Source organism: Micromonospora sp. WMMA1947, assembly GCF_027497355.1.
Classification (GTDB): domain Bacteria; phylum Actinomycetota; class Actinomycetes; order Mycobacteriales; family Micromonosporaceae; genus Micromonospora.
Map to the genome: position 1 here is coordinate 1,478,818 of NZ_CP114909.1, position 54,979 is coordinate 1,533,796.

The 54,979-nt window shown below is 72.8% G+C and carries 60 protein-coding genes (1 of these 60 cut by a window edge); 23 read left to right on the forward strand and 37 right to left on the reverse strand.

Translation table 11 applies throughout. The features are described 5' to 3' along the window. The first annotated feature begins 262 nt into the window (after positions 1-262). On the forward strand, positions 263-466 hold the full coding sequence (locus O7604_RS07055; RefSeq protein WP_013473752.1) for a PspC domain-containing protein: 204 nt from the start codon (positions 263-265) through the stop codon (positions 464-466). Between the two features lie 82 nt (positions 467-548). Here O7604_RS07055 and O7604_RS07060 read toward each other — a convergent pair whose 3' ends face one another. From O7604_RS07060 to pdxH, 7 genes are all read right to left on the reverse strand, one after another. After that, complete coding sequence (locus tag O7604_RS07060) at positions 549-1,319, reverse strand: DUF4230 domain-containing protein (RefSeq protein ID WP_269702670.1); 771 nt, start codon at positions 1,317-1,319, stop codon at positions 549-551. A 116-nt stretch (positions 1,320-1,435) separates the two neighbouring features. Further along, positions 1,436-2,596, reverse strand: a complete 1,161-nt coding sequence (locus O7604_RS07065) for an acyl-CoA dehydrogenase family protein (protein WP_281579190.1) — start codon at positions 2,594-2,596, stop codon at positions 1,436-1,438. Positions 2,597-2,627: 31 nt separating this feature from the next. Beyond that, positions 2,628-2,933 carry a type II toxin-antitoxin system VapB family antitoxin gene (locus O7604_RS07070; RefSeq protein ID WP_013283726.1) on the reverse strand — a complete coding sequence of 102 codons (306 nt, stop codon included), beginning with the start codon at positions 2,931-2,933 and terminating at the stop codon, positions 2,628-2,630. A gap of 53 nt (positions 2,934-2,986) precedes the next feature. Beyond that, positions 2,987-3,589 carry a nitroreductase family protein gene (locus O7604_RS07075; protein ID WP_281579191.1) on the reverse strand — a complete coding sequence of 201 codons (603 nt, stop codon included), beginning with the start codon at positions 3,587-3,589 and terminating at the stop codon, positions 2,987-2,989. 2 nt (positions 3,590-3,591) lie between these two features. Further along, on the reverse strand, positions 3,592-4,518 hold the full coding sequence (locus O7604_RS07080) for an aldose 1-epimerase family protein (protein ID WP_281579192.1): 927 nt from the start codon (positions 4,516-4,518) through the stop codon (positions 3,592-3,594). A gap of 16 nt (positions 4,519-4,534) precedes the next feature. Beyond that, positions 4,535-5,827 carry an MFS transporter gene (locus tag O7604_RS07085; protein WP_269702676.1) on the reverse strand — a complete coding sequence of 431 codons (1,293 nt, stop codon included), beginning with the start codon at positions 5,825-5,827 and terminating at the stop codon, positions 4,535-4,537. Further along, the gene (gene pdxH, locus O7604_RS07090) at positions 5,824-6,453 is read right to left on the reverse strand and encodes a pyridoxamine 5'-phosphate oxidase (protein ID WP_281579928.1); all 630 of its coding nucleotides are present in this window, start codon (positions 6,451-6,453) and stop codon (positions 5,824-5,826) included. Before pdxH ends, O7604_RS07085 begins: the two co-directional genes overlap by 4 nt. A 272-nt stretch (positions 6,454-6,725) precedes the next feature. On the opposite strand from pdxH, the gene O7604_RS07095 reads away from it, so the two are divergent. Beyond that, positions 6,726-7,832: a citrate synthase 2 gene (locus O7604_RS07095; protein ID WP_210892938.1), complete on the forward strand. Its 1,107-nt coding sequence runs from the start codon at positions 6,726-6,728 to the stop codon at positions 7,830-7,832. A gap of 66 nt (positions 7,833-7,898) precedes the next feature. Here O7604_RS07095 and O7604_RS07100 read toward each other — a convergent pair whose 3' ends face one another. Then, the gene (locus tag O7604_RS07100; protein ID WP_281579193.1) at positions 7,899-8,297 is read right to left on the reverse strand and encodes a DUF3592 domain-containing protein; all 399 of its coding nucleotides are present in this window, start codon (positions 8,295-8,297) and stop codon (positions 7,899-7,901) included. 231 nt (positions 8,298-8,528) lie between these two features. On the opposite strand from O7604_RS07100, the gene serC reads away from it, so the two are divergent. The 3 genes from serC to O7604_RS07115 all read left to right on the forward strand — a co-directional run bounded on the left by serC (position 8,529) and on the right by O7604_RS07115 (position 11,986). Next, positions 8,529-9,656 (forward strand): phosphoserine transaminase, encoded by a 1,128-nt coding sequence (serC, locus tag O7604_RS07105; protein ID WP_281579194.1) that lies wholly within the window; start codon positions 8,529-8,531, stop codon positions 9,654-9,656. Positions 9,657-9,847: 191 nt separating this feature from the next. Further along, a complete protein-coding gene (gene sepH / locus O7604_RS07110) occupies positions 9,848-10,936 on the forward strand; it encodes a septation protein SepH (RefSeq protein ID WP_281579195.1) in 1,089 nt (362 codons plus the stop codon). A gap of 63 nt (positions 10,937-10,999) precedes the next feature. Next, on the forward strand, positions 11,000-11,986 hold the full coding sequence (locus O7604_RS07115) for an aldo/keto reductase (RefSeq protein WP_281579196.1): 987 nt from the start codon (positions 11,000-11,002) through the stop codon (positions 11,984-11,986). A 16-nt stretch (positions 11,987-12,002) separates the two neighbouring features. On the opposite strand, the gene thpR is transcribed toward O7604_RS07115, so the two are convergent. The 5 genes from thpR to O7604_RS07140 all read right to left on the reverse strand — a co-directional run bounded on the left by thpR (position 12,003) and on the right by O7604_RS07140 (position 16,546). Continuing rightward, on the reverse strand, positions 12,003-12,608 hold the full coding sequence (gene thpR, locus O7604_RS07120; RefSeq protein WP_281579197.1) for an RNA 2',3'-cyclic phosphodiesterase: 606 nt from the start codon (positions 12,606-12,608) through the stop codon (positions 12,003-12,005). Between the two features lie 4 nt (positions 12,609-12,612). After that, positions 12,613-13,122, reverse strand: a complete 510-nt coding sequence (locus O7604_RS07125) for a hypothetical protein (RefSeq protein WP_269702685.1) — start codon at positions 13,120-13,122, stop codon at positions 12,613-12,615. Positions 13,123-13,198: 76 nt separating this feature from the next. After that, complete coding sequence (locus O7604_RS07130) at positions 13,199-14,485, reverse strand: MFS transporter (protein WP_269702686.1); 1,287 nt, start codon at positions 14,483-14,485, stop codon at positions 13,199-13,201. A 68-nt stretch (positions 14,486-14,553) separates the two neighbouring features. Further along, the gene (locus O7604_RS07135) at positions 14,554-15,003 is read right to left on the reverse strand and encodes a MarR family transcriptional regulator (RefSeq protein ID WP_269702687.1); all 450 of its coding nucleotides are present in this window, start codon (positions 15,001-15,003) and stop codon (positions 14,554-14,556) included. Positions 15,004-15,064: 61 nt separating this feature from the next. After that, on the reverse strand, positions 15,065-16,546 hold the full coding sequence (locus tag O7604_RS07140; protein WP_013283713.1) for an NCS2 family permease: 1,482 nt from the start codon (positions 16,544-16,546) through the stop codon (positions 15,065-15,067). A gap of 94 nt (positions 16,547-16,640) precedes the next feature. On the opposite strand from O7604_RS07140, the gene O7604_RS07145 reads away from it, so the two are divergent. After that, positions 16,641-16,904 carry a DUF2530 domain-containing protein gene (locus O7604_RS07145; RefSeq protein WP_135242968.1) on the forward strand — a complete coding sequence of 88 codons (264 nt, stop codon included), beginning with the start codon at positions 16,641-16,643 and terminating at the stop codon, positions 16,902-16,904. A 4-nt stretch (positions 16,905-16,908) separates the two neighbouring features. On the opposite strand, the gene O7604_RS07150 is transcribed toward O7604_RS07145, so the two are convergent. Further along, on the reverse strand, positions 16,909-17,748 hold the full coding sequence (locus O7604_RS07150; protein WP_281579198.1) for a DUF3027 domain-containing protein: 840 nt from the start codon (positions 17,746-17,748) through the stop codon (positions 16,909-16,911). 87 nt (positions 17,749-17,835) lie between these two features. Here O7604_RS07150 and O7604_RS07155 point away from each other — a divergent pair, with 87 nt between their 5' ends. Together O7604_RS07155 and O7604_RS07160 are read left to right on the forward strand one after the other, a co-directional pair. Then, complete coding sequence (locus O7604_RS07155) at positions 17,836-19,449, forward strand: MFS transporter (RefSeq protein ID WP_269702689.1); 1,614 nt, start codon at positions 17,836-17,838, stop codon at positions 19,447-19,449. Beyond that, complete coding sequence (locus O7604_RS07160; protein WP_269702690.1) at positions 19,446-20,150, forward strand: futalosine hydrolase; 705 nt, start codon at positions 19,446-19,448, stop codon at positions 20,148-20,150. The genes O7604_RS07155 and O7604_RS07160 overlap by 4 nt, the downstream gene beginning before the upstream one ends. Before the next feature lie 54 nt (positions 20,151-20,204). On the opposite strand, the gene O7604_RS07165 is transcribed toward O7604_RS07160, so the two are convergent. Then, positions 20,205-21,188, reverse strand: a complete 984-nt coding sequence (locus O7604_RS07165) for an NAD(P)-dependent alcohol dehydrogenase (RefSeq protein WP_269702691.1) — start codon at positions 21,186-21,188, stop codon at positions 20,205-20,207. Positions 21,189-21,306: 118 nt separating this feature from the next. On the opposite strand from O7604_RS07165, the gene O7604_RS07170 reads away from it, so the two are divergent. Together O7604_RS07170 and O7604_RS07175 are read left to right on the forward strand one after the other, a co-directional pair. Next, positions 21,307-22,017 carry a TetR/AcrR family transcriptional regulator C-terminal domain-containing protein gene (locus O7604_RS07170; protein WP_281579199.1) on the forward strand — a complete coding sequence of 237 codons (711 nt, stop codon included), beginning with the start codon at positions 21,307-21,309 and terminating at the stop codon, positions 22,015-22,017. A gap of 34 nt (positions 22,018-22,051) precedes the next feature. Further along, complete coding sequence (locus O7604_RS07175; protein ID WP_281579200.1) at positions 22,052-22,882, forward strand: 1,4-dihydroxy-6-naphthoate synthase; 831 nt, start codon at positions 22,052-22,054, stop codon at positions 22,880-22,882. Here O7604_RS07175 and O7604_RS07180 read toward each other — a convergent pair. Both O7604_RS07180 and O7604_RS07185 read right to left on the reverse strand, forming a co-directional pair. Further along, positions 22,843-23,229 (reverse strand): cold shock domain-containing protein, encoded by a 387-nt coding sequence (locus O7604_RS07180; protein ID WP_030503574.1) that lies wholly within the window; start codon positions 23,227-23,229, stop codon positions 22,843-22,845. The genes O7604_RS07175 and O7604_RS07180 overlap by 40 nt on opposite strands. Positions 23,230-23,257: 28 nt before the next feature. Continuing rightward, positions 23,258-23,881: a haloacid dehalogenase-like hydrolase gene (locus O7604_RS07185; protein WP_262015387.1), complete on the reverse strand. Its 624-nt coding sequence runs from the start codon at positions 23,879-23,881 to the stop codon at positions 23,258-23,260. 37 nt (positions 23,882-23,918) lie between these two features. On the opposite strand from O7604_RS07185, the gene O7604_RS07190 reads away from it, so the two are divergent. Continuing rightward, a complete protein-coding gene (locus O7604_RS07190) occupies positions 23,919-26,381 on the forward strand; it encodes a helicase-associated domain-containing protein (protein WP_281579201.1) in 2,463 nt (820 codons plus the stop codon). Between the two features lies 1 nt (position 26,382). Here O7604_RS07190 and O7604_RS07195 read toward each other — a convergent pair whose 3' ends face one another. Both O7604_RS07195 and O7604_RS07200 read right to left on the reverse strand, forming a co-directional pair. After that, entirely contained in the window at positions 26,383-26,619 is a 237-nt protein-coding gene (locus O7604_RS07195; RefSeq protein WP_269702695.1) for a hypothetical protein, read from the reverse strand. 123 nt (positions 26,620-26,742) lie between these two features. After that, the gene (locus O7604_RS07200) at positions 26,743-27,618 is read right to left on the reverse strand and encodes a L,D-transpeptidase family protein (RefSeq protein ID WP_269702696.1); all 876 of its coding nucleotides are present in this window, start codon (positions 27,616-27,618) and stop codon (positions 26,743-26,745) included. 173 nt (positions 27,619-27,791) lie between these two features. Between O7604_RS07200 and O7604_RS07205 the strand changes: the two genes are divergently transcribed. After that, a complete protein-coding gene (locus tag O7604_RS07205; protein WP_269702697.1) occupies positions 27,792-29,471 on the forward strand; it encodes a DNA repair helicase XPB in 1,680 nt (559 codons plus the stop codon). A 48-nt stretch (positions 29,472-29,519) separates the two neighbouring features. Here the strand turns inward: O7604_RS07205 and O7604_RS07210 are convergent, their stop codons facing one another. The 7 genes from O7604_RS07210 to O7604_RS07240 all read right to left on the reverse strand — a co-directional run bounded on the left by O7604_RS07210 (position 29,520) and on the right by O7604_RS07240 (position 34,070). Continuing rightward, a complete protein-coding gene (locus O7604_RS07210; RefSeq protein ID WP_281579202.1) occupies positions 29,520-30,473 on the reverse strand; it encodes a zinc metalloprotease in 954 nt (317 codons plus the stop codon). A 143-nt stretch (positions 30,474-30,616) separates the two neighbouring features. Beyond that, positions 30,617-30,958: a type II toxin-antitoxin system HicB family antitoxin gene (locus O7604_RS07215; protein ID WP_269702699.1), complete on the reverse strand. Its 342-nt coding sequence runs from the start codon at positions 30,956-30,958 to the stop codon at positions 30,617-30,619. Then, a complete protein-coding gene (locus O7604_RS07220; RefSeq protein ID WP_281579203.1) occupies positions 30,958-31,203 on the reverse strand; it encodes a toxin HicA in 246 nt (81 codons plus the stop codon). The genes O7604_RS07215 and O7604_RS07220 overlap by 1 nt, the downstream gene beginning before the upstream one ends. A 27-nt stretch (positions 31,204-31,230) precedes the next feature. Beyond that, the gene (locus O7604_RS07225) at positions 31,231-31,533 is read right to left on the reverse strand and encodes a hypothetical protein (RefSeq protein ID WP_281579204.1); all 303 of its coding nucleotides are present in this window, start codon (positions 31,531-31,533) and stop codon (positions 31,231-31,233) included. Beyond that, positions 31,526-32,383: a GNAT family N-acetyltransferase gene (locus O7604_RS07230; protein WP_281579205.1), complete on the reverse strand. Its 858-nt coding sequence runs from the start codon at positions 32,381-32,383 to the stop codon at positions 31,526-31,528. Before O7604_RS07230 ends, O7604_RS07225 begins: the two co-directional genes overlap by 8 nt. A gap of 382 nt (positions 32,384-32,765) precedes the next feature. Next, positions 32,766-33,464, reverse strand: coding sequence for a TIGR03089 family protein (locus O7604_RS07235; protein WP_281579206.1), 699 nt, complete (start codon positions 33,462-33,464; stop codon positions 32,766-32,768). Positions 33,465-33,491: 27 nt separating this feature from the next. Then, the gene (locus tag O7604_RS07240; RefSeq protein ID WP_281579207.1) at positions 33,492-34,070 is read right to left on the reverse strand and encodes a TetR/AcrR family transcriptional regulator; all 579 of its coding nucleotides are present in this window, start codon (positions 34,068-34,070) and stop codon (positions 33,492-33,494) included. An 87-nt stretch (positions 34,071-34,157) separates the two neighbouring features. Between O7604_RS07240 and O7604_RS07245 the strand changes: the two genes are divergently transcribed. Then, on the forward strand, positions 34,158-34,529 hold the full coding sequence (locus tag O7604_RS07245; RefSeq protein ID WP_281579208.1) for a DUF4267 domain-containing protein: 372 nt from the start codon (positions 34,158-34,160) through the stop codon (positions 34,527-34,529). A 95-nt stretch (positions 34,530-34,624) separates the two neighbouring features. Further along, complete coding sequence (locus O7604_RS07250) at positions 34,625-35,779, forward strand: hypothetical protein (RefSeq protein ID WP_281579209.1); 1,155 nt, start codon at positions 34,625-34,627, stop codon at positions 35,777-35,779. On the opposite strand, the gene ligD (O7604_RS07255) is transcribed toward O7604_RS07250, so the two are convergent. Continuing rightward, positions 35,706-36,620 (reverse strand): non-homologous end-joining DNA ligase, encoded by a 915-nt coding sequence (ligD, locus tag O7604_RS07255; RefSeq protein ID WP_281579210.1) that lies wholly within the window; start codon positions 36,618-36,620, stop codon positions 35,706-35,708. The two genes, O7604_RS07250 and ligD (O7604_RS07255), sit on opposite strands and share 74 nt — an antisense overlap. Then, a complete protein-coding gene (ligD, locus tag O7604_RS07260) occupies positions 36,610-37,548 on the reverse strand; it encodes a non-homologous end-joining DNA ligase (protein WP_281579211.1) in 939 nt (312 codons plus the stop codon). The genes ligD (O7604_RS07255) and ligD (O7604_RS07260) overlap by 11 nt, the downstream gene beginning before the upstream one ends. 87 nt (positions 37,549-37,635) lie before the next feature. On the opposite strand from ligD (O7604_RS07260), the gene O7604_RS07265 reads away from it, so the two are divergent. Then, a complete protein-coding gene (locus O7604_RS07265) occupies positions 37,636-38,628 on the forward strand; it encodes a Ku protein (protein WP_281579212.1) in 993 nt (330 codons plus the stop codon). Between the two features lie 49 nt (positions 38,629-38,677). Here the strand turns inward: O7604_RS07265 and O7604_RS07270 are convergent, their stop codons facing one another. After that, positions 38,678-39,070, reverse strand: coding sequence for a PPOX class F420-dependent oxidoreductase (locus O7604_RS07270; RefSeq protein ID WP_269702716.1), 393 nt, complete (start codon positions 39,068-39,070; stop codon positions 38,678-38,680). Between the two features lie 63 nt (positions 39,071-39,133). On the opposite strand from O7604_RS07270, the gene O7604_RS07275 reads away from it, so the two are divergent. The 4 genes from O7604_RS07275 (at position 39,134) to O7604_RS07290 (ending at position 42,715) form a co-directional block, all read left to right on the forward strand. After that, a complete protein-coding gene (locus O7604_RS07275) occupies positions 39,134-39,883 on the forward strand; it encodes an FKBP-type peptidyl-prolyl cis-trans isomerase (RefSeq protein ID WP_269702718.1) in 750 nt (249 codons plus the stop codon). 139 nt (positions 39,884-40,022) lie between these two features. Further along, positions 40,023-40,880, forward strand: coding sequence for a hypothetical protein (locus O7604_RS07280; protein WP_269706935.1), 858 nt, complete (start codon positions 40,023-40,025; stop codon positions 40,878-40,880). Positions 40,881-40,986: 106 nt separating this feature from the next. Then, positions 40,987-41,637: an HAD family phosphatase gene (locus O7604_RS07285; protein WP_269702720.1), complete on the forward strand. Its 651-nt coding sequence runs from the start codon at positions 40,987-40,989 to the stop codon at positions 41,635-41,637. Positions 41,638-41,701: 64 nt separating this feature from the next. Beyond that, a complete protein-coding gene (locus tag O7604_RS07290) occupies positions 41,702-42,715 on the forward strand; it encodes an NADPH:quinone reductase (RefSeq protein ID WP_281579213.1) in 1,014 nt (337 codons plus the stop codon). 180 nt (positions 42,716-42,895) lie between these two features. On the opposite strand, the gene O7604_RS07295 is transcribed toward O7604_RS07290, so the two are convergent. Further along, positions 42,896-44,545 carry a fatty acid--CoA ligase gene (locus O7604_RS07295; protein WP_281579214.1) on the reverse strand — a complete coding sequence of 550 codons (1,650 nt, stop codon included), beginning with the start codon at positions 44,543-44,545 and terminating at the stop codon, positions 42,896-42,898. A gap of 85 nt (positions 44,546-44,630) precedes the next feature. Between O7604_RS07295 and O7604_RS07300 the strand changes: the two genes are divergently transcribed. Beyond that, complete coding sequence (locus tag O7604_RS07300) at positions 44,631-45,122, forward strand: NUDIX domain-containing protein (protein ID WP_281579215.1); 492 nt, start codon at positions 44,631-44,633, stop codon at positions 45,120-45,122. Between the two features lie 7 nt (positions 45,123-45,129). On the opposite strand, the gene O7604_RS07305 is transcribed toward O7604_RS07300, so the two are convergent. Continuing rightward, complete coding sequence (locus tag O7604_RS07305; protein WP_281579216.1) at positions 45,130-46,797, reverse strand: MDR family MFS transporter; 1,668 nt, start codon at positions 46,795-46,797, stop codon at positions 45,130-45,132. Between the two features lie 56 nt (positions 46,798-46,853). Next, positions 46,854-47,408 carry a type 1 glutamine amidotransferase domain-containing protein gene (locus O7604_RS07310; RefSeq protein WP_269702727.1) on the reverse strand — a complete coding sequence of 185 codons (555 nt, stop codon included), beginning with the start codon at positions 47,406-47,408 and terminating at the stop codon, positions 46,854-46,856. A gap of 118 nt (positions 47,409-47,526) precedes the next feature. On the opposite strand from O7604_RS07310, the gene rfaE2 reads away from it, so the two are divergent. Continuing rightward, the gene (gene rfaE2 / locus O7604_RS07315; RefSeq protein ID WP_281579217.1) at positions 47,527-49,353 is read left to right on the forward strand and encodes a D-glycero-beta-D-manno-heptose 1-phosphate adenylyltransferase; all 1,827 of its coding nucleotides are present in this window, start codon (positions 47,527-47,529) and stop codon (positions 49,351-49,353) included. Next, positions 49,350-50,222, forward strand: a complete 873-nt coding sequence (locus tag O7604_RS07320; protein ID WP_281579218.1) for a glycosyltransferase family 2 protein — start codon at positions 49,350-49,352, stop codon at positions 50,220-50,222. Before rfaE2 ends, O7604_RS07320 begins: the two co-directional genes overlap by 4 nt. Here O7604_RS07320 and O7604_RS07325 read toward each other — a convergent pair. Genes O7604_RS07325 through O7604_RS07335 form a run of 3 tightly spaced genes read right to left on the reverse strand, consistent with a single transcriptional unit; the run spans position 50,197 to position 52,391 of the window. After that, positions 50,197-51,345 (reverse strand): glycosyltransferase family 9 protein, encoded by a 1,149-nt coding sequence (locus O7604_RS07325; RefSeq protein ID WP_281579219.1) that lies wholly within the window; start codon positions 51,343-51,345, stop codon positions 50,197-50,199. The two genes, O7604_RS07320 and O7604_RS07325, sit on opposite strands and share 26 nt — an antisense overlap. 6 nt (positions 51,346-51,351) lie before the next feature. Next, positions 51,352-51,888, reverse strand: a complete 537-nt coding sequence (locus tag O7604_RS07330) for an Hsp20/alpha crystallin family protein (protein ID WP_269702734.1) — start codon at positions 51,886-51,888, stop codon at positions 51,352-51,354. After that, entirely contained in the window at positions 51,885-52,391 is a 507-nt protein-coding gene (locus O7604_RS07335; RefSeq protein WP_269702736.1) for a DUF2231 domain-containing protein, read from the reverse strand. The genes O7604_RS07330 and O7604_RS07335 overlap by 4 nt, the downstream gene beginning before the upstream one ends. A gap of 165 nt (positions 52,392-52,556) precedes the next feature. On the opposite strand from O7604_RS07335, the gene O7604_RS07340 reads away from it, so the two are divergent. Further along, on the forward strand, positions 52,557-53,177 hold the full coding sequence (locus tag O7604_RS07340; protein ID WP_281579220.1) for a pyridoxamine 5'-phosphate oxidase family protein: 621 nt from the start codon (positions 52,557-52,559) through the stop codon (positions 53,175-53,177). Between the two features lie 15 nt (positions 53,178-53,192). On the opposite strand, the gene O7604_RS07345 is transcribed toward O7604_RS07340, so the two are convergent. Then, a complete protein-coding gene (locus O7604_RS07345) occupies positions 53,193-53,741 on the reverse strand; it encodes a DUF3592 domain-containing protein (RefSeq protein WP_269702739.1) in 549 nt (182 codons plus the stop codon). Positions 53,742-53,778: 37 nt separating this feature from the next. Continuing rightward, on the reverse strand, positions 53,779-54,979 hold the 3' portion of the coding sequence (locus O7604_RS07350; RefSeq protein WP_269702740.1) for an acyltransferase family protein. It continues 974 nt past the right edge of the window; only the last 1,201 of its 2,175 coding nucleotides appear in the window; its start codon lies beyond the right edge, outside the window; its stop codon occupies positions 53,779-53,781.

The following is a 54,979-nucleotide window of genomic DNA, read 5'->3' on the forward strand; positions in this document are numbered from 1 at the left end:
ACGGGCGATCGTGGAGGGCGACCTGAGCGACCGGGCGAGTTCGGCGGGCTGGGGCGACCGGGCGGGGGGCTGCGGGTTGGGTGGGCTGGGTGGGCTGGGGAGCCTCTGCGGACAACCAGGTGGGTGCGTCGGTGGGGATGGTCCGGGGTAAGCACCTACGGGTGCCCGGGTCGCCGATCCTCCTCGGGGCTGAGGGCGCGGCGCGTACCCCTTTCTACCGTGGAATCAGCGCGGCGGATCGCCGCAGAAGTGGGAGACGACGATGAGTCGCAAACTGGTCCGGCCCCGCCAGGGGCGCATGATCGCCGGTGTCTGCGCCGGCCTGGGGCAGCGGTTCGGCATGTCGGCCGGGATGGTCCGGCTGCTGTTCCTGCTGTCGCTGCTGCTGCCCGGCACGCAGGTGATCATCTACCTGATCCTGTGGATCCTGATGCCGAACGAGGACCGCTACCTCGCCACCCGCTGACGCGACACGAGCCGGGACGCCGGCACGCGAACGCGCCCGCCCCGGACGATCGGGGCGGGCGCGCGGCGTCAGGGCACGAAGGTCAGGGCGCGGTGTAGGTGACTGTCACCTTCTCGTACCCGAGGGAGCGCAGCAGCCCTTCGAGCATCTTGCGGGTGTTCTCCTCGGCCCGGGCGGTGAGCCCGCTGTCCCGGGCGGCGGCGGTGATCCGGTCCTCGGCGAGCTTGTAGATCTGCTGCTGCCGGTTGGGATCGCCGGCGACCAGGTCGTTGAGCCGGTTGATCAGGCCCCGCTGCTCGGCGAACACGTAGCTCTTGTCCATGTCCAGGTCGGTCTCGCCGAGCTGCGGCGCGGGCAGCTTGATCTCGGCGGACTTGCCGTCCTCGGAGACCACCACGGCCCCGTCGGCGATCTTCGAGAAGTCGACGTACGCCTCGACCCGGCCCGCCCCGACGAACAGGGTGCGCTCGTTGAGCAGGAAGTCGGGCACGTTGCGCCTGTCGTTCTGCACGTCCACCACCACCTGGAAGTTGCCCTCGGCGGCGACGTAACGGCTCAGGTCACGGATCGACTTGAGTAGCGGCGGCTGGCTGCGGTCGGTCTGCTCCTTGGCGAACGGGTTGCGGAAGTCGGGCAGCAGACCGGTGGCCTGCACGCCGAGCAGCACCACCACCGCGAGCGCCGCCGCGCCGAGCACCCAGAGCAGGCCGCGCGCCGCACCGCCGCCCGACGCCGGGGTGCCCGGACCAAGGTCCGGATCGGGCGAGCCCTCCGCCCGGTCGCGAAGGGACTCGCTGGTGGGGTAGTCCGGGAACTCCCGGGTGGGCTCGTTGATGTCACCGTCGCGGGCCATCGCCCTCACCGTCCTAGTCCGACTCATGTCCTCGTCCGACACATCGACTGACAATGACGGTACGGCCACCGTGCGACAGTCGCGCGCCGAGCGACCCGATCGGGTGAAACCGCAGGTCAGGCGAACGCGGACACGCCCGTCAGCCGCTGGCCGATGACGAGCTGGTGGATCTCGGAGGTGCCCTCGTAGGTGAGCACGCTCTCCAGGTTGTTGGCGTGCCGCATCACCGGGTACTCCCCCGACACGCCGTTGGCGCCGAGGATCGTGCGGCACTGCCGGGCGATGGCGAGCGCCTCGCGGACGTTGTTCAGCTTGCCCACGCTCACCTGGTGGGGCTGCAGCGAGCCGGCGTCGGCGAGGCGGCCCAGGTGCAGCGCGAGCAGCATGCCCTTGTTCCACTCCACCGCCATGTCGGCGAGCTTGGCCTGGGTGAGCTGGAAACCGGCGAGCGGGCGGCCGAACTGGGTGCGCGTGGTCGCGTACTCCAGGGCCGTCTCCAGGCAGTCGCGGGCCGCGCCGAGCGCGCCCCAGACGATGCCGTGCCGGGCCTCGGTCAGGCACCCCAGCGGCGCCTTGAGCCCGATCGCCTCGGGCAGTCGCGCGTCGGCCGGCAGCCGGACGTCGTCTAGCGCGATCTCGCCGGTCACTGACGCGCGCAGCGACATCTTCTGCCGGATCTCGCGCGCCGTCACCCCCGGCGCGTCCATGGGTACGGCGAAGCCGCGCACCCCGTCGTCGGTACGCGCCCAGATCACGCCCACGTCGGCGATCGGCGCGTTGGTGATCCACAGCTTGCTGCCGTTGAGGATCCAGTCGTCGCCGTCGCGGTGGGCCCGGGTCGCCATCGAGGCGGGGTCGGAGCCGTGGTCGGGTTCGGTGAGCCCGAAGCAGCCGATCGCCTCGCCGGCCGCCATGGCGGGCAGCCAGCGCTGCTTCTGCTCCTCGCTGCCGTAGCGCCAGATGGCGTACATGGCCAGCGATCCCTGCACCGAGACCAGGGACCGGACGCCGGAGTCGCCGGCCTCCAGTTCCAGGCAGGCCAGCCCGTACGCGACGGCGGAGGAGCCGGCGCAGCCGTACCCGGTCAGGTGCATGCCGAGCAGGCCGAGCTTGCCGAACTCGCGGGCCAGTTCGCGGGCCGGCACCTGGCCGTCGGAGTACCATCCGGCGACGTGCGGGCGTACCCGGTCGGTCACGAGCCGGCGTACGACGGCGCGGATCTGCCGCTCCTCGTCGCTGAGCGACCCATCGATGTCGAGCAGGTCGAGAGGAGTCATGGCGTCACCTTAACCATGACTCAGAAAGGCGTCACTCGCCCTGGTCACCGAGCACGAGCACCCGCGCGTGGATCTGGTTGCGCTGCTGGAGCGCCGCACGCAGCGCCCGGTGCAGGCCGTCCTCCAGGTAGAGGCCGCCGTTCCACTGGACGACGTGCGGGAAGAGGTCGCCGTAGAAGGTGGAGTCCTCCGCGAGAAGCTTGTCCAGCGCAAGTTCGCGCTTGGTGGTGATGAGCTGGTCAAGCCGCAGCGGGCGCGGCGGAATCTCGGCCCACTGCTTCAGCGTGAGGTTGTGCTCCGGGTAGGGACGCCCGTCCCGGACCGCCCTGAAGATCACGGCGTGCTCTCCTCCCCAGGCCAGGCTGACAATGTGGATGTCAGCCTAACCGCTCAGGTCCACCGTCCCCGCCGCACCACATCCTGCACCGGACGCCGCCCTCGGCGCAGCGACGGTGACCGGTGGTCGACGGCTCGATAACCGACAGTGATGGCGCCGATCGGGTGCAGTTCCGGCGGTACCCCGAACGCCTCCCGGTACGCCCCGATGCGCTGCGGCGGGATGCCGAAGAAGCAGGCGCCCAGCCCTTCGTCGACGGCGGTGAGCAGCATCAGCAGCGCCGCGAAACCGGTGTCCACGTACCAGTAGGGCACCGGCCAGCGGTCCTCGTCGCGGTCCGCCCAGCCCTTGTCCGCCTCGGCGTAGCGGTCCAGGTAGGCGTCGCGGTTGGCGTGCGGCACCACGATCAGCGGCGCCCGGCGCATCCCGGCGAGCCAGCGCTCCCGGCCGCCGCCACCGGGAGTGGTGGCGGCCCAGAACCGTTCCCGGTCCTCGGGTTCCTCCAGCACGAGGAAGCCCCAGCCCTGGGAGAAACCGGCCGACGGGGCCCGGACGGCGTGGTCCAGCAGCCGGTCGACGACCTCCGGCGGAACCGGCCGGTCGGGGTCGTAGTTGCGCACCATCCGGCGGCGCCGGACGACCTCGGCGAACTCCACGCTCAGGCCTCCGGGCGGACGCCCCAGGCGCCCCGCCAGGTCTGCCCCGGCTCCAGCATGATCAGGTCCTTGCCGGAGCGGAACGCGTCGGGCGGGCAGGTCATCGGCTCCACCGCCACCGACCGGCGGTGCCGTTCCCCGCCGAGGGTGTCGCCGGTGAAGACCTGCCACCAGCCGAACTCGCGGTCCGCCCAGATCCGCAGGCCGGACGAGCCGTCCGGCGCGCTCAGCACCGCCGCCGAGCCGCCGTCGGCGTCCCGCTCGACGTCACCGAACGCGGTGTCGAGCACCAGGTCGCCGATCGGGCGCGGGCTGGTGAAGTCGTATTCGGAGCCGGCCACCTCGGCGGCGGCGACCGGCAGCAGGCGGCTGTCCACCAGCACCCGCCGCCGGGCCGGCAGGTGCAGCCGCAGCTCGTCCACGCCGACCTTCGGCAGTTGCAGGTAGGGGTGCACGGAGAAGCCGAACGGCGCGGGCTCGTCGGCGAGGTTCGTCGCCTCGTGCTCGGCCCGCAGGCCGTCCGGGCCGACGCTCCACCGGGCCCGCAGCCGCAGCGCCCACGGGTAGCCGGGGCTCGGCGGCAGGTCGTAGCCGATGGTCACGCTGTCCGCGGACTGCTCGATCGGCTGCCACCGCACCCAGTTGACCAGGCCGTGCAGGGCGTTGTGCCGCTCCGGCTCGGTCAGGTCGAGCTGCAGCGACCGCTCCCCGACCGTGTAGATGCCGTCCCGGATGCGGTTCGGCCAGGGCGCCAGCACCTGGCCGGCCGAGCCGGGGCAGACCTCGTCCTCGGCGTACCCGTCGAGGTGGTCCACGCCGTCGTAGCGGTAGGCCCGCAGCCCGCCGCCCACCTCGACCACGACGGCCTCGTGGCCGTCGGCCGCGATGGTCCACTGTGTACCGGAAGGTGGCTGCACGTCGATCCCCATGTCGGCGACCCTACCGTCAGCGGTCCTCCTCGGCGGGGGTGGTCGAGCGATAGCGCAGCAGCGCCGGGAACGCCACCACCAGCGCCACCGCGAGGACGGCGGCGGCCAGGCCGCCGCCGACCATGGCGAATCCGGTGCCAAAACCGGCAGCCATCGCACCGGCCCGCAGGTCGCCCAGGCGCGGGCCGCCGGCCACCACCACCGTGTTCACGCCCTGGAGACGGCCGCGCATCCGGTCCGGCGCGTAGACGAGCAGCATCGACTGGCGCAGCGTGGCGCTGACCAGGTCGGCGGCACCGGCGACGCCCAGCAGCACCACGGCGACCCACAGCTGACCGGCCAGCCCGGCGAGCGCGATCGCCACACCCCAGCCGACCACCGCCACGGTGAGCGCGAGGCCCTGGCGGCGGACCCGGCCGATCCATCCCGAGGTCAGGCCGCCCAGCATCGCGCCGATGGCGATGGAGCTGTAGAGCCAGCCGACCGCCGAGGCGCCGCCGAAGCGTTCCTGCGCCAGCTCCGGGAACAGCGCCCGCGGCATGGCCAGGATCATCGCGATCAGGTCGATGGCGAAGGAGAGCAGCAGCACCCGCGTGGTGGCCAGGTAGCGGAAGCCGTCGACGATGCTGGCGAACCCGGCCTTGCGGACGCCGCCGTCCGGGTCCGGCGTGGGCGGCATCGCGGGCAGCCGCAGCGTGGCCCAGAGCGCCGCCGTGTACAGCAGCGCGTCCGCCGCGTACGCGATGGGCAGCGCCACCTCGACCTGCCAGGCGGCGAAGATCAGGCCGGCGGCGAGCGGGCCGAAGACGGCGGCGGCGGTGAACGTGGTGAAGTTCAGCGTGGTGGCCGCCGGAACCAGCTCGGCCGGCACGAGCCGGGGCAGGATCGCGCTGCGGGCCGGCGAGGTGATCGCGAAGGCCGTGGACTGGAGGGCGACCAGCAGCAGGAGCAGCAACGGGCTGCGCACACCGGCCAGCGACTGCACCAGCAGCCCGAGCGTGGAGGCCCAGAGCACGCAGCCGCCGACGAGGAGCACGCGGCGGCGGTCCCGGGCGTCTGCGACCGCGCCGCCCCAGAGCCCGAAGACCAGCAGCGGCACGAAGCCGGCGATGCCCAGCAGGCCCACCCAGAGCGAGCCGCCGGTCAGGTCGAACATCTCCACCGGCACCGCCACGGCGGTGAACTGGAAGCCGAACATGGCGATCGCGTTGCCGGTCCACACCCGCCGGTACGCGGGCACCCGCAACGGACGCAGGTCGATCGCCCAGCGGCGCGCTCCCCGCCGCCGTGGTGTTGTGACATCGGTCACGGCGCGAGCCGCTCGACGACGAATACCCCGTTCCCGGTACGCCGGAAGCGCAGCCGGTCGTGCAGCCGGCTGGCCCGGCCCTGCCAGAACTCGACGGTCTCCGGCCGGACCCGGAAACCGCCCCAGTGCGGCGGCGCGGGAATCGGGTCCACGGCGGCGAACCGCTCGGCCGCCGCCCGGTACGCCTCGTCGATCGCGGCCCGGTCCGGCACCACGGTCGACTGGGCGCTGGCCCAGGCGCCCAGCTGCGAGCCGCGCGGCCGGCTTGCGAAGTACGCCTGCGTCTCGGCCCGGTCCACCTGCTCGACCCGGCCGGTCACTGTCACCTGCCGCTGCATCCGGAACCAGGGGAACACCAGGCTGGCCCACGGGTTCCCGGTCACCTCGGCGCCCTTGCGCGAGCCGTGGTTGGTGTAGAAGACGAAGCCCTCCGGGTCGTACCCCTTGAGCAGCACGGTGCGCCCGCTGGGCCGGCCCTGCGCGTCGGCGGTGCCGAGCACCATCGCGTTCGGCTCCGGCAGCGGATGGGCCACCGCGTCGGCGAACCAGCCGGCGAACTGGGTGTGCCAGTCCGGCGCCAGGTCGGTCTCGGTCAGGCCCAGGTCGGCGGCGTACTCGTTACGCATACCGGCCGGGGCGGGTGTGTCGCCTGTCACTGTGGCAGTCCCTCTCCCGGGCGTACCGGCGTCCCCCGACGCTGGCCAGGCCCCGGTACCCAGTCTTCTCCTTCCCGAACGGACGTCCAGCGGCGGGGATGTCGCGTGGCGCACAGTGGCTGTGGGTCGCGCAGCTGGTTACCCACCGGGCAAGATGTTCCGAACCACACCCTGAAGGGTCGCCTGAGCTGCGGGGCTCGATCAGCCCGCCCGGGCGCGCCGAGCCGAAGCCAGGAGACGACATGTCCGATTTCAAACCGGGCCTGGAGGGCGTCGTAGCCTTCGAGACCGAGATCGCCGAACCCGACCGCGCGGGGGGATCACTGCGCTACCGGGGCGTGGACATCGAGGACCTGATCGGCCAGGTCTCGTTCGGCAACGTCTGGGCGCTGCTGGTGGACGGCCGCTTCGGCCCCGGCCTGCCGCCGGCCGAGCCGTTCCCGGTGCCGGTGCACTCCGGTGACATCCGCGTCGACGTGCAGTCCGCGGTCGCCATGCTCGCGCCGTACTGGGGGCTCAACCAGCTTCTCGACATCTCCGACGAGCAGGCCCGCGAGGACCTGGCCCGGGTGTCGGTCACCGCGCTGTCCTTCGTCGCCCAGTCGGCGCGCGGCCTGGGCCTGCCGGCCGTCCCGCAGAAGGAGATCGACAAGGCGGAGACCATCGTCGAGCGGTTCATGAAGCGCTGGCGGGGTGAGCCCGACCCGCGGCACGTCAAGGCCGTCGACGCGTACTTCATCTCGGCCGCCGAGCACGGCCTGAACGCCTCCACCTTCACCGCCCGGATCGTCGCCTCCACCGGCGCGGACGCCGCGGCCTGCATCTCCTCCGGCATCGGCGCGCTCTCCGGCCCGCTGCACGGCGGCGCCCCGTCCCGGGTGCTCAGCATGCTGGAGGCGGTCGAGCGCAGCGGCGACGCCGACGGGTACGTCAAGGGCGTGCTCGACCGGGGCGAGCGCCTGATGGGCTTCGGCCACCGGGTCTACCGGGCCGAGGACCCGCGCGCCCGCGTGCTGCGGCGTACCGCCAAGGAGCTGGGCGCGCCCCGCTTCGAGGTCGCCGAGGCGCTGGAGAAGGCCGCGCTGGCCGAACTGCAGGCCCGCCGCCCGGACCGCGTTCTCGCCACGAACGTCGAGTTCTGGTCGGCGGTGGTGCTGGACTTCGCCGAGGTGCCGGCGCACATGTTCACCTCGATGTTCACCTGCGCCCGGATGGGTGGCTGGTCGGCGCACATCCTGGAGCAGAAGAAGCTCCAGCGGCTGGTCCGGCCGTCGGCCACGTACGTGGGCCACGGCTCGCGCAAGCCGCAGCAGGTCGAGGGCTGGGACGCCATCCCGCACGGCGTCTGACGTCTCGCCCGGAGCCCCGTTCCCCTGCCGGTGGAGCGGGGCTCCGGCACGTCCGGGGCGCCTCGGTCAGCGCCGCCACAGGCCCAAGGTCATGACGCCCATGACCACCGCCCCGGTCAGCGCGATGGCCGGGAGGAGCAACGGCAGAAGGTGCGTGCGGGTGTCCATGGCGTACCGGGACGGGTCGTCCGAGTGGTACCGCAACGGCACCTCGTCGCCGACCCGGGTGCCGGAGTAGACGTCGATCACGGCGACCACCTTTCGGCCGTCGGCGGCGACGAAGGCCACCCGCGCCGAGTCGCCCCTGAACCCTTGCACGACGCCGGTGGCGGTGTGCTCCGCCCGGAGCAGGCGCGCCTCCTGGTCCGTCTTGTCGATGGCGAGCGCCAGGAAGACCACCGCGGCCACGGCGCCGAACGCCAGCGCCAGCCACTCCCCGAACGGGCGGCGGTGTCTTCGGCTCATCCGTCACCTCCGCAACTCATGATCGCGGACGCGGTCAACCCGCCGTCGCCGCCCGTGTGGCGGACGCCTCACCGACCGGGGTGGGACAGCCCGCCGGACGTGCCCGGACAGGTGCGAGGATGGCCGTGGCAGTGTCGCCGGAACGGGCTCGGACGCCCGCCGCCACGCGGCAGCACATCGTCCGCGCCCTGCCAGCTCACCTCTCGCCCATGCGGAAGGATCTTCAAGACCGTGGCTGACGCACCGACCATCCGGATTCCCGACGAGATCAGGCCCGCCGACGGACGATTCGGCTGCGGCCCGTCCAAGGTCCGTCCGGCCGCGGTCTCCGCCCTCGCCGACGTCGCCACCAGCTACCTGGGCACGTCGCACCGGCAGAAGACGGTCCGCGACGAGGTGGCGCGGCTGCGCCGCGGCCTGGCCGAGTTCTTCTCCCTGCCCGAGGGCTACGAGGTGGTGCTCGGCAACGGCGGCACCACCGCGTTCTGGGAGGTCGCCACGTTCGGCCTGATCCGCGACCGGGCCCAGTTCGCCAGCTTCGGCGAGTTCGGCGCCAAGTTCGCCAAGTCCGTCTCCGACGCGCCGTTCCTCGGTGAGCCGACGGTACGCAAGTCCGACGCGGGCAGCGCCCCGGCGCTGGTGGCCGAGGCCGGCGTGGACGTCTACGCCACCCCGCACAACGAGACCTCCACCGGCGTCGCGGTGCCGATCAGCCGGGTCGCGGGCGCCGACGAGGGCTCGCTGCTGCTCGTCGACGCCACCTCCGGCGCGGGCGGGCTGGACGTGGACGTCGCCCAGACCGACGTCTACTACTTCGCCCCGCAGAAGTGCTTCGGCTCCGACGGCGGGCTCTGGCTGGCCCTGATGTCGCCGGCCGCGCTGGCCCGGGCCACCGAGGTCAAGGAGTCGGGCCGCTACATCCCGGCCTTCCTCGACCTGGTCACCGCGATCGACAACTCGCGGCTGGAGCAGACGTACAACACCCCGGCGCTGGCGACCATCTTCCTGGCCGCCGAGCAGACCGACTGGATGAACTCCCAGGGCGGGCTGGCCTGGGCGGCCAAGCGCACCGCCGAGAGCGCCGGCATCGTGTACGGCTGGGCCGAGCGCTCCTCGTTCGCCACGCCGTTCGTGTCGGACCCGGCGCTGCGGTCCAACGTGGTCGCCACCATCGACTTCGCCGACGGGGTGGACGCCACGGCGATCGCCAAGGCGCTGCGCGCCAACGGCATCGTCGACACCGAGCCGTACCGCAAGCTGGGCCGCAACCAGCTGCGGGTGGCGCTGTTCCCGGCCGTCGAGCCGGCCGACGTCGAGGCGCTGACCGCGTCCATCGACTACGTGGTCGAGCGACTCTGATCACTTGGTAACGGTGCGTGGCCGTCGGGGCTCCGGCGGCCACCCACCGTGATCGTTACCGCAGCTCAGTCACGACATGCCGGGGTGTCGCAGTCCCCATCGGCGGGTAGATGAGCGTACGGTGGTGCGAGACGCCCGGGTGGCCGGCTCCCGTGGCGTGACGGCCAGCGAAGCGGGACGGAGGCAAGCCCATGCGCCCAGTACGCTTCGTCGCCCTCTCCGAGGACGGCCAGGCCCTGGTGCTCGCCGACGAGGTGGGGCGCCTGCTGGCGCTGCCCATCGACGAGCGGATCGCGTCGGCGCTGCACGCCGAGCCGGGCGCCCCGCCGCTCGCGGTGGTGCCGAGCGCCACCGACCCGACGCCGTCGCTGTCCCCACGGGACATCCAGGCCCGGATCCGATCCGGCGAGTCCGCGGAGGACGTCGCCCGCATCGCCGGCGTGCCGGTCGACCGGGTGCTGCGCTACGCCGGCCCGGTGCTCCAGGAGCGGGCCATGCTCGCCCAGCACGCCCGCCGCACCCGGCTCAAGGGCGCGGAGAAGCCGACCCCGCTGGCCGAGGTCGTGAACGGCCGGCTGGCCCAGCACGGCATCGACACCGAGAAGATCTCGTGGGACGCCTACCGCCGCGACGACGGCACCTGGCGGATCATCGCGACCTGGCCGTCCGGCAAGGCCACCGCGCAGGCCGTGTGGGACCTCGACAAGACCCGGCAGCACGTCGCCCCGCACGACGACATGGCGCAATACCTGTGCGCCGAGCGGCCCACGCCGATCCTCGGCCAGGAGCCGGCGCCGGAGCGGGGCGGTCACGCGCTGCCCGGTCCGTCGCGTGGCGAGCCGAGCCGGGGTGGGCACGGCCTGCCGGCCGCCTCCGACCACGCCCGTCCGGGGCGTGACCCGATCCGCGCCGGCCGGGACGCGCTGCTCGCCTCGCTGGACCGGCCGCTCGGCGGCACGTCCGGGCGTGGTCTCGACACCCGCTCCCCGGCCGCGCTGGCCGGGTCGGATGCGCCTCGTCAGCGGGCCGTCGCCGGTGGTGCCGCCGCGCTGCTCGGTGGTGGGCAGGGTTCGGCCTTCGACGACGACTCGGACGCGCCGAAGGAGATCCCGGCCGTACCCTCGCTTGCCGTGCTGCGGCCCCGCCGCACCGGCCCGGCGGCGGCGACCGGCGGTGCGGCCGCCGAGTCCACCGACGCCGCCGGCAAGCCGCGCAAGCGGCTGCCGAGCTGGGACGACGTGCTGTTCGGCACCGGCCCGGCGGCCCGCGAATCCTCCTGATCGCAAGCTCCACCCTGGCCCGTTGAGAGGGCACTCGAAGTGCCGGCGTGCCAGGGTGGAGTCATGGAGTACACGAACCTGGGACGCACCGGTCTGTCCGTGAGCCGACTCTGCCTCGGCACGATGAACTTCGGTCCGCAGACCGACGAGCCGGACAGCTTCGCCATCATGGACCGGGCGCTCGAACACGGGATCAACTTCTTCGACACCGCGAACGTCTACGGCTGGAAGCTCGGTGAGGGCGTCACCGAGCACATCGTCGGCCGCTGGTTCGCGCAGGGCGGCGGGCGCCGCGACAAGGTCGTCCTCGCCACCAAGGTGTACGGCAAGATGGGCGAGTGGCCCAACGAACAGGGCCTGAGCGCCCGGCACATCATCCGGGCCTGTGAGGACTCGCTGCGCCGCCTCCAGACCGACACGATCGACCTCTACCAGATGCACCACATCTCCCGGAGCACGCCGTGGGAGGAGATCTGGCAGGCGATGGAGACGCTCGTCGCGCAGGGCAAGGTGATCTACGTCGGCTCGTCCAACTTCGCCGGCTGGCACATCGCGCAGGCGCAGGCCGCGGCCGGTAAGCGCAACTTCCTCGGCCTCGTCTCCGAGCAGTGCATCTACAACCTGCTGACCCGGTACGTCGAGCTGGAGGTCGTACCGGCCGCGCAGCACTACGGGCTGGGCATCATCCCCTGGTCGCCGCTGCACGGCGGGCTGCTCTCCGGCATCATCCGCAAGATGGCCGACGGCAGCGCGGCGCGCGGCACCACCGGCCGCTCGGCGGACGCGCTGGCCGAGCACCGGAACACCATCGAGGCGTACGAGAAGCTCTGCGCGGACCTGGGCCACGACCCGGCGGATGTGGCGCTGGCGTGGCTGCTGTCCCGGCCGGGGGTGACCGCGCCGATCGTCGGTCCGCGCACCATGGACCAGCTCGACCGCAACCTGGGCGCCCTCGACGTCCAGTTGGACGAGGCCACGCTCACGCGCCTCGACGAGCTGTTCCCGCCGGTCGGCAACGGCGGTCCGGGCCCGGAGGCCTGGGCCTGGTGAAAGGAGGGGCCCCTTCTTAACGCCTCCGGTAGAGGAGGGGCCCCTTCTTAACGCCGCGCCGCCCACCCCCCGCAAGCGGCCAGGCGGCGACGCGGGTGTGGCGCGGGGTTCGGCCCAGGTGGCTGCGGATCAGGCGCAGCTCGGTGGCGGACCACTGCGGCCCGGCGTAGTCGTGCAGCGTGTGCAGGTCCGAGCGGATGTCGGCCTCGGGCACCCGGTCGCCGGGGCGAGCGATGGTCAGGTGTGCCCGGAACGGCTTGTCGTCGCAGGGCAGCCCGGCCTCGCCCAGCCCGTCGCGGATCGACAGGGCGAGCGCGTCGAGCGCCTCGACCTCGCCGCGTACGTCGACCCAGAGCACAGTGGATCGGCCCTGGCCGAAGCAGCCTCCGCCCGCGAGGCGCAGCAGTGGCGAGCGTGCCGTCCGGGCGGCCGAGGCGAGCGCGTACTCCACATCGGTCAGCCGGTCGTCCGGCACCTCGCCGAGGAACGCGAGCGTGAGATGCAGGTCGGCCGGGTCGGCGAGCCGGGCGTGGCGAGCGGACGCGACCCGCAGGCCCTTGATGCGGGCGGTCAGGTCCGCGACCGCCACCGCGGGCGGGTAGATCGCCGCGAAGAGACGCACCCGGTCAGCGGTGCCGCTGGTGGTGCGCGGCGCGGGCGGCCGGCAGGGTCAGCCCGGCGGCGTGCAGCAGCCCTTCGACGCGTACCCGTTCGATCTCCCGGTCGACGCCGTCCAGCTCGGTCAGGTGCTCGGCGATGCCGAGCGCGTGGCAGGCGGCGCGCAGCCGTTCGTCGTACGCCTCGATGACCGCGCCGTGCCACACCACGCTGCGGTCGGCGGCGGCGAGCCGGTGGCCGCCGAGCCGGCGCAGGTCGGTGGCGAGCTGTTCCAGCGGACGGCGGCCGTCCCGGTCGAACTCGGTGAGGTCGATGTCGCGGGTCAGCGCCTCGGCCTCGATGGCCCGGTCGAGCCGCGCGATGGTACGGCGTTCCCGTCGCTGCTCCCGCCACTCGGCCCATCCGCAGGCGACCCGATCGATGATCTCGTCGGCGCAGAACAGCAGCGCGAACAGGGCAGGCAGGCAGCAGACGGCGAGGATCGCCAGCGCCAGCAGCAGTCCCTGCCCCACTTCCACACATCGACGCTAAGCCCTGCCGCACCGGCCCGCCACCCGTTTGGGTAATCGGGCCGGTACGACCGGCCATCGAGGGCTACTTCGCCCCGGGCGACACCACGTAGAAGCGGGGCATGGGCAGCACCCGCATGCGCAGCCGGGCGCCGGAGCGGCGCAGCTGCCAGGTGAGCGCGAGCAGCGCGGCGGTCAGCGAGATCAGACCGCCGGCCCAGATGCTCGCGCCCGCGCCGTACTTCTCGGCGACCCAGCCGATCAGCGGCGCGCCGACCGGGTTGGTGCCCAGGAACACCAGCACCCACAGCGCCATCACCCGTCCCCGGAAGGAGGCGTCGACGCCGAGCTGCACGCGCTGGTTGGCGGCCTGGGCGAAGTAGATCATGAAGAACCCGGCGGGCAGCAGCAGCGCCACCACCGCCCAGTAGGCCGGGGCGAGCCCGACCAGCGTGCCGAATACCGCGCAGCCGATCGCGGCGCCGAGCACGAGCCAGACCGAGGGTCGGCTGCGCCGTCCGGTGCCGGCCAGCGCCCCGACCAGCGCGCCGGCCGCGAGGGCGGTGCTGAACAGGCCGAACGAGGCGGCGCCGGTGTTGAACACGGTCTTCGCGAGCGCGGCGAGGGTGAGCTGGAAGTTGAACAGGCTCATCCCGATCACCGACATGAGGACCATCGGCAGCAGGATGTCGGGGCGGCGTGCCACGTACCGGAGGCCGTCGACCACCCGGGCCTGGTCCCGCTCACCGACCGGCGGCAGGTCGTTGCGGTGCAGCTCCTCGGTACGCATCCGGACCACGTTCACCAGCGGGGCGATCGAGCTGAGCGCGGTGACCAGGAAGACCGGGCCGACGTCGACGACGGCGATGGCCAGACCGGCGACGGCGGGACCGACGATCCGGGCGGAGTTGAACACGGCCGCGTTGAGCGAGAGCGCGTTCGGCAGCAGCGGCATGCCGACCAGTTCGGAGACGAACGCCTGGCGGACCGGCGTCTCGACCGCGTTGGAGACGCCGAGCAGGGCGGCGAACGTGAAGACGTGCCAGAGCTGCACCAGGCCGGTGAGGACCAGGATGCTCATGGCCAGCGCGAGCACGGTCCAGAACGCGTTGGCGACGAAGAGCAGCATCCGCTTGTCGTAGCGGTCGGCGAGCCGGCCGGACAGCAGCGTGAGCAGGAGTACGGGCGTGAACTGCAACGCGGTGACCACGCCGAGCGCGGTCGCGGAGTTGTCGCTGAGCTCGAGGACGAGCCAGTCCTGGGCGATGAACATCATCCAGACGCCGATCAGTTTGATCAGCTGTCCGGTGGCGAAGAGCCGGTAGTTACGGACTCGTAGGGACTGGAACATCGTGCTCAGCTTGGCCTGCACTCTAGGTGCGCCTCCTTGCGTCGGTACGCTTCATCCACAGCTGACGAAGCGAACCGCGGGCGGCGGTGTCAGGCGCGAGCGATGCCCTGGAGGATCTCCGCGGCACGCCGTAGCGTTTCGCGTTCGTCCTCGGTCAGCGCGGCCAGCCGGGTGGCCAGCCACTCGTTGCGGGCCCGCTCGAACTGGTCGAGTACGGCCCGTCCCCCTTCGGTCGCCGCCAGGATGACCTGCCGTCCGTCGGTCGGATGGGGGGTGCGCTGCACGAGGCCGCGCTCCTCCAACTTCGCGACGATCTTCGTCATCGTGGGCGGCTGCACCCGTTCGACATCAGCCAGTTCCCGTGGCGTGAGGGCGCCCGCCAGATTGAGGCTGGTGAGCGCCGACAGCTGGGTGACCGTGAGGTCGCCGACCGGCCGGGCCTGTCGGACCCGCCGGTTGAGCCGGGTGATCGCATCTCGCAGCTGAGGAGCCAGCTGCGCCGGTGGCACGCGTCTCGCCGTCACCGTCCGCTCCGTCACACTAGTTAGCTTAACTAATGAGCCTGGCTAACGACATGCGTTATGACCAGGCTCACCAGCGTCAGAGCAACACGGACTCGACCGGCCCGCGCAGGAAGTACACGATGAACAGCACGGCGACCCCGTACAGGAGCGGGTGGACCTCCCGGGCCTTACCCTTCGCGACCTTCAGCAGCACGAAGCTGATCACGCCGGCCCCGATGCCGTTGGAGATCGAATAGGTGAACGGCATCAGCGCGATGGTGAGGAACGCCGGGATGGCGATCTCGTAGTCGGTCCAGTCGATCGTGCGGACCGCCGTCATCATCAGGAAGCCGACCACCACCAGCGCCGTCGAGGCGGCCTCGAACGGCACGATCAGCGACAGCGGCGCCAGGAACATCGCGAGCAGGAACAACGCGCCGGTGACCAGGTTGGCCACGCCGGTCCGGGCACCCTCCGCGACACCTGCGGCGCTCTCGATGTACGACGTGTTGCTGGACACCGAGGCGGCGCCACCCGCGGCGGCGGCGATCGAGTCGACCAGCAGGATCTCCTTGGCCTTCGGCGGGGTGCCCGTCTCGTCGAGCATGTCCCCTTCCTGGCCGATCGCGACCATCGTGCCCATGGTGTCGAAGAAGTCCGTGATGAGCAGCGTGAAGATGAACATCAGCGGCACCAGCCAGCCGACCCGGCTCCACGAGTTCAGCACGTTGAACTGGCCCAGCAACGACAGGTCGGGCAGGTCCACGATCTGTTTGGGCAGCTCGGGCACGTTCAGCGCCCAGCCCTTCGGGTTCGGCTTGCCGTCGACGAAGGACGGGCCGACGTTGGCGATCGCCTCGACCACGATGGCCAGCACGGTGGAGGCCAGGATGCCGATCAGGATCGCGCCGCGGACCCGGCGTACCACCAGAACCAGGGTGATCAGCAGACCGACCACGAAGACGAGCATCGGCCAGCTGACGATCTTGCCGTTGATGCCCAGCCCGACCGGCACCGTGGAGTTCGCGGCGTCCGGCACGCGCCGCACGAAGCCGGCGTCGACCAGGCCGATGATGGTCAGGAACAGACCGATGCCGACGCCGATCGCGGTCTTGAGCTGCGTCGGCACCGACCGGAACACCGCGGTACGCAGCCCGGTGAGCACCAGGATGCCGATCAGCACACCCTCGATGACCACCAGACCCATCGCGTCCGCCCAGGTCATCTGCGGCGCGATCTCGTACGCGACGAGCGCGTTCACACCCAGGCCGGCCGCGAGCGCGATCGGGAACCGGGCCACCACGCCCATCAGGATGGTCATCAGGCCGGCGACGAGCGCGGTCGCCGCGGCGAGCGCCGGGATGGCCAGCGAACGGCCGTCGCCGTCCTTCCCGCTGCCCAGGATCAGCGGGTTCAACACCACGATGTACGCCATCGTGAAGAACGTGGCGAAGCCGCCTCGCAGCTCCCGGCTCAGCGTCGACCCGCGCGCCGAGATCAGGAAGAAGCGGTCGAAGGCGTTTCGTGGATGCGCGGGATCGGGCGGCGTGCCGTGATCCGGCGGCGGAGCAATTGACATCGGGTCCTCATCTAGGTCATCGGCCGGATTTTGTCGCGCGCATCGTCCCAGATCACCTGGCAGACAGGGAAGAACGATCACGTACGCTGGGCCGGTGTCACAGGAGCAACAGCCGCGGCCGGAGCCGCTCGACCCGCCGATGGTGCCGTTCGCCGTCGCCGGGCTGATCGCCTGGGCGGTGGCCGGCCTGGTGCTACTGATCTTCTTCCGGGACTGGCTCACCGAATCCGGGCGTCAGAACTGGCTCTGGACCTGCCTGGCCGGTTTCCTGTGGGGCTTTCCCGGCTTGGCGGTGATGATGCGCCACGACGCCAACCGGCGTCGACGGCGCGCGGCCGCCGCGCAGCGACAGCGCTGACCGGTCAGGGGTGGCCGTACGGCTCCGCCGGCTCGGCCGCCTCCACCGAACCCGGGGCCCGGCTGACCGTCATGGCCTCGACCGCGCTGTCGTCGTAGACGGTCGGCAGTTCGTCGACGGGCGTCTCCGGCGTCTCCACAAGCGTCTCCGAGTGCGCGCCGCACCCGTGGTCGGCGCTCACCACCCGGCCGTCGTCAGGGGCGTAGAAGTTGCCGCAGGCGCCGAACGCCAGGCGCAGCGAACCGGCGAGCGGCAGGTAGAAGCCGCAGGTGCCGCAGCGGGCGGCGGCCGGCGCGGCGACCGAGATCGCGGCGTCCGGGCCGTGCTCGCCGTCGTACCAGCGCTGGGCGGCCTCGGCACGGCCCTCCCGGGACAGCACCCGGGGCCGGCCCAGGCCGAGTTCCCACGCGGTCTCCTCCACCGCCGGGTCGTCGGAGAGCAGGTAGCCGGGGGCGAGCCGCTCGTCGTCGGCAGGGGTGGGCAGCAGGTCACCCGGACCCAGGTCGCCCGGCTTGAGCCGCTCCTGCCAGGGCAGCCAGCCCGGCGCGAGCAGCGCGTCCGGGCCGGGCAGCAGCACCGTCTCGCAGATGGTGACGTGCCGGCTGCGCGGCACCCGGGTCACCGTGACGGCCCAGCGCCAGCCGCGGTAACCCGCCATCCGGCATTCGAAGTAGTGGGTGACGACCCGATCGCCCTCGGCGACCGCCTGGAGATGATCGCCGATGTCGGTGGGCTCCACCTCGGTGATCGCGTCGCGGGCCACCTCGACGGCGGCGGCGCAGACCTGGTCGAGCCGGGGAGCGCGGGCGGAGGCGGGCCTGGTCACCGGACCATTGTTCCCCATGCCCGTCCACGGGCGACAGGCACTCCCCGGAGTCATTCTCTCCGGGTGATGCGGCGCACGTGGAAGGGATGGGCGAGGATGGGACGCATGGCGCTGTCCTCCCGCTCCGGCCGCTCCTTCCTCGGGCGGACCGTCGGCACCGGCATCCGCGCCACCCGGCTGCTGCTGCGGGGCTCGCTGCACGGCGGGCGCTGGATGACCCGGCGGGCCGGCACCGCCCGGGCCCGCAGCGCCGGCAACGAGGTCGGCATGGTCCGCCTGTTCGACCTGCACGCCCTCTCCTGCGCCGGTGACACGCTCATCGCCATCGGCCTGGCCGGGACGATCTTCTTCGACGTGCCGCTGGGCGAGGCGCGCAACAAGGTGGCGCTCTACCTGCTGGTGACCATGGTCCCGTTCGCCATGCTCGCCCCGGTGGTCGGCCCGCTGCTCGACCACTTCCGGCACGGCCGGCGGTACGCGCTGGCCACCACCATGCTCGGCCGGGCGTTCCTGGCCTGGTTGATCTCCGACTACATCGGCGGCTTCGGGCTCTACCCGGCGGCGTTCGGGGTGCTCGCGCTCTCCCGGGCGTACGGGGTGGCCCGCTCGGCGGCGGTCCCCCGGCTGCTCCCCGAAGGGCTCGGGCTGTCCCAGGTCGGGGCGCGCGCGAGCGTCTACGGCACGGTGGCCGGCGCGCTCGTCGCACCGATCGGGCTGGCCGCGTTCTGGTTCGGGCCGCAGTGGCCGCTGCGGGTCGCCTCGGTGATCTTCCTGATCGGCATGGTGATCTCGCTGCGGCTGCCGCCGAAGGCCGACTCCGAGCCACCGGAGCGGATGCCGCACCCGTTGCGCGCGATGCGCCGCCGCGACGGGGAGCGCCCGCTGGGCCGGGGCCGCCCCAGCGGCCGGCTGGTGATCGCCACGCTGATCGGGGCGGCGGCGCTCCGCGGGCTGTACGGCTTCCTGCTGCTGTTCCTGGCCTTCGCGATCAAGGCCGGTGACCTGACCACCGATTTCTTCGGCCGCGACCTCGGCGCCCAGGGCGCGCTGGGCCTGGTCGGCGGCGCGCTGGCGGTCGGCACGTTCCTGGCCACCGCGATCGGCACCCGGCTGCGCATCCACCGGCCGACAGCGCTCCAGTCCAGCGGCACGATTGTGGTGGCCGGTGTGGCGGTGCTCGCCGCGCTGAAGTTCTCGCTGCCGATGGTGGCGCTGCTCTGCCTGGTCGCCGCGATGATGAGCGGCATCGCCAAGCTCGCGGTGGACGCCTCGATCCAGGAACGCATCCCGGAGCGGCTGCGCGCCAGCTCGTTCGCGCACTCGGAGACCGCGCTGATGCTCGCGTTCGTAGCCGGGGGCGGGCTCGGGCTGGTGCCGTTCACCGGCCTGATCGGCGTGACTGTCGCCGCCGCGGTGGCGGCGCTGGTGGCCGTACGCGGTGTGCTGGTCGCCGGCAAGCTGCGCGGTGAGCACCTGGCCGGCCGCCCGCTCGGTGACGAGGAACTGGCGGCGGAGCAGGCCACCCGGGCGAGGGAAACGGCCGACACCTCGTCGGACGACGTGACGCCCACGTCACCGGCACCCCAGCGCTCCGGCCCGCCGGACGACGACGGGCTGGCCCCGCCCGGCTTCCACATCTACCGGCCGTCGTCCTCGGTGGGCGGCCCCGGCGGCGTCGAGGACACCGAGCGGCGCGACCCCCGGGGGCCGGTGGCGTGACCGGTCTGCTCGTGGTCACGGCGGTGCCCGCCGAGGCCGAGGCGATCCGCGCCGGCCTCACCGCGTCAACCGCACAGACACCGCCGGACGGGACGGCACCGCAGGACGTGACAGCACCGCCGGACGTGACGGTGCTGCCGGTCGGGGTCGGCCCGGCCGTCGCCGGTGCCGCCACGGCACGGCTGCTGGCCCTGGCGGAGGCAGCCGGGCGGCCGTACCGGGCGGTGGTCAGCGCCGGCATCGCCGGCGGGTTCGTCGGACGGGTCGCGATCGGCGGCACGGTGCTCGCCGACCGCAGCGTCGCCGCCGACCTGGGCGCCGAGTCGCCGGCCGGCTTCATCCCGGTCGAGGACCTGGGCATGCCCCCCGAACTGCTTGGCGGCGGCCGGATCGTGCCCGCCGATCCGGGCCTGCTGGCCCGTCTGCGCGCCGCCCTGCCGGGGGCCACGGTCGGCACGGTCCTCACCGTCAGCACGGTGACCGGCACCGCCGCGAGCACGGCGGCCCTCGCGCAACGGCACCCGGACGCGGTGGCCGAGGCCATGGAGGGGTACGGCGTGGCGGTCGCCGCCGCGCAGGCCGGCGTGCCCTTCGCCGAGCTGCGGACGGTCTCCAACCCGATCGGGCCGCGCGACCGCAGCGCGTGGCGGATGCGGGAGGCGTTCGCCGCGCTCACCGCCGCGGCGGTCGCCTTCCACTGACGCGTCCACCTGTGGACAACCCTGTGGAGAAGTCGCCGGGCTGGGGACGACGGGTCAGACCGTGATGACGACCTTGGCTCGCGCGTGCTCGCTTTCCAGGTAGCGGATGGCCTCGGGCACCTCGCACAGCGGGTACGTCCGGTCGATCACGGGCGTGAGCCGGCCCGCCTCGGCGTGCTCGCGCAGCACGTCGAGGTGCGCCCGGCCGGGTGACGTGGCGAGGACGACGACGCGCTGCCGGACAACCGGTGCCAGCAACCGTCCCCGCGCCAGCAGCCCGATCGGGCCGAGCAGGCTGCCGCCGCGGTAGACGCCGCCACCGGAGAGCACGAGCGTCCCACCCGGCGTCAGCGCCCGCCGCAACGCGGTCAGGGAACGGTTGCCGACCAGGTCGAACACCACGTCGTGGCGGCGCCCGTCGCGCGTGAAGTCGTCGCGGGTGTAGTCGACCACGTGGTCGGCGCCGAGCGAGCGGACCAGCGCGACATTGCGGGTGCGGCACACGCCGGTCACCGTCGCGCCGAGCGCCTTGGCCAACTGGACGGCGAGCGTGCCGACGCCGCCGGAGGCCCCGTTGATCAGGACGCGGTGGCCGGGCCGGACCTGCCCGGCGTCGCGCAGACCCTGGAGCGCGGTGACGCCGGCGAGCGGCAGGGCCGCTGCCTGCGCCGGCGTCAGGTTCGCCGGCCGCGGCGCGACCAGGTGCTCGGGCACGCGGACGTACTCGGCGAACGCGCCGTCGGCCTCGCCGAGGTCGCCGAAGACGGCGTCGCCGGGGCGTACGTGCCGCACCTGGGCGCCGACGGCCTCGACCCGGCCGGCGACGTCGCGGCCACGGATGCGGGCGCGGGGCCGCCCGAGGCCGAGCGCCAGCCGCGACAGCCGGGGGTCGCCGCGCATGACGTGCCAGTCGTACGCGTTCACGGCGGCGGCCTCGACCCGCACGAGGACGTCGCCGGGGCCGGGTTCGGGCGTCTCGACATCGGCCAGCGCGAGTGTCTCCGGGGGGCCGTACCGGTCCTGGACGATCGCCTTCATGTCCCTGCTCCCTCCCAGGTGTACGGCGTACACCGTGATGGGACCAGCCTAGGTGTACGCCGTACACCCGTCAAGACGGTTACTGTGTCAACGGCCACCGGGAGGGACTGGGGACGACATGGCTGAGCAGGTGGAGACGGTGCGCCGGACGCCGCTGACCAGGGATCGCGTCCTGCGTACCGCCGTCGCGCTCGCCGACCGGACCGGGATCGAGTCGCTGAGCATGCGCAACCTCGCGCAGGAGCTGGGCGTCGTGCCGATGGCCCTCTACAAGCACGTGGCGAACAAGGACGAACTGCTCGACGGCATGATCGACATGGTCGTCGCGGAGATCGACCCGCCGGCGCCCGGCGACTGGAAGCAGGCGGTCCGCCGGCGCATCCTGTCGGCGCGGCGGATGCTGCTCCGTCACCCCTGGGCGCCGCTGGCGATCGAGTCCCGCACCGCGCCCACGCCGGCCGTCCTGGCCTACCTCGACTCGACTGTGGGCGCGCTGCGGGCGGGCGGGTTCTCCACCGACCTGGCCCACCACGTCATGCACGCGCTGGGCAGCCGGGTGCTGGGCTTCAGCCAGGAACTGTTCGACACCTCCCGGCAGGCCGGCCGGTCCGGCGCGCCCGTGCCCGAGGCACCGGCCGATCTGCCGCCGGAGATGGCCGCCCGGTTCCCGAACCTCGCGGCCATCGCCACCGCGGCGTCCCACGACGACGACTCGGTCGTCGGGCCGGGCTGCGACGACCAGTTCGAGTTCGAGTTCGCCCTGGACCTGCTGCTCGACGGCATCGAGCGGCTGCACCGGAACGGCTGGACGTCACACCGGACGCTGTGACGGGCGGCCCGGGTGCCGGGGTTACGGTGGGACCGTGGCGCTCTCCCTGGCGATCTCCCCCTGCCCCAACGACACGTTCGTCTTCGACGCCCTGGTGCACGGCCGGGTGCCGGGCGCGCCGCCGGTCGAGGTGACGTACGCGGACGTGGACGTCACCAACACGGCCGCCGAGCGGGGCGCGTTCGACCTGGTGAAGGTCAGCTACGCCGCGCTGCCGTGGCTGCTCGACGACTACCACCTGCTGCCCTGCGGCGGCGCGCTGGGCCGGGGCTGCGGCCCGCTGGTGCTGACCCGCGGCGACCGGACCGACCTGTCCGGCGCGACAGTGGCGGTGCCCGGCGAGCGGACCACCGCGTACCTGCTGTTCCGCCTCTGGGCGGCCGACCAGGCCCCGGCACGCATCGAGGTGGTGCCGTTCCACGAGATCATGCCGGGCGTGGCCGCCGGCCGGTACGACGCGGGCCTGGTCATCCACGAGGCGCGCTTCACCTACCCGCGACACGGGCTGACCGCGCTGGTCGACCTGGGCGAGTGGTGGGAGGGCGACACCGGGCTGCCGATCCCGCTGGGCGCGATCCTGGCCCGCCGGGGCGCTGTCGACCCGGTCGAGGCCGCCGCCTGGATCCGCGAGTCGGTACGCCAGGCGTGGGCCGACCCGGCTGCGAGCCGCGAGTACGTCCTCGCCCACGCGCAGGAGATGGAGCCCGACGTGGTGGACCGGCACATCGGCCTCTACGTCAACGAGTTCACCGCCGACCTGGGAGAGGCCGGCTTCGCCGCCGTGGAGGCGCTGCTGGGCCGGGCCGCCGACGCCGGGCTCGTCCCTCAGACCTCCAGCTCGCGCGCCACCGCGTGGACCAGCTGAGCGATCTTCTGGGAGGTCTTCCGATCCGGGAAGCGACCCCGGCGCAGGTCCGGCTGGACCTTCGCCTCCAGCACCTTGATCATGTCTTCCACCAGGCCGTGGAGTTCCTCGGCCGGCCGGCGGCGCAGCTCCGCCACCGACGGCGGCGCCTCCAGCAGCTTGACCCCCATCGCCTGGGCGCCCCGCCGGCTGTCGACCACGCTGAAATCGACCCGCTGGCCACCCTTCAGGTCGGCGACACCCGCCGGTAGCGCGCCCTTCGGCAGGAACACGTCGCCACCCTCGTCACTGGTGACGAACCCGTACCCCTTGGCGGCGTCGTACCACTTCACTCGACCCGTCGGCACCTGTTGAACCCCGCTCCACTCGAACCGTCTACCCCTCCAAGGCTAGCCCGATGATCCGGTCCAGCGCCCTCGGGAATTCGACGAGATCATCAAGCACCAGGTACGCCCCGGCCTCGGTCAGTTCGTCGGCCGAGCACGGGCCGGTCGCCACTGCCACGCCTGGGATTCCCGCAGCTCGCGCGGCGGCCATGTCGGCCACGTGATCGCCCACGTAGAGCGTCGCGCCGTGCTCGCGCAACGCGACCGCCTTCTGCTCCGCGAACACGTCCCCGGCCAGCTCGTCCACGGGCAGCCCGAGGTGGTCCAGGTGCAGCTTCGCCAGCCGGCCCATCTTCGCGGTCACCACCATCGTCCGGCCGCCGCGCGCCTGCACCGCGCGCAGCGCGGCCTCCGCACCCGGCATCGGCACCGTCGGGGTGATCGCGTACGCCGGATACAGCTCCCGGTAGAGCGTCACCGCCTCCTCGACGCGCTCCGGCGGGAACCAGTGCGCCAGCTCGGTCCGCAGCGGCGGGCCCAGCCGCGACACGGCCAGTTCCCCGTCCACGTGCACCCCCGTGCGGGCGGTGAGCGCCCGGAACGCGGCGGCGATCCCCGGGCGGGAGTCGACCAGTGTCATGTCGAGGTCGAAGCCGACCATCAGCGGAGGCATGCCGAGAACCTACCCAGCGGGCTAGCGTGGTACGACGATGACCACCTCACTCGCCGACCACCTGCGGGCCCTCCCCGACGAGTCGCTTGCCGCCCTGCTCCAGCTGCGGCCGGACCTCGTCGTGCCGGTGCCGGCCGACGTGTCCGCCCTCGCCCTGCGCGCCCAGTCCCGGGTCTCCGTGGCCCGGGTGCTCGACGGGCTGGACCAGTTCACCCTCGGAATCCTCGACGCCGCCCGGCTCACCCGTGGCCCCGAGGGCACCACCTCCACCGACCAGATCCTGGCCATGGCCACCGCCGGGCCGCACCCGCCCGCACCCACAGCGGTCCGCGCCGCCGTCGACCGCCTCCGGGCCCGGTTCCTGCTGTACGGCCCCGAGCACGCCCTGTGCGTGGCCGGTGGCATCGACGAGGTGTCCCCGTACCCGGCGGGGCTCGGCCGACCGGCGGCGGAGCTGGACCCGCGCGCGGCGGCCCTCTGCGCGGACCCGGCGAAGCTGCGGCGGACGCTGCTGTCCGCGCCGCCCTCGGCCCGGGCGGTCCTGGACCGGCTCGCCGCCGGGCCGCCGGTCGGGACCGTGGCGCCCGGGGCGCTGGAGGCCCCCGCCACCGGCGCCGAGGACGTGCTCCCGCCCGACCTGGTGAACGGCGGCGCGCCGACCGGCTCCCCGATCCGCTGGCTGGTCGAGCATCGGCTCCTGGTCCGGATGTCCGGCGGCCGCAACGGCACCGTCGAGCTGCCCCGCGAGGTGGGGCTGGTGCTGCGCCGCGACTCCGGTCCGCTCGGCCCGCTGCGCACCAGCCCGCCGGTGGTGTCCGGCCCGCCGCGCGAGGTCAAGTCCGTCGACTCGGCCGGTGCCGGGCAGACCATGGAGGTGGTCCGGCACACCGAGGCGATGCTGGAGGCGCTGACGGCCGAACCGGCCCCGGTGCTGCGTTCCGGCGGCGTCGGCGTTCGCGACCTGCGGCGGCTCGCCCGTGGCCTCGGGCTGGACGAGACGACCACCGCGCTGCTGTTCGAGGTGGCGTACGCGGCCGGGCTGACCGGGGAGATGGAGCTGACCGGCGCGGCCACCACCCGGTACGGCGGCGACCAGCAGATCCTGCCCACCGGCGGGTACGAGGTGTGGCGCGCGGTGTCGCTGGCCCAGCGCTGGGAGCAGCTCGCCCGCGCCTGGATGTCGATGCCCCGCCAGGCCGGCCTGATCGGGCAGCGCGACGACCGGGACCGGCCCATCTCGGTGCTCTCCGCCGAGGCGGAACGAGCCGGTGCGCCGGCCGCCCGTCGTGCGGTGCTCGCCGTGCTGGCCGACCTGCCGGCCGGCACCGCGCCGACCACCGACGAAGTGCTGGAACTGCTGGACTGGCGTGCGCCACGGCGGGCCCGGGGCCGGGAGACGGCGCACCGGGAGGTGCTCGCCGAGGCCGCCACGCTGGGCGTGACCGGGCTCGGCGCGCTCACCACGTACGGGCGGCTGCTGCTCGCCGAGCTGACCGAGGCCGACGAGCGCGGCGACGACCCCCTCGGGTTGCGCTCCGACGCCGAGTCGGGCGACGCCTCGACGACGGTACGGGCGCTGGACGGGCTGCTGCCCGCCCCGGTCGACCACGTGCTGGTGCAGGCCGACCTGACGGTGGTGGTGCCCGGCCCGCCCGACCCGGCGCTCGCCGCCGAACTGGACGTGGTGGCCGAGCACGAGTCGGCCGGCGGAGCCAGCGTGCACCGGGTCACCACGGCGAGCATCAGGCGGGCGCTGGACGCCGGCTACACCGCCGACGACCTGCACGCGCTGTTCCGCCGCCGGTCGCGTACCCCGGTGCCGCAGGGCCTGACCTACCTGGTCGACGACGTGGCCCGCAAGCACGGCGGGCTGCGCGTCGGCGCGTCCGGCGCGTACGTGCGCAGCGACGACGAGGCGCTGCTCAGCGAGGTGCAGGCGGACCGGCGACTGGAGCCGCTGGCGTTCCGCCGGCTCGCGCCGACGGTGCTGGTCACCCCGTACCAGGTCAACCGGATGCTCACCGCGTTGCGCGACGCCGGGTACGCCCCGGTGCCCGAGGACGCCAGTGGCGCGACAGTGCTGACGCGGCCGAAGACCCGGCGGGCGCCGGCCCGTACCGCGATCGGTCGTGCGGTCGACCCGCTCGCCACGCCGAAGCTGCCGATGCCCCGCCTGCTCGGCGTGGTGGAGCAGATCCGGCTGCGCGAGGCGGCGGCCCGGGCGGCCCGGCGCGCCCCGGCGGTGGTTCGCGGCGGCCCGGCGGCGGCCAGTCCGGCGCCCGTGTCCGGGCACGGCGACGCGCTGGCGGTGCTCCAGCAGGCGGTACGGGACAAGGCGCTGGTCTGGGTGGGCTACGTCGACGCGCACGGGGCGACCGCGTCCCGGCTGGTCCGGCCGGTGTCGATCGGTGCCGGCTACCTGCGCGCCGAGGACGACCGGACGGAGATGCTGCACACGTTCGCCCTGCACCGGATCACGGCGGCGGTGCTGGAGGAGTGAGCTACTCCCCGTTGCGGCGCAGCGTGCCGATCACCGACACGGCCAGCAGCAACGCGAACGCGGTACCGGCCGCCTCACCCACCGAGTCGACGAAGCCCTGCTGCTGCACGAGCAGCCCGAACAGGAACCAGCCGAACACCCCCGCGGCGGCAGCCGCGTAGGCGAGCACCACCGCCGTGGGCACCTCCTGCTGCCGCGCCCGTTCGTCCTCGGGAAGCACGTCCTGGTCAACGGTCATGGCAGTCCCTCCCCGTCCCGGCATGGACCCGGCTTCCAGGGTTACACCAACCGGAGCGCGCGGACAGGGGTTAAAACCCTGATCCGGGCGGTCCGGTCACGGGTGGGACGGGTTCCGGCGTGCTCAGGTGCCGGGGCGGCGGCCGATCACGACCACGCGGGTGCCGACCGAACCCAGCTCCCAGAGGCGTACCGCGTCGCGGTGCAGCAGGTTCACGCAGCCGTGCGAGCCGATCGCGCCGTTGTGCAGGTAGGTGGTGGTCTCGTGGAAGCCGATCCCGCCGTTGAACTGCTGCCAGTACGGCAGCCACACCTCGTACGGGTTGGACCACTCGCGCGGGTTCTTCCGGCCCACCGAGTACGTACCGGCCGGGGTGGCGTAGCCCGACATGCCGGTGCGGGTGACGGTCGGCCCCATCACCACCTTCCCGCCGCGCATCGCCCAGACCGTCTGCCGGGTCAGGTCGACGCAGAAGGTGAGCCGGGAACCGGCCTTGCACCGCGCGGTGTCGGTGGCGGCGAGCCGCTTCGCCACGTCGTACGTGGTGGGACCGGCGCGACCGGAGGACGGGCTGATCCCGTACCGGACCTGGAACTTCTTGATCGCCGCGCAGTCGGCGGCGGACTGCTCGCCGTCCACGGTCAGCGTCCCGAAGCCGCCCAGCCGGGTCAGGTACGTCTCCACGGCCCGCTGGTGCTCCCCCTGCGGGCACCCGGCGGACGCGCTCGGCTTCGGCTTGGGCTTCGTCGTCTTCGTCGCCTCCGGCGACCGGGAGGGTTTCGGCGAGGCCGTCCGGCTCGGCTGCGCCGACGGGGACGTGACCGGCTGTTCCGGCGTGGGCGACGCGCTCGCCCCCGATGCGCCCTCCGTCAGCCCGACCGGGCCGGGGGTGCTCCCCCCGGCGCCGTCCGCCTGCGGATCGAGCGCGCAGGCGCCGACACCGACCAGCACGACCACCGCCAGGGCGGTGGCCCGTGCGAGAAACCGGACACGCTGCATGGGCCCTCCCTGGACAGTCGTCCCGATTGCTAGACGTGTGGGACGAGTATGACGTTGCCTGTCCAGCGAGACTTTTTTGCGGCGCCCTCCGGCGTGCAACACTGGATGGTCGGCCTGCGGCAGGTCAGCCGGGGTCTGGGCGGGGGTTCCGGGCGATGCGAGAGGACGCTGGCGTGAGCGGTGGACCACTGATCGTGCAGTCGGACAAGACGCTGCTGCTGGAGGTGGATCACCCCGACGCGCAGGCGTGCCGGATGGCGATCGCGCCCTTCGCCGAGCTGGAACGCTCCCCCGAGCACGTGCACACGTACCGGCTCACGCCCCTGGGCCTGTGGAACGCGCGGGCTGCCGGCCACGACGCCGAGGGCGTGGTCGACTCGCTGATCAAGTACTCCCGCTACCCGGTGCCGCACGGGCTGCTCGTCGACGTCGCCGAGACGATGGACCGGTACGGCCGGCTCCAGCTCGCCAACGACCCGGTGCACGGCCTGGTGCTGCGCGCGCTGGACCGGGTGGTGCTGATCGAGGTGGCCAAGAGCAAGAAGCTCGCCGGCATGCTCGGCACCAAGATCGACGACGACACGATCGCGGTGCACCCGTCCGAGCGGGGCCGGCTCAAGCAGGCGCTGCTCAAGCTGGGCTGGCCGGCGGAAGACCTGGCCGGGTACGTGGACGGCGAGGCGCACCCGATCGAGCTGGCCGAGTCCGGTAAGGACGGCGGCAAGCCGTGGACGCTGCGGTCGTACCAGCGGGAAGCCGTCGAGGCGTTCTGGGCCGGCGGCTCCGGCGTGGTGGTGCTGCCCTGCGGGGCCGGCAAGACACTCGTCGGCGCGGCGGCGATGGCCGAGGCGAAGGCGACCACGCTGATCCTGGTCACCAACACGGTGGCCGGACGGCAGTGGAAGCGGGAGCTGATCGCCCGCACGTCGCTGACCGAGGAGGAGATCGGCGAGTACTCGGGCGAGCGCAAGGAGATCCGCCCGGTCACCATCGCCACGTACCAGGTGCTCACCTCGCGGCGCGGCGGCGCGTTCACCCACCTGGACCTGTTCGGCGCCCGCGACTGGGGCCTGGTCGTCTACGACGAGGTGCACCTGCTGCCCGCGCCGATCTTCCGCTTCACGGCGGACCTCCAGGCCCGCCGTCGGCTCGGCCTCACCGCGACTCTGGTACGCGAGGACGGCCGCGAGGGCGACGTGTTCAGCCTGATCGGCCCGAAGCGGTACGACGCGCCGTGGAAGGACATCGAGCAGCAGGGCTGGATCGCCCCGGCGGAGTGCACCGAGGTACGGGTGACGCTCACCGACGCCGAACGACTCGCGTACGCGACGGCGGAGGCCGAGGAGCGCTACCGGATGGCGGCCACCGCCCGCACGAAGCTGCCTGTGGTGCGCGCGCTGGTGGACCGGCACCCGGACGAGCAGGTCCTCGTCATCGGTGGGTTCCTCGACCAGCTGCACCAGCTCGGCGAATACCTGGACGCGCCGATCGTGCAGGGCTCCACCACGAACAAGGAACGCGAGCGGCTGTTCGACGCGTTCCGCTCCGGCTCGTTGCGGACGCTGGTGCTCTCGAAGGTCGGGAACTTCTCCATCGACCTGCCGGAGGCGGCGGTGGCGATCCAGGTGTCCGGCACGTTCGGCTCCCGGCAGGAGGAGGCGCAACGGCTCGGCCGGGTGCTGCGGCCGAAGGCCGACGGCCGGCAGGCGCACTTCTACACGGTGGTCTCCCGGGACACCATCGACACCGAGTACGCCGCGCACCGGCAGCGGTTCCTGGCCGAGCAGGGGTACGCGTACACCATCGTGGACGCCGACGACGTGCTCGGACCGCCGCTGCCCACTGTCGACTGACCGGCGTGCCGGGCGGGCCGCTGTGGCGCGGCCCGCCCGGTCCCGCGGTCAGCCCTTGCCGCTGGCGCGGAACGCGACCCAGGCGTCGCTCATCCGGTCGGCCTGGCCCGGGGTGAACATGTTCATGCAGGAGTCCTGCGTGTAGTCCATGAAGTTGTGGATCGGGTCCAGCCCCGGCGCGGTGCAGGTGTCCGCCCCGATCGGGCAGTTGAACTGCGGCGCCGCCTCACGCGGCGTGTCGGCCACGAAGTCGCCGGACGCGGAACAGCCGTGCGCGAACGTGTGCTCCAGCATCAGCCAGTGCCCGACCTCGTGCGTCAGCGTGTCGCCGAGCGCGTACTTGCCGGCCGTGCCGCCCGGCATCGACTCGTCGAGCATCACCACGCCGTCGATGTAGTCGCGGCCGTTGTTGTAGCCCTTCGGGAAGTACGCCCAGCCGAGCAGCCCGTCCCCGATGTTCGCCGCGTAGACGTTCAGGGTGCGCGAGTCGCCGGTGTAGAGCGCCTTCTTCATGTCCCGCTCGTTCTTGCCCGGCACCACCGTGTACCAGGCGTTGTTCACGGTCCACGTGGTGTCGACCAGCGAGAAGCGGAACGGCGTGTCCGAGGCGTCGGCCGCCGTACGACCCGCGAACGAGTCGTTGAGCACCGTCATCTGCGCCGAGATGAGCGTGTTCCAGCGAGCCTTCTCGGCCGCGCTCAGCTCGTGGTCGGAGATCATGTGGAAGATCGTCGGCACGGTGACGCTGCCGTTTGCGATGCGCGGCGAGTCCTTGATGACGCCGTACGCCTTGGCCTCGTTCGTCGAGTAGAGCGCGGGCTCCTTGGCGGTGGCGCCCTCGCGTACCCGGGCGGCGCTGTGGTTGTCGGCGCCGGGCTCGCACTCGGCGGCGGCGGGCGAGGCGGCCACGGGTGCGGGCGTGGCGGAGGCTCCCCCGGCGGTCAGGAAGGTGGCGGCGGCAGCGACGAGCACTGCCAGGTGGATCGTCGGTTTCCTGTGCATCGTTGCACCTTTCGGAAGGCATGAAAGGAGTACCGACGCGGGGTTGTCAAAGCTGCGGGTCGATGACGTCGTCGTCCCGCCATAAGACCACGTCAATGGGCCTCGGCAACAGTCCCCGGCGGGGAGGCCCGTCCTGGGGCGGGTCAGGCGGCGCTGAGCTTCCTCAGCAAGTACTGGTTCAGGCTCATGCCTTCTTCGGCGGCGTGGATGGCCAACTCGCGGTGCAGGCTCTCCCCGACCCGCAGGTTGAACTTGCCCGAGTACCTGCGCTCGGACAGCGGCTCGGGGATCTGCTCGCCCTCTTCCGCCATGTCCGCGATCACCTCGCGCAGCATCTCCTGGAGCCCTTGGAGCGCCTCGATCTGGGTGCTGGCGAGCCAGGATAGAGACGGGAACTCGGCGCAGGTGGCCACGAACTCCAGGTCTTCGAGGGACCAGGTGACGCGGTACGTGTAGTGCGAGATCTCGGGACGGGACTCGGACATCACATGGCCTCCTTCTTGTCGATCGCCTTGAGCACCTGCCGTACCTGATAGGCCTTGGCCTTGCCCTTGTCGTCCTGGATGTTGACGCGCGGGTCTCCCGCCCACGGCATCTTGAACACGGCGTGGGACGTGCCGGCCTGCCGCGGCTTGCCGAAGTAGTGTTCGCAGACCCGATAGAGATCGTTGTACGCGACGTTCTGCTGGCTCTTGCGCATCGCTTCAACGAGCCTGGCTATGGACGGCACCAGACCATGGTACCGCCAGTAGTACCACTAGGGGTCCATCGGTGTCATCGCGTCGGCGATCACCCGCGCCACGCACTCGTAGTCGCGTACCAGCGGCCCGACCAGCGCACGGTCCGGCTCGAACGCGGCGACCAGTCCGCGTACCAGATCTTGGATGCGCTGGTCCCGGCTGAGCCGCCGCCCTCGGTGCCGGCGCGCGACGCTGCGCCAGCGGCGCACGCCGACGTCGGCAACCCGTTCGTCCCACTGGGGATCGGCGACGATCGGGCAGCCCTGCGCCCGCAGTGCCGCCAGCCCACGCAGGACGGCCTCCCGCGTCTGGTCAGTCATGGAGGTAGCGGGCGCGGCGGCCGAAGTCGCGGAAGCCGAGCCGCCGGTACAGCCCGGCCGCCGGGTTGTCGTCGTTGACGCAGAGCCACGCGGCGTCCGCGCCCGCGTCGGCGAGGCCGCGCAGCACACGCGCCACCAGGTACGCGCCGACTCGCCGCCCGCGCCACCCGGGCACCACGCCGACCTGGTCGATCCAGTTGTCGAGCACCGTGACGAAGCCGGCCGCCGCGCCGTCCGGGCCGCGCGCGAGCAGCGTCAGCTCCGGCCGGAAGTCCTCGTCGTCGCGCAGGTCACCCAGCCACTCGTCGGCCTCCGGCTCGACGAATCCGGGCCGGTCGGCGAACGACGCGCGGTAGGTGGCGAACAGCTCCGGCCCCAGCGCGGCAGGCTCCACCGTCACCCCGTCCGGCGCGGCGACCTCGGGCAACGCGTCGAGGCCGTGCCGCAGCACCCACTCCAGGAACGTCCGCGTGTAGTCGCGTGCGGCGAACAACTCCTCCGCGCCCGCGTTCCACGTCTCCGTGGTGACCAGCAGCCCAGCGTCGCCGGCGTGCTTCTCGGCCCAGTCGAGCAGCGCGCCGCCGAGCCCGCGACCGCGCCACGCGGGGTGCACCAGGCCGGTGGCGGTGGCCGGCGTCCGCCCGTCGCCGACCCCGACGGCCGCGACCAGGTCGCCGCCGGACCACGCCCCGTGGGTACGCGTCTGGAGCAGCCGCGCCCGCACCAACGGGGTACGCCCGAACAGCGGCAACCCGCCGTCAGTGGCGAGGCACGCCTGCGCCAGACCGGTCAGCGCGGGCAGGTCGTCGTCGCCGAACTCCCGCCACAGAAGCGCATCCGTCCCACCCACGCCCACTCCCGCCACTCCGCCCGACCCGACGGTCCAGCACTCCGACGCAGTAGGCCCCACCCGGCCCCCCACGGTCAACCAGATTCCCCACCCGCCCACCCACCCCGCTCGCCGCCCACCCCGCCGCCCGCCCAACCTGCGCCGATCTTGGAGTTATGGCGCCTCAGATGCCCGCTTCGCGACTTACGCGAGGTGCCACAACTCCAAGATCGGCGCGAGTACGTGGGCAGCCCGGGCGAGAGCCGCGCGGCCACCTCGCCGCCCGCAGCGAGAGACGAGGGTGTCGTGGGTCGACGCGAGACGCCAGGAACGCAGTTGATCTTGCAGTTACGGCCTCGGTAAGAGCCACAAAACCGGCACCTGAGGGGCCGCAACTGCAAGATCAGCGAGGCGAAGAGGCGGAGGTGACGTGGATCAGGACTGTGGCTCGGGCGGACAGAGGGGCCAGCAGCCACTTCAAGGGCTGCTCGTCCTCGGTCGGGTCGACCACGAGGCGGTCACCGGGATGCAGGTCCATCTGGGTGGCGATCTCGGCGGCCAGGCGTCGCCACGCGCCGAAGCTGGTGCCGTCCGCCGTGGCCGGGCCGGACGGGTCGACGGCGGTGTAGTCCGGCGGGTCGGTGGGGTGCCGCAGCACCTCGGCCGACCAGTCCAGCCAGCCGGGCGGCACCTCGCCGAGCGACCCCGGCCCGGTGCCCACCAGGTAGCGGTGTGTCCCCTCGGGTACGTCCTCCAGCCAGTCGTCAAGGCGTTCCGGGGTCACGAACACCGCGTCGTACGGCCGGTCCGCGCCCGGCTCGAGCACCGGCAACCCGGCCAGAGCGCGGGGACGGAACGACACCGTCAACCCGACTGACCAGGCGCCGAGCAGCACCGCCGCGGTACGCCAGTGCGGCGGCAGCAGCACCGCCACGCGGTCACCGGGGCGCAGCCCGCACCCGTCGCGCAGGAGTCCGGCGCTGCGGGCCGTCCACTCGCCCAGTTGCGGCCCGGTCAGCTCGGTGTGCTCGCCGGTGGCGTCGTCGAGGTAGGTCAGCAGCGGCTCGTCGGTCGCGACGGCGGCGGGTGCGCGGGTGGCCATCGGGTGTGCTCCTCCCTGGCGGTCAGCTCACCCTAGCCGGGTGAAGCGGTCGACCAGGAGGGCCAGCCGCCGCGCGTGTTCCGCCCGCCGCAGCCGGCCGTCGCGCATCAGCGTGACCTGGCCGTGCAGCCCGCTCCAGAACGTCTCGGTGAACGTCTCGAGGTCGTCGTCACCGGCGAATGGACGCAGCGTCTCGGCCAGCTCGGCGAAGGCCCGGGCCAGCTCGACCGGGGTGTCCTGGCTGGCGAAGGAGAGAGCGACAGGGAGGGTGAAGATCGCGTCGTAGAGAGCGGGCCGGCGTTCGGCGAACGCGGCGTACGCCGTGGCGATGCCGGCCACCGCGGCCCGCGGGTCGGTCGCGGCGGCCCGGGCGGCGGCGAGTTCGACGGCCAACTCGGCGCAGCCCTCCACGGCGACGGCCGCCATGATGGCGTCCTTGCCCCGGAAGTGGCTGTAGAGGACGGGCTGGCTGTACTCGATCTCGGCGGCCAGCCGACGGGTGGTGACCGCGTCCCAGCCCTCCGACTCGGCCAGGTCGCGGGCGGCGGTGACGATCGCCCGTTCCCTTTCCGCCCGCTCCCGCTCCCGGCGCGCCCGAATCGACATGACCAGAACTCTAGCATCGCTAGCCAATCTATCGACGCTCTGCTAGCTTCGCTCTCACACCTAGCACTGCTAGAAATCGGAACCGACATGCTCACCCCCATCGCCTACGGGCTCGCCGTCGTCCTCAGCCTGTTCATCGTCCTGATCGGCGCACGCTTCCTCCTGGCTCCCCGAGCCGCCGCCGGCTACGGCGTCCCGGCCGCGGAGGGGACAGGAGATCCGGCGTACCTCACGGTCAAGGGGGTGCGTGACCTCACCTACGGCCTGGTCGGCCTCGCCCTGATCGCCTTCACCAGCGCCGACGCCGTCGCCTGGTTCATGCTCGTCGTCGCGCTGGCGCCGCTGGGCGACACCGTCATCGTGCTGCGGCACGGTGGTTCCCGGGCGGTTGCCTTCGGCGTCCACTTCGCCACCGCCGTGGTCGTCCTCGTCAGCGCCGCCCTGCTGTTCGCGCTCTGACCGGACCCACCGGTCCGCAGCGGTCGACTTTGGTCGCGGGCCCGGTCGCCCGACGGCCGTATCGAAGGGCTGGATGGCTGCGGGACCGTGCGGGCATGACGACCGAACCTCGGCGTGGGCGGCTGGTGCCGCCGATCGCGTTGCTGCTGCTCGCCCCGTGGACCGCCGAGTGCTCCTGGGGCGGCTTCACCCTCACCGGCATGCCGTTCGTCGTGCTGGTGCTCGCCCCGATGTACGGCGGAGCGGCGCTGCTGATCCGCGAGACGGCCCGGCGGCTCGGGCTCGGCTGGCCGGGGATCGCGCTGCTCGCCGCCGCGTTCGGCGTGATCCAGGCCGGCCTGGTCGACCAGTCGCTGTTCAACCCCGGGTTCCTGGACGACACCGAGTTCGCCGGCACCCGGGCCGCTGCGGAGGCCACGCTGGTGCCCGGCCTCGGGTTCAGCGCCCGGCAGGCGGTCGACTACGTGGGCAACCACGTGGTGCTGACCATCTGCGCGCCGATCGCGCTCGTCGAGTCGTACCTCGGTGCGGGCCGCCGGGCGCGGCCCTGGCTGGGCCGACCAGGGCTGGTCGCGGCGGCGCTGCTCTGGCTCGGCGGCAGCCTGCTGGTGTTCGCCGACGACGGTGGCCGCAAGAACTTCCTGGCCTCGCCGGCCCAGTTGGCGTTCGCCACCGGCGTGGCGCTGGCCCTGATCGCCGCCGCCCTGCTCCGCCGTCGGCACGCCGGGCCCCCACCCGCCGCGCCAACGCACGCACCGACGCCCGCCCGACCAACGCCCGCACCGACGTCCACCGAACCAACGCCCGTGCCGGCGTCCACCGAACCAATGCACGCCGGCCGATCCCGCACCGAAGCCGGCCCGCCCCGGCCGGTCTGGCCTGCCCTGGTCGTGGTGGGGGCGTACCTGGGTTCCGGGATAGCCCCGGGCCGGCCGGGAGTCGTACTCGCCCTCGCGCTCGCCGCGGTCGCCGCCGCCCTGCTCACGCGCTGGTCCCGTCGGCCCGGCTGGGGGCAGCGGCACGTACTCGCCACCGGCTCGGCCGGCCTGGTCGTCGCGGCCGCGCTCGCGTACACGGTGCCGACCTATGCCCCGGCGAGCCCGTCGGCGGCGCTGGTGGGTGACGTGGCGATCAGCGTGATCGTGTTGCTGCTCGTGGGCGGCGCGTGGTGGCGGGTCAGCGGGCGGGCAGCTCGGGACCGCCGTCGAGCAGCGGCGCCAGCAGGTCGCCCTCCTTCTCCACCCGCTTGAGCACCTCGCCCGCCGTGTACGGCCGCGTCGACGGCCGCTTCCCCGCCGCTCCGGCCTCCACCTCGTCCCAGGTCAGCGGCGTCGACACCGAGGGCACCGGCTGGGCCCGCAGCGAGTACGGCGCCACTGTCGTCTTCGCCGCGTTGTTCTGACTCCAGTCGATGAAGACCTTGCCGGGGCGCAGGTTCTTCGCCATCTTCGACACGATCAGCTTCGGGTGTGCCTGCTCCAGCTCCTGCGCGATCCGCTTGGCGTAGTCGGAGACGATCTCGGCGTCCTGCGTGCCGGCGATCGGGCAGCAGAGCTGCATGCCCTTCTTCCCGGACGTCTTCGGGAGCGAAGAAATCCCGTCGGAAGCCAGCCGGTCGCGCATCAGCAACGCCACCTGGCAACACTGCTTGAGAGCGGCCGGGGCACCCGGGTCCAGGTCGACGACCATCATGTCCGGGTGTGTGCCGATCTTCCACTGAGGAGTGTGCAGTTCCAACGCGGCCAGGTTGGCCAGCCACACGAGCGTCGGCAATTCGTCGCAGACCACGTAGTCGATCGTCTCCCGCCCCTTCGTCGACCCGGGGGCGGGCAGGTTCTCGGTGCGTACCCAACCGGGGGTCGCGGCGGGTGCGTTCTTCTCGAAGAACGAGCCGCCGTCGACGCCGTTGGGGAACCGGATCCGGGTGAGCGCGCGGTCGCGCAGGTGCGGCAGCAGCACCGGGGCGATCCGGGTGTAGTAGTCGATCACCTCGCCCTTGGTGAAGCCGGCCTTCGGGAACAGCACCTTGTCCAGGTTGGACAGCTCCAGCGAGCGCCCCTCGACCTCGACCTTGAGCCGGTCAGCCGGCATCGTCGACCTCCTCGGGCGGCTTGTCCGGGCGCAGGCGCAGGATGCGCGGGAAGCGCAGCCGGCCGTCCGGCGTGCGCTGGCCGTACTTGACCTCCACCACGACTCGGGGAGTTACCCAGATCGCGCCCCGGGCATCCTCGCGCGGCACACCGGCGGCGAACGGCGTCGCCGGGGACCGCAGAGGTTCCAGTTCGCGCAGCAGTTCCCGTTCGATCGCCGCCCCGATGCCGCCGCCGACCCGCCCCCGGTAGATCAGCCGCCCGTCCGGGCCGGGCACGCCGACCAGCAGACCGCCGATGCGCCGCGCGCCCGGTCGCCAGCCGCCGACCACGAAGTCGCCGGTGACCTCCAGTTTGACCTTCACCCAGTCCGGCGAGCGCACGCCGGGCCGGTAGAGCGAGTCGACCCGCTTGGCCATCACCCCCTCCAGCCCGTGCTCACCGGCCGCCGCGTAGGTGGCCGGGCCGTCGCCGAAGACCGGCGGCACCGCCCACCGGGCGGCGCCGAGCCCGAGCGACTCCAGCGCCGCCCGCCGCTCCCGCCACGGCCGGGCGGTCAGGTCCTCGCCGTCGAGCCGCAACAGGTCGAAGATCATGTACGTGACGGGTACGGTCGCCGCCAGCCGCGCCGCCTTGGCCGGGTTACGCACGTGCATCCGCTCGGCGAGCGCGGTGAACGACGGCTGCCCGTCGGTGAAGAGGACGACCTCGCCGTCGAGCAACGCGTCGTCGACCTGCTCGGCCAGGTTCAGCAGTTCCGGGTAGGCGGTGGTGATCTCGACGCCGGAGCGGGCGTAGAAGTGCCTGTCGCCGCGGGAGATGTCGGCGAGCGCGCGGACGCCGTCCCACTTGAACTCGTACGCCCAGGCGGCGCCGGCCGGGAGCTGCCCGGTCGTCGCGAGCATCGGCTTCAACGGCGCGCCGGGCACCTCCTGACTGTAGTTGCGTAGCGAAGCGCGTGCGTCCCGTTCGATCGTTTGCGATTCTGGTGGTCAACCGGGGAGAGGAGCGCGGGTATGCGGGCGATCTGGAAAGGAGCGGTGTCGTTCGGCCTGGTGTCGATCGGGGTGAAGGTCTACTCGGCCACCGAGGAGAAGGACATCCGTTTCCACCAGGTGCACCGTGAGGACGGCGGCCGCATCCGCTACAAGCGCACCTGCTCGGTCTGCGGCGAGGAGGTCACCTACGACGACATCGCCAAGGGGTACGACATCGGCGGCGGCGAGATGGTCATCCTCACCGACGAGGACTTCGCCGATCTGCCGTTGAGCACCTCGCACGCGATCGACGTGCTGGAGTTCGTACCGGCCGAGCAGGTCGACCCGATCCTCTACAACAAGGCGTACTTCCTGGAGCCGGAGGGCTCGGCGACGAAGCCGTACGTGCTGCTCCGCGACGCGCTGTCCGACTCGGAGCGGGTGGCGATCGTCAAGGTGGCGCTGCGCCAGCGGGAGCAGCTGGCCACGCTGCGGGTCCGCGAGGGCGTCCTGCTGCTCAACACCATGCTGTGGCCGGACGAGATCCGCCGGCCCGACTTCAGCTTCCTGGACGAGGACCTGAAGGTACGCCCGCCCGAGCTGGCCATGGCCAGCTCACTCATCGACTCGATGGCCGGGGAATTCGAGCCGGACGCGTTCACCGACGACTACCGGGCGGCGTTGCAGGAGGTCATCGACGCGAAGGTCGAGGGCCGCGAGGTGGTGCAGCCCGAGGAGGAAGAGGCCGCCCCCGCCGCCGCTGTGGACCTGATGGCCGCGCTGAAGGCGTCGGTCGAGCGGGCCCGGGCGGCCCGGGGCGAGGCGCCGTCCGGCGGTGGAGCCGAGCCGACCCCGATCTCGTCGGCCCGCTCCGCCAAGAAGGCCGCGAAGAAGGCGCCGGCGAAGAAGGCCGAACCGGCGAAGAAGACGGCGGCCAAGAAGACGCCCGCGAAGAAGACGGCGGCGAAGAAGGCCGAACCGGCGAAGAAGACCGCCGCCAAGAAGACGCCCGCGAAGAAGAAGAGCGCCTGACGCGTACGGCGAAGGCCCCGCCCTCGACGGACGGCGGGGCCCGCGCCGCTCAGCCGCGGCCGAGCTTCTCGGTCGGGGTGACACGGACGATGACGCGTTCCTCGCCCGGTCGGCGCCAGGGGTAGGTGTCCTGGCCGAGGTACTTCTTCGCCATCCGGTCGATGTGCTCGTCGGCGCCCTCGGTGACGAACTCGACGGTGCCCTTGATCCACAGGGTGCGGTAGTCGTCGGCCTTGTCCGCCACCGACACCGCGACCACCGGGTTGCGGGACATGTTCAGGTACTTCTGCCGGCCCTTGGCCGTGTTGAACACGACGTGCTCGCCGTCGGTGTCGACCCAGACCGGGGTGACGTGCGGGGTGCCGTCGGCCTCGATCGTCGCCACGTGCGCGAGCTGCGGCTCGCCGAGCAGGGCCAGGTCTTCTTCGCTGAGGATCGCCATGGCCGGAACCTACCCCGCGCGGTGCCCTTGTATCGGGCTTCGTGTCCGGATCGTGGTGGCCGTATGGGCACGCTGGGCCTCCGGGCGGGTACCGTGTGCGCTGGCCTCGGCGGCGGCCCGCCGGGGGCGCACCCACCCACCCTGCAGGGAGTCGACGTGAGCGAGCGTGTGGAGAACCGGTCGGCGGGCCAGGCCCCGGCCACCAAGGCACAGCGGCGGCTGGCCGCCCAGCTGGCCGAGAAGAAGGCAGCCGAGGCGCGTCGTCGCCGGCAGTCGATCCTCGGCGCGGCGGTCGGCGTGCTCGCGGTGGTGGCCCTGGTCGGCGGCCTGGTGTGGCTGAACAGCGGGGACGACGACAAGGCGTCCACCGCCGGTTCCTCGGCCAGCCCGACCGCGCCGGCCGAGCCCAGCGCGCCCGCCCAGGAGCTGCCCGCCGACATCGACCCGGCGCTGAAGACCAAGCCGACCGTGCAGGCCGGCACCGGCGAGCTGAAGAAGCTCACCGTCACCACCCTCGTGAAGGGCACCGGGCCGGCGGTGAAGGCGGGTCAGAACATCACCACGAACTACGTGGGTGTCTTCTACAAGGACGGCAAGCAGTTCGACGCGTCCTGGGACAGTGGCCAGCCGGCCACCTTCCAAATCGGCGTGGGCCAGGTCATCAAGGGCTGGGACCAGGGCCTGGTCGGCGTGCCGGTGGGCAGCCGGGTCCAGCTGGACCTCCCGGCCGAGCTGGCGTACGGCAACGACGCCGCGGGCGGTCGTCCGGCCGGGCCGCTGCGCTTCGTCGTCGACGTGCTGGCTGCGCAGTAGATCACTCCGGGCTTCCGTCCGGTCACCCAGCGGCAGTAGGTTCATGGTCACCACGGGCGGCACATCCGTCCGTGGTGATCTGCCCACCGACGCGGAGGTGCACGTGGCGGCGCTGGACGAGGCCGGGGTGACCCGGCAGATGTGGACGCTCTACGAGCCGGTCCACGCGGTGACCTATTTCCACCCCCGTGCCCGGGCCGCGTTCGAGGCGGTCGGGCTGCGGGGCTACTGGCGCGGCTACTTCGCCGGACGGGCCGCGCCGCTCGGGCCGGTCGACGCGCCGGCGGTGACCGCGGCCTTCTTCAGCTTCGCGCCGGCCATGGTGGCCCGCGCGCTGCCGTCGGTGTGGCGCCTGGCCACCCCGGAGGAGGCGCTGCGGGCCCGGCTCACCGGTGGTGTGCAGGCGCTCGCCGAGTTCACCTACGAGCTGCCCGAGTCGCACCTGGTCGAGGCCGCCGACCTGCTGGAGGAGGCGGCCGGGCTGGTGGACACGGCCGGGCGGGTGCTCGGCGCGGTGAACGCCGCCCTGCCCCGGGGCGAGTACCCGCTGGCCCGCCTCTGGCAGGCCGCCGCGACGCTGCGCGAGCACCGCGGCGACGGCCACGTGGCGGCGCTGGTCACGACCGGGCTGGAACCGGTCGAGGTGGTGGCCTGGCGGTGCCGGGTCGACCAGTCCCGTGAGTTCCACCAGCCGGCCCGGGGCTGGACCGACGAGCAGTGGACCGCCGCCGAGCAGCGCCTGGTGGACAAGGGCTGGCTGACCGCCGACCTCGCCCCCACGCCGTACGCCACGGAGACGTTCCGCGCGGTCGAGGAGGCCACCGACCGGGCCGCGTCGGGACCGTGGCGGGCACTGGGCGCGGAGCGTACCGCCCGGTTGGCGGAGCTGCTGGAACCGATCGCGACGCGCTGCCGCACGATCATCCCGGCCAAGGCGCCGATCGGTCTTCCGGCGCAGCGCGGCGCCGGCACGGACGCGGCGGCGCGGGCACGCTGAGCGGCACGCCGCCGATCCGGCACAACCCTCGGCGTGACCGTCACCCGGATCCGGGAAGGGGCGGCCGTTCCTGACGGGAGTGCGGCCCGTCCGGCAGGATGGTCACGTGGTGGACGCGGTGCTCTTCGACCTGGACGGCGTGATCGTGGACTCCGAGCCGGTCTGGGAGGAGGTCCGGCGGGCGTACGTGGCGCAGCACGGCGGCGTCTGGCAGCCGGACACCCAGCGCCGGCTGATGGGGATGAGCACCGGCGAGTGGGCCGAGTACCTGAGCGGTGAGCTGGGCGTCGACAGGTCGCCCGAGCAGGTCGCCACCGAGGTGGTGACCGAGATGGCCCGCCGGTACGCGCAACACGTACCGCTGATCGACGACGCCGACGAGGTCGTGCGCCGCATCGCCGCGCGGTGGCCGCTCGGGCTGGCCAGTTCCTCACCGACCCGCCTGATCGCGGCGGCGCTCGACGCGACGCGCCTGGCCGGTTCGTTCGGCGCGACGCTGTCGACGGAGGAGACCGCCCGGGGCAAGCCCGCGCCCGACGTGTGGCTCGCGGTGGCCGGGCGGCTCGGCGTCGACCCGGCCCGGTGCGTGGCGGTGGAGGACTCGTCGAACGGGGTCCGCTCGGCGGCCGCCGCCGGGTGCCGGGTGGTGGCGGTGCCGCACGGGTCGTATCCGCTCGATCCGGACGCGGAGGCGCTCGCGGCGGTGCTGCTCCCCTCGATCGGCGCGCTCACTCCCGCTGTGGTCGAGGGGTGTTGACAAGGGGCCCTTCCTCTACCTGAGGCGTTAACAGGGGGCCCTTCCTTGAATGATCGGAGGGCGGATGAAGGCGATCGTGTACGAGCGCAGCGGGGACGCCTCGGTGCTCCAGGTGGTGGACCGGCCGGTGCCGGAACCCGGGCCGGGCGAGGTGCTGGTGCGGATGGCCGTGTCGGGGGTGAACCCGACCGACTGGAAGGCCCGCCAGGCGTGGCCGCTGCCGGCCGGCTGGCAGATCCCGCACCAGGACGGCGCCGGGGTGGTCGAGGCGGTCGGCGAGGGCGTGGACCAGACGCTCATCGGTGAGCGGGTCTGGGTGTGGGAGGCGGCGTGGCAGCGGCCGTGGGGCACTGCCGCCGAGTACACGCTGGTCCCGGTCCGGCACGCGGTGCCGCTCGGTCCTGCCTCGTTCGACCTGGGTGCGGCGCTCGGGATCCCGTTCATGACCGCGCACCGCTGCCTGACCGCCGGTGAGTTCATGCCGGACAAGCTGCACGCGGGTGCGCTGAGCGACCACGTGGTGCTGGTGCAGGGTGGTGCGGGCGCGGTGGGCAACGCGGCGATCCAGCTCGCCCGATGGGCCGACGCCTGCGTGATCACCACGGTGAGCAGCCCGGAGAAGGCGCAGCTCGCGGCGGCGGCAGGGGCCAGCTTCGTGATCAACTATCGCGAGCAGGACGTGGTCGAGGAGGTCCGCAAGGTCGCGCCCGACGGGGTGCACACGATCGTCGAGGTCTCCGCCGCCCGCAACGCCGCCGCCGACGTACGGATGCTGCGCACCGGCGGGGCGGTCTGCGTGTACGCCGACGACGGCGGCGACGAGGTGACGTTGCCGATCCGGCCGCTGATGGCCCCGAACGCGCGCTGGCAGTTCGTGCTGATCTACACCGCGCCGAAGGTGGCGAAGGCGCAGGCGGTCACCGACATCGCGGCGGCGGTGGCGCAGGGCGCGATCCGGGTCGGCGAGGAGGCCGGCCTGCCGCTGCACCGGTATCCGCTGGTGGAGGCCGCTGCCGCGCAGCAGGCGGTGCAGGACGGCGTGGTGGGCAAGGTGCTGGTGAGCACCGCCGACGAGTAGGCGACCGGATTTCCCCGACAGCCGGACAGACGCGAACAAGTTTCGCAACAATGACGGTGCGGGTCACCCCGTAACGGACGGGCGGCCCCGGCGCGGTGCGAACGCCGGGGCCGCCCTCTGGGAGGAATGTCCGTTGGGAACGCCTTCCTACCCGTGTAGGCGACGGTACGCCGCGAAACGTTACGACGCGGTCAGTTCCCGCACGTCGAGCCCGCCGTCGGCGTACCGCGAGCGCACCACCTTCTTGTCGAACTTGCCGACGCTGGTCTTCGGGACCGCGTCGATGAACGCCCACCGCTCCGGCAACTGCCAGCGGGCCACCGAGGCGGCCAGGAAGTCCCGCAGCTCCTCGGCGGTCACCGACGCGCCCTCGCGGACCACCACAGTGGCCAGCGGCCGCTCGTCCCAGCGCTCGTCCGGTACGCCCACCACGCACGCCTCCAGCACCGCCGGGTGCGCCATCAGGGCGTTCTCCAGCTCGACCGAGGAGATCCACTCCCCGCCCGACTTGATCACGTCCTTGGCGCGGTCGGTGAGGGTGATGTAGCCGTCCGGCGAGAGCGTGCCGACGTCACCGGTCCGCAGCCAGCCGTCCCGGAACTTCTCCTCCTCCGGGGCGTCGTCGCCGATGTACCGGGCGGTCACCCACGGGCCGCGTACCTCCAGCTCGCCCACGGACGTCCCGTCGGCGGGCAGCGGCTCGCCGGCCGGGCCGACGATCCGCGCCGTCACGCCCGCCGGGACGCGGCCCTGCGTGTAGCGGTAGCGCCAGGCGTCGTCGCCGGTCGCGCCGGCCGGTGCCCGGGAGACCGAGCCCAGCGGCGACATCTCGGTCATGCCCCAGGCGTGGATGACGTCGATGCCGTAGCGGTCGTGGAACGCGTGCATGAGCGCGGGCGGGCAGGCCGACCCGCCGACGATCACCTCCTTCAGCGAGGAGAGATCCACCTCGTGCGCGTCCAGGTAGGCGAGCAGGTCGGTCCAGATGGTCGGCACCGCGCCGGCGAGGGTGGGCCGCTCGGCGGCGATCATCGCAGCGATCGGCTCCGCCTGGAGGAACCGGTCCGGCATGATCAGCGAGGCGCCGGAGAGGAACGCCGCGTACGGCAGGCCCCACGACATGGCGTGGAACATCGGCACGATCGCCAGCTCACGATCGTTCGGGCCGAGCCCGAAGCCCTCCGGCATGCAGACCTGGAGCGAGTGCAGGTAGATCGAGCGGTGCGAGTAGGCGACGCCCTTGGGGTTGCCGGTGGTCCCGGAGGTGTAGCAGAGCGCGGCGGCGTCGCGCTCGTCCACCTCCGGCCAGTCGTAGTGGTCCGGGCGGCCGGCCAGCAGCGCGTCCCAGTGGTGCACGGTGATCCGGTCACCGGCCGCGGACAGCAGCGGGGCCGGGTCACCGCCGCCGACCACCACCACGTGCGCAACGGTGGTCATGTCGCCGATCACCCGGGCGAGCAGTGGAATGAGCGTGGTGTCGACGAGGACCACCCGGTCCTGCGCGTGGTTGGCGATGTAGGCGACCTGGTCGGGGAAGAGCCGGATGTTGAGCGTGTGCAGCACCGCGCCCATGCTCGGCACGGCGAAGTACGCCACCAGGTGCTCGTTGTTGTTCCACATGAACGTGCCGACCCGCTCGTCGCCGGTCACCCCGCACTCCTCGCGCAGCGCATGGGCCAGCCGGGCGGCGGTGCGGCCGACCTCCGCGTACGTCATCCGGCGGGGTTCCGCGCCGGTCCAGGTGACCACCTCCGCCGCGCCGTGCACGGTGGCGCCGTGTTCGAGGATCCGGGCGACCTGGAGAGGGGCATCCATCATCGTGCTACGCATGGGTAACAACGTAGTGGCGTCGGTCACATCTGCGGAACCCCCCGGAATCGCCGAGGTGATCACGGATGATGCGTAGATTGTCCGGGTGAGCATCTCGTGGGCCGACTCGTACGTCGGGCAGCTCCGCGCCCTGGCCGGTGACCGCACCCTGATGTTCGTCGGCGCACGCGCCGTGGTGCGCGACAACGCCTCCCGGGTGCTGCTGATCCAGCGGTCCGACAACGGCCAGTGGGCCCTGCCGGCCGGTGCCATGGAACTCGGCGAGTCCATCGCCGACTGCGCCGTCCGGGAGGTGCGGGAGGAGACCGGGCTGCGGGCGCTGCGGGTGAGCGCGTTCGCGCTCTACACCGGACCCGACCGCACCCACACCAACATGTACGGGCACACGTACCAGGTCTTCACCACGGCGTTCCGGGTCGACGAGTGGGACGGCGAGCTGGCCCGGTTCACCGACGAGACCACCGACTCCGGGTTCTTCCGCCCGGCGGACTTCCCGCACCCGCTGTCGTCGAGCGTGCACGAGACGCTCGCCGACCTCGACGTGTTCGAGCAGACCAACCGGTTGATCCTCAAGTAGCCGCCGGTCACAGCATCGTCTGCGACTTGGCCTCCATGTCGGCGGCCGCCTCCTCCTTCGACTCCTTGGTCAGCGGCTTGCCGCCGGGCGCGGGGGCCTTGCCGCCGATCGGGTCGGCGCCGCCGGTGGCGCCCTGCGGGCCGGTGCCCCGCAACTGAAGGTTCGGCATGGCCAGCGTGACCAGCACCGCGACGATCGCGATCAGCCCGGTGGTCAGGAAGACCAGGTGCAGCGACTCGACGAACGAGGCCTGGACGGCCGCGCGTACCGGGGCGGGCAGGGCGAGGATGGCCGCCGGGTCGTTGATCGAGAAGTTCCCACCGGCCGACACCGCGGCCCGCTGCTCCGGCGGGAGCTGCGCCAGCGCACCAGGCAGCCGCGTGGACAGCTCGGCGGTGAGCCGGGACGACAGCACCGCACCGAGGATGGCCACGCCGAACGAGCCGCCGAGCGACCGGAAGAACGTGGCCGACGAGGTACCCGCACCCAGGTCGCGGACGCTCACCGCGTTCTGCACGGCCAGGATCAGCGACTGCATGCACAGGCCCAGCCCCACGCCGATCACCACCATGTAGCCGAACGCGGCCCAGAGCGTGGTGGCCACCTGGAGCTGCTGGAACAGCAGCATGCCGACCACCAGCACGGCAGCGCCCGCCACCGGGAACCACTTGTACCTGCCGATCCGGCTCATCGCCCGGCCGGTGATGATCGAGGTGATGATGACGCCGGCCATCATCGGCAGCATCAGCAGACCGCTGCGGGTCGGTGAGGCGCCCTTGACGATCTGGAGGTAGAGCGGGATGAAGATGATCGACCCGAACATCACCAGACCGAGCACGAACCCCGCGCCGTTGGCGAGCGCGAACGTGGCGCTGCGGAACAACCGCAGCGGAAGGATCGGCTCCTTGGTCCGGGCCTCCTGGACGACGAACAGCACGCCCAGCACCACGCCCGCGGCGAACAGCCCGACGATCACGCCGGAACCCCAGGCGTACTCGGCGCCGCCCCAGCTCAACGCCAGCAGCAGGCAGCTCACGCCGGCGACGAGCAGCGCCGCGCCGATCCAGTCGACTGTGTGCTCCCGGCGCTCGAACGGCACCAGCCGCATCACGTGCCAGCAGACCACGATGGCGAGGATCGCCAGCGGCACGTTGATGTAGAAGATCCACCGCCAGTTGGTCTCCGCGAAGTAACCGCCGACGAGCGGCCCGGCCACCGAGGAGACGCCGAACACCGCGCCGAACAACCCCTGGTAGCGACCACGCTCCCGGGGCGAGACCACGTCCGAGATGATGGTGAACGCCAGCGTCATCAGGCCACCCGCGCCCAGGCCCTGCACGCCGCGCGTGACGATCAGCTGGGTCATGTTCTGCGACAGCCCGGCCAGCAACGAGCCGAGCAGGAACATGCCGATCGAGAACAGGAAGACCGGCCGGCGTCCGTACAGGTCGGCCATCTTGCCGTACAGCGGCGTCGAGGCGGTCGACGCCAGCAGGTACGCGGTGACCACCCACGAGTAGTGGTTGATGCCGCCCAGTTCGCCGACGATCGTCGGCAACGCGGTGCCGACGATCGTCTGGTCCAGCGCCGCCAGCAGCATGCCGGTCATCAGACCGAACATCAGCAGGCGGATCTGGCGGGCGGGCAATGCGGGCGGGGCGGCCTGGGCGGTCATCCCGCTTCCTATCCCACCGGGGGCGGATCATGCCCCCGGTGGGCCTGTGACTTTCCTCAGGCGGCGTGCCGGCCCTCGGCGAACTCCTCGACGATCTTCGCGCAGAACGCCGGCAGGTCGTCCGGCTTGCGGCTGCTGACCAGCCCGTTGTCGGTGACGACCTCCTGGTCGACCCAGTTCGCGCCGGCGTTTGTGAGGTCGGTGCGCAGGCTCGGCCAGGAGGTGATGGTGCGGCCCCGCACCACGTCCGCCTCGACGAGCGTCCACGGGCCGTGGCAGATCACCCCGACCGGCTTGCCGGCGTCGAAGAACGCCTTGACGAACCGGACCGCCTCCGGGTCCGTCCGCAGGAAGTCGGGGTTCGCCACGCCACCGGGCAGGACCAGGCCGTCGTACGCCCCGGCGTCCGCCTCCTTGGTGGTGACGTCGACCTGGTACTGCTTGCCGTGGTCGAGGTGGTTGAAGGCCTGGATCGTGCCGGACTCGATGGAGACCAGCTCGACCTGGGCGCCGGCGTTCTCCACCGCCTCCCGGGGCTTGGTGTACTCGACCTCCTCGACGCCGTCGGCGGCCAGGAAGGCGATGCGCTTGCCCTGAAGTGTCGCTGCCATGCTGCTTCTCCTCTCCGGGGTACGTCTGCACGGTTCCCTGGGCCGATGCCGCGAAACCGGACGCATCGGGTGGCCCACGTCGCGTTTGGCCCGACGGCCCGGGGGGATCCGCAGAGGCATGGCAGGAGCAGCAGCGGAAGAGCGCCGGCTCGCCACCGTGGTGGCCAGCTGGCAGCAGCGTCCCGTGCTGGTCGTCGGGGACGCCATGCTGGACGAGTGGCGGTTCGCCGAGTCGGAGCGGCTCTGCCGGGAGGCGCCCGCGCCGGTCCTCACCCTGCGGCGGCGGATCTCCGCGGCCGGGGGCGCCGCCAACACCGCGGTGAACGTCGCAGCGCTGGGCGGCCGGGCCGCGCTGGTCGCCCCGGTCGGTGCCGACGTGGCGGGCGACGAACTGCACGACTGCCTGGACCGCGCGGCGGTCTGGGACCGTACGGTGAGCCAGCCGGGCCGGCCCACGCCGGTCAAGCGGCGGATGCTCGCCGGCAACCAGATCCTGCTGCGGGAGGACTCCGGCGGCCCGGAGGACGGCTTGGACGCCGACGGGGTGGCCCGCCTGCTGACCGCGTTGCACTGCGCCACCGAGGAGCTGCGCGCGGTGGCCGCCGGTCAGCCGCTCACGCTCGTGGTCTGCGACTACGGCTTGGGCGCGCTGCCCTCGGCGGTACGCGCCTGGCTGGTCGCCAACCGCGACCGGTACGGCACCGTGGCGCTCGACGCGCACGACCTGGCCGACTGGCGCGGACTGAACCCGACTGTGGTGACGCCGAGCTTCGCCGAGGCGACCCGGCTGCTGGCCCGCGCCGCCGCGGGGTTCGCGCACGCCGAGCGGGGTGCCGTCCCCAGCGGCGACGTGCATCTGGACCACCCGGCCGAGGCCGACGGCCCGTCCGAGCTGATGGTGGGCGCCGCGCCCGGCGGGTCCGGCGAGCGCGCACCCGGCAGCCCGCACCCGACCTCCGGCACGCCCGCCGCCGAGGCCCCCGCCGGGCCGACCGGCGAGCCGATGCCGGGCGAGGAGCGGGTGGCGCTGACCGGCGACGGGCTGAGCGTCACCGGGACCGGCGTGACGGTGAGCGCGGCGGCCGGCACCGGCGTGGACCGGGCCGTGCTGGCCGAGTCGCGCCTGTCCGAGCTGCGCGCGCACACCGGCGCCGACGTGGTGGCGGTGACCCTGGACACCGAGGGCGCGGTGGTCGGTGGCGCCGAGGGCGAGCCCCGGCGCAGCCACAGCACCCCGGTCCCGGCCAGCCACGCGGTGGGCGCCGGGGACGCGTACCTGGCGGCCATGACGCTGGCGCTGGCCGCCGACGCGGGCCTGCCCACCGCCGCCCAGCTCGCCCAGCTCGCCGCCACCATCACGGTGGCCGACACCGGCACCTGCGTGTGCCGCCGGCAGGACCTGCTGGCCGCGCTCGGTACCGGCGCGGACGAGGGTGGGCACCCGGCCCTGGTCGGCGCGGACGAGCTGGCCGCGCTGGTGGACGAACACCGGCAGGCCGGGCGGTCCGTGGTGTTCACCAACGGCTGCTTCGATGTGCTGCACCCGGGGCACGTCCGCTACCTGACCCAGGCCCGCGCGCTCGGCGACCTGCTGATCGTGGCGGTCAACTCGGACGGCAGCGTACGGCGGCTCAAGGGCCCGGACCGGCCGGTCAACCCGGTCGAGGACCGGATCGCCCTGCTGGCGGCGCTGGCCTGCGTGGACCACGTGGTGGTCTTCGAGGAGGACTCCCCGGCCCGGCTGATCGAGGCGGTCCGACCCGACGTCTACGTCAAGGGCGGCGACTACCCGCCGGAGATGGTGCCGGAGGCGCCGCTGGTACGGCGGCTGGGCGGGCAGGTACGCACGCTCGGCTACGTGCCGGACCGCTCCACCTCGGCGATCATCGACCGGATCCGCGCCCAATCTGTCACCGACACGGTCGGCGAGGGCAGGCCGGCGTGACCCGACCGCTCGACCCGGGCACGCCCGAACGGTTCCGGCAGCACCGCCGCCTCGACGTGCTGATCCCCACCCGCAACCGGCCCGCCGAGCTGGCGGTCACGCTGTCCGGGCTGGCCGCCCAGGAGGGCGTACCCGGGTTCGGCGTGGTGGTCAGCGACCAGTCCGACGGCGAGCCCGCGTACGCGCACCCGGCCGCCGCCACCATGGTCCGCGCGTTGCGGCACCGGGGGCACCCGGTGCTGCTGACCCGGCGACTGCCCCGGCGTGGCCTGGCCGAGCACCGGTCCTACCTGCTGGCCCAGTCGGCGGCCGACGCGGTGCTCTGCCTCGACGACGACGTGTGGCTGGAGCCGGGCGCGCTGGCCCGGCTGGTCACCGCGCTCGGCGAGCTGGGCTGCGGGTTCGTCGGCAACGCGGTGCACGGCCTCTCCTACGCCGACGACGTCCGCCCGGAGACGCACGAGCACTACGAGGAGTGGACCGGGCCGCCGGTACCGGAACGGATCATGCCCGGGACGCCGGAGTGGCACCGGGCGTCCATCCACCCGGCGGCGAACCTGTTGCACGTCACCGAGAAGCTGGACCTGGCGGCGGGCGAGTGGCGGGCGTACAAGATCTCCTGGATCGGCGGCTGCGTTCTCTACGACCGAGCCAAGCTCGTCGAGGCCGGCGGCTTCGACTTCTGGGAGCGGCTGCCCGAGCGGCACCAGGGCGAGGACGTCGCCGCGCAGCTCGCCGTGCTGGAGCGCCACGGCGGCGCCGGGGTCCTGCCCAGCGGGGCCTACCACCTGGAGTCGCCGACCACAGTCACCGAACGCGACGTGGAGGCGTGGGAAGTGGTGCTCAGCGAGTCGCCCGCGGAGGTGTGAGCAGCTCCCGGGCCGCCTCGAGCACCTCGGCGGCGGGCACGTCGGCCACGAACGAGACGCGGTGCGGGCACTCGCCGTCGCCCGGCCGGTGCGGGTAGATCCCGGGTGTGCAGTCGACGCCGCAGACCGGGCAGTGGGTGGTCCAGGCGGCGATCGGGCGGTGCCGCCCGCGCAGCGGCGACGCCCCGTTGATCAGGTTGCCGACCCAGAAGACGCCCACTGTCGGCGCGCCCACGGCGGCGGCCAGGTGCAGCGGTCCGGTGTCGTTGGAGACCACGAGCGCGCAGTCCGCGTACGCGGCCGCGAGCGCGCCCAGGCTGAGCGTCCCGACCTGGGGACGTACCGGCACCCCGGCCGCCGCCACCACCGCGTCGACCGTCTCCTGCTCGGCGGGGGTGCCGGTGACCAGCACCTCGTACCCGTCTCCGGTCAGCTCGCGGGCGACCTCGGCGAAGCGTTCCGGCGGCCAGCGCCGCCGCGTGTCGGTGGCGCCCGGGTGCAGCGCGACCCGAGGGCGGGTGGGTTCGCCGAGCACGGCGGCGGCCTCCGCCCGGTCGGCGGCGGTGACCGCGAGCGCCGGGGTGATCGTGGTGGCGGGCGCCCCGACCAGGGCCGCGACCTCCAGGTAGCGGATCACCTCGTGCTGGTAGTAGACGTAGCGCAGCCACCGGTCCAGCGGCGGCGCGCCCTCGGCGCGCAGGCCGGCGGTCACCCGCGCGCCCAGCCCGGCCACGAACGGGTTCGAGTTGGCACCGCCGCCGTGTACCTGCAACGCCAGGTCGAACCGTTCGGCGCGGGCGGCGGCGAGGAACGCCGGGACGTCACCCGGCGACTCGCCGGGCCCCGGGTCGCGGATGCCGGGCGCCGCCGGCACCACCAGCACCCGGTCCACCGGGCCGGGCCGGTCGCGCCAGAGCGCCGCGTGCCACGGCGCGCCGAGCAGCACGATCTCCGCCGACGGGTACGCGGACCGCAGCGCGTCGAGCGCCGGCAGCACGAAGATGAAGTCGCCGAGTGCGTTGGCACGCAGCACGGCGATCCGCTCGACGTCAGGGACGCGCTCGCCGACCGGGCCGAGCACCTCCGGGTCGCGGCGCGGCGAGCTGGCGGGCGGGCTGGTCACGCGGCCCTACGGCCTGTCGATCTCGTCGAGCGCGGTGTCCGGGTGGTGCAGCTCCCGGTCGGCGGCCGGGTCGGCGGGCATCGGCGTACGGTCGGCGCCCGGCCGCGGGCCGGTCCGGCCGACGGTGATGGTGCGCGGCGCGGGCCGGGTCGCCCGGGGCAGGCGCACCCGGAGCAGGCCGTGGTCCATCACCGCGTCGATCCGGTCCGGGTCCACGCGGGACGGCAGGTCCACGCGGTACTCGAAGCCCCGGGTGGTGAACCCGCCCGGTATGCCGTGGTCGGCGTTGACCTCGGCCTCGGACCGGGCGCGGACGCACAGCTCCCGGTCGTCCAGCTCGACGGCGACCTCCTCCGGCGCCACACCGGGCAGCCGGACGACCACCTCCCAGCCGTCGGCCGTCTCGGCCAGGTCCACGTCCTGGCTGCCGGAGCGCCCGCCGACCAGCCGGCTCAGCTCGGAGCGCAGCGACTGGAGTTCGCCCATCGGATCCCAGCCCTGCTGACGGCCCCGCCAGCCCCGCCCGCCGCTCTGTTCGGTCATCGCGCGTCTCCGATCCGCTGTGTCGCCGAGTGGGGTCGCAGCGAGCTGGGCGCGTTGAGATCGTGCTCCGGGTCGACGCCGACACCGAGCCGGTCCACCAGTTCGCCACCGAGCCAGGCACTGACGCCGAGGATCGCCAGCGCGACCACCTCGATAGCGATCAGCGCGCCACCGGCCGCGCGGGAGTCGGCGTTGAGCCGTACCGCCCAGACCGCGGCGAACAGCAGGATGACCGCCACGTTGGCGGCGGCGTGGGTGAGCCCGACCCGCTTGGCGCGGGTGCCGGCCGGCAGGGCGAGCAGGTCGAACGCCCCCGCTGCCGCGGCCAGCAGGCCGCCGATCAGGCCGACGGTGATGTTCCAGTACGCGACCTCGGCGAGGAAGCCGGGCCCGCCCACTGTGTCCACCACGTCGAAGATCACCGCGGTCACGAAGAGCGCCACCGGGAACATCACGAGCATCGGGTGCACGGGATGGCCGAGCACCTTGAGCCGGCTCTCCATCTCGGCCTCCATCCGTCACGTCCGGACGCACGCTGCGAACCGGTCCCTACCCGCCGGCTCCGGGGGCAAACCGGCACTCGACGCGTCTCCTAGGCTGACAGTGGCGGAAACCAGGCCGTCGCGGGCCGGAACCGTCGTGACGATCAACGGACGGGGGAGGAAGACGTGACGACCCGGGAGATCACCAACGAGGCCGAGCTACGCGAACTGATCGGCACACCGATGCCGAGGGCGGCCGCCAAGGACCGCCGTACGCTGCACGAACGCGACCGGGAGTGGCTCGCCGCCTCGCCGTTCTGCCTGATCGCCACCGCCGGCGCGGACGGCACCTGCGACGTCTCCCCCAAGGGCGACCCGCGCGGTTTCGCGCTGGTGCTCGACGACACCACGATCGCGATTCCGGAGCGGCCCGGCAATCGGCGGGCCGACGGCTACCGCAACATCCTGGCCAACCCGCACGTCGGGTTGATCTTCCTGATCCCCGGCCGTACCGACACGCTGCGGATCAACGGGCGCGCCCGGCTGATCGCCGACGCGCCGTGGTTCGCCGACATGGAGGTCAAGGGCCACCGGCCGGTGCTCGCCGTCGAGGTCGCGATCGAACAGATCTTCTACCACTGCGCGAAGGCGTTCCTGCGCTCCGAGCTGTGGCAGCCGGAGACCTGGCAGCCGGACGTGCTGCCGACCCGGGCCCGGCTGATCAAGGAGGTGGAGGCCCCGGCGGAGAGCCTGGCCGACCTGGAACGCCACTACGGCCCGGCCTACCTGGAGACGCTCTACCGCTGACCCGGTCGCGGACGGTCAGCGCCGGACGTTGCGCTTGCGTTTGCCCCGGCCGACATAGCCGCGGCCGTCTGTTGCCGGTGCCACCGGGCGCGGCCGACGGGGGCGGGCGGCGCGCCGGCGCTGGATGCGGGACAGCATGAGCGTCACCCCGGTGCCCAGGGCGACCAGCCCGACCGCACCGAGTACGCCCTGCACGCGCCCGCGGTGCCCGCTGAGCTGCCCGAAGTCGGTGACGAAGTCGCCCGCGTCCGCCGGGTTGACCCAGATCGGCACCTCGGTGCCCGCCGCCCGGCACACCTCGAAGCAGGGCACCTCCTGCGAGTGCGTGCGGCCGTCGACCACGTAACGGAAGTACATGGTGCGCGACGAGGAACTCCGGTTGCCGCCACTCTTCGTCACCTGGTCGACGACGAGCGCCTGTGCGGGCGTACCCCGCTCGCGCAGCGTCACCCCCCAGTCGTCGAGCGCCGACTGCGTGTGGAACGGCAGCCAGAGCAGGACCCCACCGGCGACCGCCAGCAGCACGTACGCGATGCCGAGCGGTGACGGCCGGCGGATGGTCACGACGCCATCGTGGCCGGACGCCGCAACCCGAGGCGAGCTACTGGGCCGGGCTGAAGCGCGCCGGCACGCCCACGTCGGACAGGGCACGGGCGAGGTGCGGTGCGGTGGTCTTCACGTACGCCGCGCCGATGTGCGAGCCACCCCGGTAGATGAGCACGTTGCCGAACACCACAGGGCACCTGTCGGTCGGGCAGACGGCGTCGAACAGGTCGATCATCTTGACCTTCGGCGCGCCGGACACCGCCTGCCGCTGCATCCGGTACGCCGGGTCCTGGTCGTGCCGTTCCCTGTCGAACGCGCACCGGGACAGGCGCTTGCGGTTCTTGTCGGCGCACGTCACCGCCGGCCCGGGGCCGGGGTTGTTGGCGAGCACGACGACCTGCGTGCCCACGGCGTCGAGCTTCTTCCACGCCGACCGGACCCCGGCGACCATCGCCTCGACCGTCGGCTCCTTCGCGCCGCTGTCGAAGGCGCGCGCCGCGCCCTGCGAGGTGACCAGGTAGTCGGGTCGCTCCTCGACCAGTTTGCGCATCAGCGACCGGTTCCAGTCGATGCAGTCGGTGTAGAGCTTGCTCGGGTCGTCCGCCCGGACCGCGGGCGCGCTGGTGAACGGGCACGACGCCTTCGCGGCGATCAGGATCTTCCAGTCGTTCTGCTCGGCCAGCACCTGGAACGCCGGCAGCCACTGGTCCATCTTCGAGTCGCCGACGAGCGCGACGGTGGTGGCGGCGTTCGGGTTGCCGTACGTGCAGGACAGCACCTCGGCGCCGTCGACCTGCTGGAAGCACTTGTCCCGATTCGTGTCGGGCACGTCCATGAAGCCCTGCCGGATCTGCAGCGGATCCGGTTTGATCACGTCGAACCGCTCCGGGACCGGGCCGATCGGGGCGGTGCCGGGCGCCGTCGACAGCAACGCGGCCCCCGGGGCGTACTGGCCCTTGGTGGTGGTCGCGGCGGCGGCCCACGCGCCCATCAGCACCAGGACCATGCCGGCGCAGATGCCGGCGAGCGTGAAGTTGCCGCCCAGGCTCAACGCCAGACGCGGCGACGTGGAGATCTTCCGCGAGTAGCGCAGCGGGTTCTCCACCAGCCGGAACGTGATCCAGGCCGGGATCACCGAGGCGAGCGCCACCAGCAGGCCCTCGGTCAGCGACAGGTCACCGAAGTGCGCGGCGGCCACCACGAGCATCGGCCAGTGCCACAGGTAGAGCGAGTACGACAGGTCACCGATCCACTGG

Excerpts from the sequence above, each read along its gene's own strand:
- O7604_RS07055 (WP_013473752.1), top strand. The coding sequence starts at position 263 with ATGAGTCGCAAACTGGTCCGGCCCCGCCAGGGGCGCATGATCGCCGGT.
- O7604_RS07060 (WP_269702670.1), bottom strand. The coding sequence starts at position 1,319 with ATGGCCCGCGACGGTGACATCAACGAGCCCACCCGGGAGTTCCCGGAC.
- O7604_RS07065 (WP_281579190.1), bottom strand. The coding sequence starts at position 2,596 with ATGACTCCTCTCGACCTGCTCGACATCGATGGGTCGCTCAGCGACGAG.
- O7604_RS07080 (WP_281579192.1), bottom strand. The coding sequence starts at position 4,518 with ATGGGGATCGACGTGCAGCCACCTTCCGGTACACAGTGGACCATCGCG.
- pdxH (WP_281579928.1), bottom strand. The coding sequence starts at position 6,453 with ATGCGTAACGAGTACGCCGCCGACCTGGGCCTGACCGAGACCGACCTG.
- O7604_RS07095 (WP_210892938.1), top strand. The coding sequence starts at position 6,726 with ATGTCCGATTTCAAACCGGGCCTGGAGGGCGTCGTAGCCTTCGAGACC.
- O7604_RS07100 (WP_281579193.1), bottom strand. The coding sequence starts at position 8,297 with ATGAGCCGAAGACACCGCCGCCCGTTCGGGGAGTGGCTGGCGCTGGCG.
- sepH (WP_281579195.1), top strand. The coding sequence starts at position 9,848 with ATGCGCCCAGTACGCTTCGTCGCCCTCTCCGAGGACGGCCAGGCCCTG.
- O7604_RS07115 (WP_281579196.1), top strand. The coding sequence starts at position 11,000 with ATGGAGTACACGAACCTGGGACGCACCGGTCTGTCCGTGAGCCGACTC.
- O7604_RS07140 (WP_013283713.1), bottom strand. The coding sequence starts at position 16,546 with ATGTCAATTGCTCCGCCGCCGGATCACGGCACGCCGCCCGATCCCGCG.
- O7604_RS07150 (WP_281579198.1), bottom strand. The coding sequence starts at position 17,748 with ATGGGGAACAATGGTCCGGTGACCAGGCCCGCCTCCGCCCGCGCTCCC.
- O7604_RS07155 (WP_269702689.1), top strand. The coding sequence starts at position 17,836 with ATGGCGCTGTCCTCCCGCTCCGGCCGCTCCTTCCTCGGGCGGACCGTC.
- O7604_RS07165 (WP_269702691.1), bottom strand. The coding sequence starts at position 21,188 with ATGAAGGCGATCGTCCAGGACCGGTACGGCCCCCCGGAGACACTCGCG.
- O7604_RS07170 (WP_281579199.1), top strand. The coding sequence starts at position 21,307 with ATGGCTGAGCAGGTGGAGACGGTGCGCCGGACGCCGCTGACCAGGGAT.
- O7604_RS07185 (WP_262015387.1), bottom strand. The coding sequence starts at position 23,881 with ATGCCTCCGCTGATGGTCGGCTTCGACCTCGACATGACACTGGTCGAC.
- O7604_RS07190 (WP_281579201.1), top strand. The coding sequence starts at position 23,919 with ATGACCACCTCACTCGCCGACCACCTGCGGGCCCTCCCCGACGAGTCG.
- O7604_RS07195 (WP_269702695.1), bottom strand. The coding sequence starts at position 26,619 with ATGACCGTTGACCAGGACGTGCTTCCCGAGGACGAACGGGCGCGGCAG.
- O7604_RS07200 (WP_269702696.1), bottom strand. The coding sequence starts at position 27,618 with ATGCAGCGTGTCCGGTTTCTCGCACGGGCCACCGCCCTGGCGGTGGTC.
- O7604_RS07210 (WP_281579202.1), bottom strand. The coding sequence starts at position 30,473 with ATGCACAGGAAACCGACGATCCACCTGGCAGTGCTCGTCGCTGCCGCC.
- O7604_RS07215 (WP_269702699.1), bottom strand. The coding sequence starts at position 30,958 with ATGTCCGAGTCCCGTCCCGAGATCTCGCACTACACGTACCGCGTCACC.
- O7604_RS07225 (WP_281579204.1), bottom strand. The coding sequence starts at position 31,533 with ATGACTGACCAGACGCGGGAGGCCGTCCTGCGTGGGCTGGCGGCACTG.
- O7604_RS07235 (WP_281579206.1), bottom strand. The coding sequence starts at position 33,464 with ATGGCCACCCGCGCACCCGCCGCCGTCGCGACCGACGAGCCGCTGCTG.
- O7604_RS07240 (WP_281579207.1), bottom strand. The coding sequence starts at position 34,070 with ATGTCGATTCGGGCGCGCCGGGAGCGGGAGCGGGCGGAAAGGGAACGG.
- O7604_RS07245 (WP_281579208.1), top strand. The coding sequence starts at position 34,158 with ATGCTCACCCCCATCGCCTACGGGCTCGCCGTCGTCCTCAGCCTGTTC.
- O7604_RS07250 (WP_281579209.1), top strand. The coding sequence starts at position 34,625 with ATGACGACCGAACCTCGGCGTGGGCGGCTGGTGCCGCCGATCGCGTTG.
- ligD (WP_281579210.1), bottom strand. The coding sequence starts at position 36,620 with ATGCCGGCTGACCGGCTCAAGGTCGAGGTCGAGGGGCGCTCGCTGGAG.
- O7604_RS07265 (WP_281579212.1), top strand. The coding sequence starts at position 37,636 with ATGCGGGCGATCTGGAAAGGAGCGGTGTCGTTCGGCCTGGTGTCGATC.
- O7604_RS07270 (WP_269702716.1), bottom strand. The coding sequence starts at position 39,070 with ATGGCGATCCTCAGCGAAGAAGACCTGGCCCTGCTCGGCGAGCCGCAG.
- O7604_RS07275 (WP_269702718.1), top strand. The coding sequence starts at position 39,134 with ATGGGCACGCTGGGCCTCCGGGCGGGTACCGTGTGCGCTGGCCTCGGC.
- O7604_RS07280 (WP_269706935.1), top strand. The coding sequence starts at position 40,023 with ATGTGGACGCTCTACGAGCCGGTCCACGCGGTGACCTATTTCCACCCC.
- O7604_RS07290 (WP_281579213.1), top strand. The coding sequence starts at position 41,702 with ATGAAGGCGATCGTGTACGAGCGCAGCGGGGACGCCTCGGTGCTCCAG.
- O7604_RS07295 (WP_281579214.1), bottom strand. The coding sequence starts at position 44,545 with ATGCGTAGCACGATGATGGATGCCCCTCTCCAGGTCGCCCGGATCCTC.
- O7604_RS07305 (WP_281579216.1), bottom strand. The coding sequence starts at position 46,797 with ATGACCGCCCAGGCCGCCCCGCCCGCATTGCCCGCCCGCCAGATCCGC.
- O7604_RS07310 (WP_269702727.1), bottom strand. The coding sequence starts at position 47,408 with ATGGCAGCGACACTTCAGGGCAAGCGCATCGCCTTCCTGGCCGCCGAC.
- rfaE2 (WP_281579217.1), top strand. The coding sequence starts at position 47,527 with ATGGCAGGAGCAGCAGCGGAAGAGCGCCGGCTCGCCACCGTGGTGGCC.
- O7604_RS07330 (WP_269702734.1), bottom strand. The coding sequence starts at position 51,888 with ATGACCGAACAGAGCGGCGGGCGGGGCTGGCGGGGCCGTCAGCAGGGC.
- O7604_RS07335 (WP_269702736.1), bottom strand. The coding sequence starts at position 52,391 with ATGGAGAGCCGGCTCAAGGTGCTCGGCCATCCCGTGCACCCGATGCTC.